The 54129-nt window shown below is 70.4% G+C and carries 48 protein-coding genes; 24 read left to right on the plus strand and 24 right to left on the minus strand.

The window, feature by feature from the left end:
* Positions 1-331: 331 nt before the first annotated feature.
* From BDK63_RS14850 to BDK63_RS14885, 8 genes are all read left to right on the plus strand, one after another.
* On the plus strand, positions 332-3829 hold the full coding sequence (locus BDK63_RS14850; protein ID WP_183333336.1) for a putative bifunctional diguanylate cyclase/phosphodiesterase: 3498 nt from the start codon (positions 332-334) through the stop codon (positions 3827-3829).
* Positions 3830-3970: 141 nt separating this feature from the next.
* Positions 3971-4288 (plus strand): hypothetical protein, encoded by a 318-nt coding sequence (locus BDK63_RS14855; protein ID WP_183333338.1) that lies wholly within the window; start codon positions 3971-3973, stop codon positions 4286-4288.
* Between the two features lie 85 nt (positions 4289-4373).
* Positions 4374-4652, plus strand: a complete 279-nt coding sequence (locus BDK63_RS14860; RefSeq protein WP_183333354.1) for a peptidylprolyl isomerase — start codon at positions 4374-4376, stop codon at positions 4650-4652.
* Positions 4653-4781: 129 nt separating this feature from the next.
* Positions 4782-4988 (plus strand): DUF6494 family protein, encoded by a 207-nt coding sequence (locus BDK63_RS14865; protein WP_183333356.1) that lies wholly within the window; start codon positions 4782-4784, stop codon positions 4986-4988.
* Positions 4981-5922: an ABC transporter ATP-binding protein gene (locus BDK63_RS14870; protein ID WP_183333358.1), complete on the plus strand. Its 942-nt coding sequence runs from the start codon at positions 4981-4983 to the stop codon at positions 5920-5922. The genes BDK63_RS14865 and BDK63_RS14870 overlap by 8 nt, the downstream gene beginning before the upstream one ends.
* The gene (locus tag BDK63_RS14875) at positions 5919-6680 is read left to right on the plus strand and encodes an ABC transporter permease (RefSeq protein ID WP_183333360.1); all 762 of its coding nucleotides are present in this window, start codon (positions 5919-5921) and stop codon (positions 6678-6680) included. The genes BDK63_RS14870 and BDK63_RS14875 overlap by 4 nt, the downstream gene beginning before the upstream one ends.
* A 66-nt stretch (positions 6681-6746) precedes the next feature.
* Positions 6747-7772 (plus strand): nucleoid-associated protein, encoded by a 1026-nt coding sequence (locus BDK63_RS14880; protein ID WP_183333362.1) that lies wholly within the window; start codon positions 6747-6749, stop codon positions 7770-7772.
* A 260-nt stretch (positions 7773-8032) separates the two neighbouring features.
* Positions 8033-9364, plus strand: coding sequence for a GGDEF domain-containing protein (locus BDK63_RS14885; RefSeq protein WP_183333364.1), 1332 nt, complete (start codon positions 8033-8035; stop codon positions 9362-9364).
* Here the strand turns inward: BDK63_RS14885 and trxC are convergent.
* Positions 9279-9716: a thioredoxin TrxC gene (gene trxC / locus BDK63_RS14890; RefSeq protein ID WP_183333366.1), complete on the minus strand. Its 438-nt coding sequence runs from the start codon at positions 9714-9716 to the stop codon at positions 9279-9281. The two genes, BDK63_RS14885 and trxC, sit on opposite strands and share 86 nt — an antisense overlap.
* Positions 9717-9872: 156 nt before the next feature.
* Between trxC and BDK63_RS14895 the strand changes: the two genes are divergently transcribed.
* On the plus strand, positions 9873-11678 hold the full coding sequence (locus BDK63_RS14895) for an ABC transporter transmembrane domain-containing protein (protein WP_183333370.1): 1806 nt from the start codon (positions 9873-9875) through the stop codon (positions 11676-11678).
* A gap of 12 nt (positions 11679-11690) precedes the next feature.
* Here BDK63_RS14895 and BDK63_RS14900 read toward each other — a convergent pair whose 3' ends face one another.
* The 8 genes from BDK63_RS14900 to BDK63_RS14935 all read right to left on the minus strand — a co-directional run bounded on the left by BDK63_RS14900 (position 11691) and on the right by BDK63_RS14935 (position 21434).
* Positions 11691-14066 (minus strand): DNA polymerase II, encoded by a 2376-nt coding sequence (locus BDK63_RS14900; protein ID WP_183333371.1) that lies wholly within the window; start codon positions 14064-14066, stop codon positions 11691-11693.
* A 5-nt stretch (positions 14067-14071) separates the two neighbouring features.
* Entirely contained in the window at positions 14072-14374 is a 303-nt protein-coding gene (locus BDK63_RS14905) for a DUF1294 domain-containing protein (protein WP_183333372.1), read from the minus strand.
* Complete coding sequence (locus BDK63_RS14910; RefSeq protein ID WP_183333373.1) at positions 14371-15141, minus strand: metallophosphoesterase; 771 nt, start codon at positions 15139-15141, stop codon at positions 14371-14373. Before BDK63_RS14910 ends, BDK63_RS14905 begins: the two co-directional genes overlap by 4 nt.
* A 57-nt stretch (positions 15142-15198) precedes the next feature.
* Complete coding sequence (locus BDK63_RS14915; protein WP_183333374.1) at positions 15199-15606, minus strand: DUF7489 domain-containing protein; 408 nt, start codon at positions 15604-15606, stop codon at positions 15199-15201.
* A gap of 21 nt (positions 15607-15627) precedes the next feature.
* Positions 15628-15942: a cupin domain-containing protein gene (locus BDK63_RS14920; RefSeq protein WP_183333375.1), complete on the minus strand. Its 315-nt coding sequence runs from the start codon at positions 15940-15942 to the stop codon at positions 15628-15630.
* Between the two features lie 348 nt (positions 15943-16290).
* A complete protein-coding gene (locus tag BDK63_RS14925) occupies positions 16291-17043 on the minus strand; it encodes a hypothetical protein (protein ID WP_183333376.1) in 753 nt (250 codons plus the stop codon).
* Positions 17040-18524, minus strand: a complete 1485-nt coding sequence (locus BDK63_RS14930) for a metal-dependent hydrolase family protein (RefSeq protein ID WP_183333377.1) — start codon at positions 18522-18524, stop codon at positions 17040-17042. Before BDK63_RS14930 ends, BDK63_RS14925 begins: the two co-directional genes overlap by 4 nt.
* A gap of 192 nt (positions 18525-18716) precedes the next feature.
* Entirely contained in the window at positions 18717-21434 is a 2718-nt protein-coding gene (locus BDK63_RS14935; RefSeq protein WP_183333378.1) for a cation-transporting P-type ATPase, read from the minus strand.
* A 223-nt stretch (positions 21435-21657) separates the two neighbouring features.
* On the opposite strand from BDK63_RS14935, the gene BDK63_RS14940 reads away from it, so the two are divergent.
* From BDK63_RS14940 to BDK63_RS14975, 8 genes are all read left to right on the plus strand, one after another.
* Complete coding sequence (locus tag BDK63_RS14940; RefSeq protein ID WP_183333379.1) at positions 21658-22539, plus strand: NAD(P)-dependent oxidoreductase; 882 nt, start codon at positions 21658-21660, stop codon at positions 22537-22539.
* Positions 22540-22604: 65 nt separating this feature from the next.
* Positions 22605-22871 (plus strand): BrnT family toxin, encoded by a 267-nt coding sequence (locus BDK63_RS14945; protein WP_183333380.1) that lies wholly within the window; start codon positions 22605-22607, stop codon positions 22869-22871.
* Entirely contained in the window at positions 22858-23088 is a 231-nt protein-coding gene (brnA, locus tag BDK63_RS14950; protein WP_183333381.1) for a type II toxin-antitoxin system BrnA family antitoxin, read from the plus strand. Before BDK63_RS14945 ends, brnA begins: the two co-directional genes overlap by 14 nt.
* 9 nt (positions 23089-23097) lie before the next feature.
* On the plus strand, positions 23098-23196 hold the full coding sequence (locus BDK63_RS14955) for an SDR family oxidoreductase (RefSeq protein WP_343065330.1): 99 nt from the start codon (positions 23098-23100) through the stop codon (positions 23194-23196).
* A gap of 86 nt (positions 23197-23282) precedes the next feature.
* On the plus strand, positions 23283-24137 hold the full coding sequence (locus tag BDK63_RS14960; protein ID WP_183333382.1) for an AAA family ATPase: 855 nt from the start codon (positions 23283-23285) through the stop codon (positions 24135-24137).
* 3 nt (positions 24138-24140) lie between these two features.
* The gene (locus BDK63_RS14965) at positions 24141-25331 is read left to right on the plus strand and encodes a vWA domain-containing protein (protein ID WP_183333383.1); all 1191 of its coding nucleotides are present in this window, start codon (positions 24141-24143) and stop codon (positions 25329-25331) included.
* A 255-nt stretch (positions 25332-25586) separates the two neighbouring features.
* Complete coding sequence (locus tag BDK63_RS14970; RefSeq protein WP_183333384.1) at positions 25587-26228, plus strand: hypothetical protein; 642 nt, start codon at positions 25587-25589, stop codon at positions 26226-26228.
* Positions 26225-26983: a DUF3307 domain-containing protein gene (locus tag BDK63_RS14975; protein WP_183333385.1), complete on the plus strand. Its 759-nt coding sequence runs from the start codon at positions 26225-26227 to the stop codon at positions 26981-26983. The genes BDK63_RS14970 and BDK63_RS14975 overlap by 4 nt, the downstream gene beginning before the upstream one ends.
* Positions 26984-27004: 21 nt before the next feature.
* On the opposite strand, the gene BDK63_RS14980 is transcribed toward BDK63_RS14975, so the two are convergent.
* Positions 27005-27457, minus strand: coding sequence for a hypothetical protein (locus BDK63_RS14980; RefSeq protein WP_183333386.1), 453 nt, complete (start codon positions 27455-27457; stop codon positions 27005-27007).
* 245 nt (positions 27458-27702) lie between these two features.
* On the opposite strand from BDK63_RS14980, the gene BDK63_RS14985 reads away from it, so the two are divergent.
* Positions 27703-29424, plus strand: a complete 1722-nt coding sequence (locus BDK63_RS14985; protein WP_183333387.1) for a proline--tRNA ligase — start codon at positions 27703-27705, stop codon at positions 29422-29424.
* Positions 29425-29437: 13 nt separating this feature from the next.
* Complete coding sequence (locus BDK63_RS14990; RefSeq protein WP_343065329.1) at positions 29438-30091, plus strand: lytic transglycosylase domain-containing protein; 654 nt, start codon at positions 29438-29440, stop codon at positions 30089-30091.
* A 2-nt stretch (positions 30092-30093) separates the two neighbouring features.
* Here BDK63_RS14990 and BDK63_RS14995 read toward each other — a convergent pair whose 3' ends face one another.
* From BDK63_RS14995 to rfaH, 5 genes are all read right to left on the minus strand, one after another.
* Positions 30094-31281 (minus strand): PqqD family protein, encoded by a 1188-nt coding sequence (locus BDK63_RS14995; protein WP_183333389.1) that lies wholly within the window; start codon positions 31279-31281, stop codon positions 30094-30096.
* Positions 31282-31289: 8 nt separating this feature from the next.
* Positions 31290-31613 carry a hypothetical protein gene (locus tag BDK63_RS15000; RefSeq protein WP_246386184.1) on the minus strand — a complete coding sequence of 108 codons (324 nt, stop codon included), beginning with the start codon at positions 31611-31613 and terminating at the stop codon, positions 31290-31292.
* A 237-nt stretch (positions 31614-31850) separates the two neighbouring features.
* A complete protein-coding gene (gene ccoM / locus BDK63_RS18790; protein ID WP_425485961.1) occupies positions 31851-31964 on the minus strand; it encodes a cytochrome c oxidase subunit CcoM in 114 nt (37 codons plus the stop codon).
* A gap of 129 nt (positions 31965-32093) precedes the next feature.
* A complete protein-coding gene (locus BDK63_RS15005; protein ID WP_183333391.1) occupies positions 32094-32600 on the minus strand; it encodes an FKBP-type peptidyl-prolyl cis-trans isomerase in 507 nt (168 codons plus the stop codon).
* A gap of 59 nt (positions 32601-32659) precedes the next feature.
* Positions 32660-33196, minus strand: coding sequence for a transcription/translation regulatory transformer protein RfaH (rfaH, locus tag BDK63_RS15010; RefSeq protein WP_183333393.1), 537 nt, complete (start codon positions 33194-33196; stop codon positions 32660-32662).
* Between the two features lie 190 nt (positions 33197-33386).
* Here rfaH and BDK63_RS15015 point away from each other — a divergent pair, with 190 nt between their 5' ends.
* Complete coding sequence (locus BDK63_RS15015) at positions 33387-34754, plus strand: AmpG family muropeptide MFS transporter (RefSeq protein WP_183333395.1); 1368 nt, start codon at positions 33387-33389, stop codon at positions 34752-34754.
* 39 nt (positions 34755-34793) lie between these two features.
* On the opposite strand, the gene BDK63_RS15020 is transcribed toward BDK63_RS15015, so the two are convergent.
* Positions 34794-36623: an SEC-C metal-binding domain-containing protein gene (locus BDK63_RS15020; protein ID WP_183333397.1), complete on the minus strand. Its 1830-nt coding sequence runs from the start codon at positions 36621-36623 to the stop codon at positions 34794-34796.
* Positions 36624-36686: 63 nt separating this feature from the next.
* Positions 36687-37931, minus strand: coding sequence for an ABC1 kinase family protein (locus BDK63_RS15025; RefSeq protein ID WP_183333399.1), 1245 nt, complete (start codon positions 37929-37931; stop codon positions 36687-36689).
* 131 nt (positions 37932-38062) lie between these two features.
* Between BDK63_RS15025 and BDK63_RS15030 the strand changes: the two genes are divergently transcribed.
* The 3 genes from BDK63_RS15030 (at position 38063) to BDK63_RS15040 (ending at position 41593) form a co-directional block, all read left to right on the plus strand.
* Positions 38063-40003 carry a DNA topoisomerase III gene (locus BDK63_RS15030; protein ID WP_183333401.1) on the plus strand — a complete coding sequence of 647 codons (1941 nt, stop codon included), beginning with the start codon at positions 38063-38065 and terminating at the stop codon, positions 40001-40003.
* Complete coding sequence (locus BDK63_RS15035; protein ID WP_183333403.1) at positions 40000-40950, plus strand: ketopantoate reductase family protein; 951 nt, start codon at positions 40000-40002, stop codon at positions 40948-40950. Before BDK63_RS15030 ends, BDK63_RS15035 begins: the two co-directional genes overlap by 4 nt.
* 76 nt (positions 40951-41026) lie before the next feature.
* On the plus strand, positions 41027-41593 hold the full coding sequence (locus tag BDK63_RS15040) for a hypothetical protein (protein ID WP_183333405.1): 567 nt from the start codon (positions 41027-41029) through the stop codon (positions 41591-41593).
* A gap of 231 nt (positions 41594-41824) precedes the next feature.
* Here BDK63_RS15040 and ppc read toward each other — a convergent pair whose 3' ends face one another.
* Genes ppc through cysM form a run of 5 tightly spaced genes read right to left on the minus strand, consistent with a single transcriptional unit; the run spans position 41825 to position 49987 of the window.
* Positions 41825-44473: a phosphoenolpyruvate carboxylase gene (gene ppc / locus BDK63_RS15045; protein WP_183333407.1), complete on the minus strand. Its 2649-nt coding sequence runs from the start codon at positions 44471-44473 to the stop codon at positions 41825-41827.
* Complete coding sequence (gene mazG / locus BDK63_RS15050; RefSeq protein WP_183333409.1) at positions 44470-45375, minus strand: nucleoside triphosphate pyrophosphohydrolase; 906 nt, start codon at positions 45373-45375, stop codon at positions 44470-44472. Before mazG ends, ppc begins: the two co-directional genes overlap by 4 nt.
* On the minus strand, positions 45372-47648 hold the full coding sequence (gene relA / locus BDK63_RS15055; protein WP_183333411.1) for a GTP diphosphokinase: 2277 nt from the start codon (positions 47646-47648) through the stop codon (positions 45372-45374). Before relA ends, mazG begins: the two co-directional genes overlap by 4 nt.
* Positions 47641-49089: a TRAM domain-containing protein gene (locus BDK63_RS15060; protein ID WP_183333413.1), complete on the minus strand. Its 1449-nt coding sequence runs from the start codon at positions 49087-49089 to the stop codon at positions 47641-47643. Before BDK63_RS15060 ends, relA begins: the two co-directional genes overlap by 8 nt.
* A 1-nt stretch (position 49090) precedes the next feature.
* Positions 49091-49987 (minus strand): cysteine synthase CysM, encoded by an 897-nt coding sequence (gene cysM, locus BDK63_RS15065; protein WP_183333415.1) that lies wholly within the window; start codon positions 49985-49987, stop codon positions 49091-49093.
* A 116-nt stretch (positions 49988-50103) separates the two neighbouring features.
* On the opposite strand from cysM, the gene BDK63_RS15070 reads away from it, so the two are divergent.
* Positions 50104-52821 (plus strand): ATP-binding protein, encoded by a 2718-nt coding sequence (locus tag BDK63_RS15070; protein WP_183333417.1) that lies wholly within the window; start codon positions 50104-50106, stop codon positions 52819-52821.
* Here BDK63_RS15070 and acpS read toward each other — a convergent pair.
* Both acpS and pdxJ read right to left on the minus strand, forming a co-directional pair.
* Entirely contained in the window at positions 52761-53138 is a 378-nt protein-coding gene (gene acpS, locus BDK63_RS15075) for a holo-ACP synthase (protein ID WP_183333419.1), read from the minus strand. The two genes, BDK63_RS15070 and acpS, sit on opposite strands and share 61 nt — an antisense overlap.
* Positions 53139-53141: 3 nt before the next feature.
* Positions 53142-53930 carry a pyridoxine 5'-phosphate synthase gene (pdxJ, locus tag BDK63_RS15080; protein WP_183333421.1) on the minus strand — a complete coding sequence of 263 codons (789 nt, stop codon included), beginning with the start codon at positions 53928-53930 and terminating at the stop codon, positions 53142-53144.
* Positions 53931-54129 lie beyond the last annotated feature (199 nt).

The following is a 54129-nucleotide window of genomic DNA, read 5'->3' on the forward strand; positions in this document are numbered from 1 at the left end:
CTCAGTGAGAGGGGCAACGAAGCGCCTTGCCATGGTTCCGTCCGTGTCAGTTATCCTACGCACATTATGCACGAAAACTTTCGGTTAGGCACTTACGTGACCCTGCCCACCCACCTGTTCGGCACCCTGAAGCGTCTGCTGGCCACCCGGGCGCTGGACCGGGTACTGCTGCGCTCGACCCGCGGCGAGCGACAACCCTGAGCGCCGGCGCAAGGAATGGCCCTGCCGCACTTGCCAAGTCGAGAAAAGCCACGCAGCATGGCCGCGCGGTTTCACCATGGCTGAACAGCTGAAACGGACAACAAGAGTACAAAGGGACCGAGACCCGCCCATGGGACCCAGTCATCGCGATCTGTCGATCCAGGCCTGCCTGCTGATCCTGCTCGCCGGCAGCCTGCTGATGGGGCTTGCCGGGCTGCTCATCGAGCTTTTCCCCCGCTTCCCCCTGCCGCCCCAGTGGCGCCTGAGCTTCGACGGCTCACTCACCGTGCTGCTGATCGGCGGCGGACTCACCGCCCTGGTGCGCGACCACCGCCCGGGGCGGCTGGCGTGCGTGGCGGCGATGGTGCTGTTCGGCGGCTACAACCTGATCCACAACCTGCTGGCGGGACCGGACGACGGCGGGCTCTCCTGGCTGACCGGCCACCCTCGACTGGCCACCACGCCGGCCCTGCTGTTACTGCTGCTCGCCTTCAGCTGCCTGGCCGGCCTGCACAGCCGCACCTGCCGCCGGATGCGTCGCCTGGTCGCCCTGCTGGCCATCGGCCTTGGCCTGATCGGCGTCATCGGCCACCTCTCGCCCGAGGCCGGGGTGGTGCGGACCGCGGTCGGCGACGACTTCACCCTGCTCGGCGGGCTCTTCGCCATGGCGCTGGGCGTGGGGCTGCTGCTGATCGCCCGGCGCAGCGACGGGCCGGTGCTCGACCTGCACCGCCCCGCGGTGGCGGTCGGGGTCGTCGGCATCTCGCTGAGCATCGGCATCTGGTTCCTGGGCAGCTGGACCCAGCACCATGCCCGCGTGGCCGAGGCCGACAAGCTGGTCGGCAACCTGACCGCCAACATGGTGCAGATCGCCGACTCGCGCAGTCAGCTGATCCGGCGCATGGTCACCCGCTGGCAGGCCAGTGACGGGCTGCCCGCGCCTGCCGTGCGCCGGGAGGAGGCCCGCAGCTACTTCGCGGACGTACCGAGCCTCCAGGCCCTGGCCTTCCTGGATGGCGAAGCGCAGACCCGCTGGCGCCGGGGGCGCGACCCCGAGTCGCTGCTGTGGCTGATGGACCAGCTGGTCTCGCCGCAGACCCTCGGCTGGCTGCGGCGCACCCGGGCCCGTGCCCATGACATGGCCTGGTACTTTCCCGACCCCGACCGTCCCCAGCTGGCGCTGGTAGCCGTCGGCACCCTGGACAACCCTCGTCAGACCATGCTGGGGGTGATCGACCTGGCGGTGCTGATCCAGCGTGAATCGCGCCTGGATACCGGCAGCTTCCGGGTGGACTTTTCCCGAGACGGCCGACCGCTGGCCTCCCTGGCGGCCGACAGCGGAGAGGAGGAGGTCGCCTCGCGCCCCTTCGCCTCCGACACGGCCCGGCTGCCCAACGGACCCGGCGTGACCGTATCGGCCCTGTCGGGGCCGATCTCGCTGGCCTCCCTGCAGGGCATGCTGCCGATCGCCGTGGGTCTGCTCGGCCTGCTCTTCTCCTACCAGCTGATCATCGGCCGCTCCCTGGTGGCCTTCCGCGGCGAGCAGGCCCGGGCGTTGCGGCTCAGCGAGCAGCGCTTCCGTTCGCTGTTCACCCAGAATCCCGATGCAGTGTTCGCCCTGGACACCGAGGGCACCTACCGCAGCATCAACCCGGTCACCGAGGCGATCACCGGTGCCCGGGAAGAGGAACTGCTCGGCCGCCACTTCCACGCCGTCATCACCGAGGCGGTCTCACCGCCCGGCGACGTCCAGGAGCTCGAGGCGGCCTTCCGCAGCGCCTCGGCCGGCCGCCCCCACGCCTTCGCCATGCGCTACCGCCGCCACGACGGCCCCCAGCAGCACCTGGAGGTCTCCTTCCTGCCGATCATGGTCAACGACCGGGTCGACGGGGTGTTCGGCATCGCCAAGGACGTCAGTCGACGGGTCGAGGCCGAGGAGCGACTGCGCATCCTGGAGCGCAGCCTGGAAGCCAGCAGCAACGCCGTGGTGATCAGCGATGCCCGCCAGCCGGGGTTCCCGGCCATCTACGTCAACCCGGCCTTCTCCCGCATCACCGGCTACCTGGCCCAGGAGGTGCTGGGCAGGACCCCGAGCTTCCTGAGCGGCCCCGATACCGACCACCGGGACGTCGAGCGGATCCGCCAGGCCCTGACCCGTGGCGAGAGCCTGTCGATCACCCTGCGCTCCTATCGCCGCGACGGCACGCCCTTCTGGAACCAGCTGTTCCTCTCGCCGGTGCGCGATGCCGACCAGCATGTCACCCACTTCGTGGGCATCATGAACGACATCTCCGAGCGCAAGGAGCAGGAGAACCAGCTCGCCTACCAGGCCACCCACGACGTGCTGACCGGCCTGGCCAACCGGGCGCTGTTCGGCGACCACCTGGCCCATGACGTGGCCCTGGCACGGCGCAACGGACAGACCCTCGCCGTGCTGTTCATCGACCTGGACGAGTTCAAGCCGATCAACGACACCCTGGGCCACAAGGTCGGCGACAAACTGCTGGTCAGCGTGGCCCGGCGCCTCGCCCGGGGCCTGCGCCCCACCGATACCCTGGCGCGCTTCGGCGGCGACGAGTTCGTGCTGCTGCTGCCGGACCTCGCCCACGCCGACGACGCCCAGGAGGTCGCCGAGCGGCTGCTGCTGGAGCTGACCCGCCCCCACAAGGTGGCAGGCCATGAGCTGCATATCTCCGCCAGCATCGGCATCGCCGTGAACGACGATGACCAGGAGGACCCCGAGAAGCTGCTGCAGCATGCCGACATGGCCATGTACAAGGCCAAGCAGCAGGGCCGCAACGCCTTCCAGGTCTACACCGGCGACCTCGACAGCAAGCTCTCCCAGCGGGTGACGCTGCGCAACGAGCTCCAGGAGGCGATCGACCGCGACCAGCTGGTGCTCCACTACCAGCCGCTGCTCGATGCCCACGGCCGGGTCGACGGGCTCGAGGCCCTGGTGCGCTGGCGTCATCCCACCAAGGGGTTCATCTCTCCCGCCGAGTTCATCCCCGTCTCCGAGGAGACCGGCCAGATCATCCCCCTCAGCCGCTGGGTGATGGAGCGCGCCTGCCGCGATGCCCTGGGACTGGTGCACGACGGCCTGCTGAAGGGACGCATGGCCATCAACCTCTCCCCCATGCAATTCCACCGCCCCAGCTTCCTCGCCACCCTGCGCGGCGTGCTGGAGGAGACCCGGCTGCCGACCCGCCACCTGGAGCTGGAGCTGACCGAGGGCATCCTGATGAAGGACACCGACGGCGCCATCGACATCCTGAATGCGCTGGCCGGCATGGGCATCAGCACCGCCATCGACGACTTCGGCACCGGCTTCTCGAGCCTCGGCTACCTGCGCACCCTGCCGATCGACAAGATCAAGATCGACCGCAGCTTCGTGAAGGATGTCACCGCCAGCGACAAGGACGCCGCCATCTGCCAGGGGGTGATCACCCTGGCCCGCGAGCTCGACCTCGCGGTGGTGGCCGAGGGGATCGAGACCCGCGAGCAGTTCGAGTACCTGAGGGCGCATGGCTGCGAGGTCTTCCAGGGCTTCCTGTTCGCCCGGCCCATGCCGCTGGAAGCGCTGACCGAGTGGCTCAGGGCCCACCGCCAGGTCCAGCGACGCTCCTGACGCCGGAACAGCCGCCGGGCCGGTGCCCCGCCTGCGGCGGCCTGCCCGACACGAAGGCTCCCGGGCGCTCCTCCCGGTGGGCGCACCTGTGGTATAACCCGCCTCGCAACGGACACAAACGGCTGACCCAGGGAGGATGCCATGGGCCGTCTCTTCTCGCTGATCGTGATCACAGGCCTGCTCTACGGCGGGCTCTACTTCTACTACGGCGTTTCCGTGAAGCAGGCCATCGAGCAGCAGCTCGACGCCCGGGGGCTGACGGCGCTGGAGGTGGAGCGTGTGGACTACGGCCCGCTCGCTCCGGCCAGCACCGACACCCGGGTCTCCGCCACGGTTCTCTACCGCGGCGCCGAGGCCACCCTGGACATCCGCGTGATCGGTCACCCGATCTTCTCGGACGAGATCCGCCTGGAGCTCGACGGCCTGCAGGCCCTGCGGCTGACCATCGGCGGTGGCTGAAACCTGCCGACGTGACGTGCTAATCTCGCCGGTGCATCGCCGGCAGGCTTGCCGGCCCCATGAGCCAATCGTTCAGGAGACTCCCATGGCCAGGGCAACCGCGCGTCATATTCTGGTGGACAGCAAGGAAAAGTGTGAGGCCCTCAAGGCCGAGATCGAGGGTGGCCGCGACTTCGCCGAGGTCGCCCGGCAGAGCTCCACCTGCCCCTCCGGCCGCCAGGGCGGCGACCTGGGCAGCTTCGGCCCGGGCCAGATGGTCCGCGAGTTCGACGAGGTGGTGTTCTCCGGCGAGCTGAACAAGGTCCACGGCCCGGTGAAGACCCAGTTCGGCTACCACCTGCTGGAGATCACCAGCCGCAGCTGATCGCCCTTCGCGCCGATCCAGGCCGCGCCGGGTAACCCGGCGCGGCTTTTTTCTTGTACAACCCCTGTATCATTCGACGAGTCGCGCTAGGATGGTGGGCATCATCGATCACGCCAGGAGACGGACAGGATGAACGACGAGGCCTTTCAGAAGAGTATCCGCAAGCTGCTCAAGACCGTGGGCGTCACCACCCAGCAGGAGATCGAGAAGGCGGTGCAGCTGGCGCTGGAGGAGGGCCGCCTGAAGGGGGACGAGGCGCTGCCGGCCAGCGTCCGGGTGCAGATTACCGCCCTCGACCTCAACCTCACCTTCGAGGAGGACATCACCCTTGAGTGACGCCCCGGTCATTGCCGTCGAGCGGCTCTCGAAGGCCTATGCCGGCGGCTTCGAGGCGCTCAAGGAGGTGAGCCTGACGATCCGACGGGGCGAGATCTTCGCCCTGCTCGGCCCCAATGGGGCGGGCAAGACCACCCTGATCAGCGTGATCTGCGGCCTGGTCAACGCCACCGCCGGCCGGGTGCTGGTGGACGGCCACGACAACGTCCGCGACTTCCGCGCCGCCCGGGAACGCATCGGCCTGGTGCCCCAGGAGCTCACCAACGAGGCCTTCGTCACGGTGTGGGACACCGTGAGCTTCAGCCGCGGCCTGTTCGGCAAGGGCAAGGACCCGGCCCATATCGAGAAGGTGCTGCGCTCGCTGTCGCTGTGGGACAAGCGCGACAACCGCCTGATCACCCTCTCCGGCGGCATGAAGCGCCGGGTGCTGATCGCCAAGGCGCTGGCCCACGAGCCGGAGATCCTGTTTCTCGACGAACCCACCGCCGGGGTCGACGTGGAGCTGCGCCGCGACATGTGGGAGGTAGTGCGCCAGCTGCGCGACAGCGGCGTGACCATCATCCTCACCACCCACTACATCGAGGAGGCCGAGGAGATGGCCGACCGCATCGGGGTGATCCGTCGCGGCGAGCTGGTGCTGGTGGAGGAGAAGCACGCCCTGATGCGCAAGCTGGGCAGCAAGGAGCTGACGCTGCACCTGCGCGAGCCGCTGGAGGCGATTCCAGCTGCCCTCTCCCGCCACGCGCTGGCCCTGGCCGAGGAGGGCCATGCGCTGGTCTACACCTACGATGCCAACGAACCCGACGAGGACCAGGCCGGCATCGCCGAACTGCTCGCCGATCTGGAGGCCGCCGGCATCGGCTTCAAGGACCTGCACACCCGGCAGAGCTCCCTGGAGGAGATCTTCGTCAGCCTGGTCAGGGAGACCGCATGAACCTTCAGTCAGTGAAGACCCTCTACCTGGCCGAGATGGCCCGCAGCCTGCGCACCGTGCTGCAGAGCATCGTCTCGCCGGTGATCTCCACCTCGCTCTACTTCGTGGTGTTCGGCGCGGCCATCGGCACGCGGATCAGCGAGGTGAACGGTGTGAGCTACGGCGCCTTCATCGTGCCCGGCCTGATTATGCTGATGCTGCTGACCCAGAGCGTCTCCAACGCCTCCTTCGGGATCTTCTTCCCGCGCTTCTCGGGCTCGATCTACGAGATCCTCTCGGCGCCGATCTCCTACTGGGAGATCGTGATCGGCTACGTGGGCGCGGCGGCCACCAAGTCGGTGGTGCTGGGGCTGATCGTGCTGGCCACCGCGCGGCTGTTCGTGCCCTACTCCATCGCGCATCCGCTGATGATGGTAGTGTTCCTGCTGCTCACCGCGGTGACCTTCAGCCTGCTGGGGTTCATCATCGGCATCTGGGCCGACGGCTTCGAGAAGCTGCAGCTGGTGCCGCTGCTGGTGATCACCCCGCTCACCTTCCTGGGCGGCACCTTCTACTCCATCGACATGCTGCCGCCCTTCTGGCAGGCGGTGACCCTGGCCAACCCGGTGGTCTACCTGGTGAGCGGCTTCCGCTGGAGCTTCTACGGCATCAGCGACGTCAGCCCGGTGGTCAGCCTGGGCATGATCCTGCTGTTCCTGACCGCCGCCCTGGTGGTGGTGGAGCGGATCTTCCGCACGGGGTACCGGCTCAAGCCCTGACCGGGTATCGACGCGCGGGCCGGCCGGGTATCATCGCCGCCCTCGACCACTATCGCGGGAGGCCCCATGCCGATCCTCAACGCCATCGTTCATCGCATCGAGAAGCCCGGTGATGGCCCGGCCAGGCTGGTTGCCGCCGAGGCGACGCTCCCCCCGTCAGCCACCCTGGATGCCCTGCTCGAGGGGCTCAACAAGGCCTACCACGGCAAGACCAAGGCGTGGGGCCACTTCCCTGACGCTGAAGGGAGCACCGAGGGAGCCGCTCCGGGCAGCGAGCCGGCCTCACCGCTGGCCGGAGAGCTGGCCGACTACCTGGCCGATGGCCGCGATTTCGTGGCCCTGACCCGCGCCATCGCCGAGCGCCTGACCGCCCTGCTCGACGCCCACCTGTCGGTGTCCGGTGACCTGGTCGTGCTGGAGACCCGATTCGGTGATGGGCACTTCCTGAGCCTGGCGCTACTCCACCACCGCGAGGGCTTCGCGGTGGACCCGCAGCTGGCCCTGGTGCCGGCCCCCCAGCTCAACCTGGTCCAGATGAGCCTGGCGGCGCGCATCGACCTCGCCCAGTGGCAGGCCGGCGACTCGCGGCAGTACCTCTCCTGGACCCGGGACCGGGGCGGCAAGGCCCTGGCCGAGGGCTTCGCCGCCCTGCTCGGCGCCGTGGAGGGCGTGGATGCCTCCGGCGAGACGCGCACCCTGCTCAGGGCGTTCAGCGATTATGTCGAGAAGGAGGACCTGCCCGAAGAGGCGAGCCGCGAGAAGACCGATGCCCTGATCGGCTACGCCAGCGACCAGGCCAGCCGCGGCGAGCCGATGACGCTGGAGGAGCTCTCGGAGGTGCTCGACGAACAGCAGCCCAGGGCCTTCTATGACCATATCCGCAACGCCGACTACGGCCTCTCCCCGGAGATCCCGCCTGACCGCAGGACCCTCAACCAGTTTCGCCGCTTCACCGGCCGCGCCGGCGGGGTATCGATCAGCTTCGACTCCCACCTGCTGGGTTCCAGCGTGGAGTATGACGAAGCCTCCGACCGTCTCATCATCAAGCAGGTACCCAAGCAGCTGAAAGAACAGCTCAAAGCAAAGAACTGATCCCGCGAGGATGAGATCAATAAGACTAACAGTCTGATTATCAAGGCCAACCTGATGATGTAAGCATTGGCTTACAGGAAATGTACGCCAGGTGGGACAGTATCTTGAAGCCTCTGGCATACCACCCGATTCGGGGCCAAGCTTGCTCGGTACTTCACCATTGCCTGGCCGGTCAGGTCCGACCAGGCATCCGGGAATCTACGACTCGCAGGAGGCACCACGCTGAAACCAGCCTGGTGTCCCCCTCCAGGATGTCCGGTATGAGAGCCGAGCCACGGGATGGTCCAGAGCTGAACTGGCAGGCCGAGTTTCGCGACTCGGCGATGGAGGCCCTGTTCCAGCGCACCCTGACGAGCTACCACGCCTGCCAGCTGCGTGTGGCGCTGTTCGTGATCGCCGGGCTCTTCCTGGCCTTCGCCCTGGCAGACTACACCGTGCTCGGCGCCGGCCAGCCCTTCCTGACCCTGCTGGCCATGCGGCTCCTGGTCGTGCTCACCTGCCTGCTGCTGGGCCTGGCCATCTGGCGCCGGCCGGCGGTGGCGCACTGGCCACTGCCCATCAACCTGGCCTGCCTGCTGGGCATCTCCGGCCTGCTCATGACCATTCCCCTGCGCCCCGCCGGCGACGGCATCCATATCGCCTCGGTGGTCGCCGCCAGCATGGCGCTCTACCTGTTCATTCCCAACCGTATCCAGTGGATGCTGGCTGCCAACGCCTACCTCCTGCTGGGCTTTCTGGTCGCCGTCAGGCTCTGGGCGCCGCTGCAGCCCGGGTTGCTGTTGACCAGCCTGCTGCTGCTCGGCTTCGTCAACCTGCTGGGCTGGATGACCATCTCGCGGATCAAGCGGCTCAAGCGCGAGCAGTTTGCCCTGCTGCTGGAGGAACGCTCGGCGAATCGCCGCCTCAAGGAGGAGATCCGCGAGCGCGAGGAGCTGGAGGCACGGCTGCGTCACATGGCCTGCACCGACGGCCTGACCGGCATCGCCAACCGCCGGCATTTCTTCGAGCTGGCCGAACAGGAGCTTCGGCGCGCCCGCCGTGACGGGACGCCGCTGGCGCTGTGCATGGTCGACGTGGACCTCTTCAAGCGGCTCAATGATCGCCACGGCCATGCGGTGGGCGATCTGGTGCTGTCCACCGTGGCCGGCTGCTGCCAGGCGGTGCTGCGGGATTCCGACGTGCTGGGGCGCTATGGCGGGGAGGAGTTCGTGATCGCCCTGCCGCTGGCCGACCTCGGCACGGCCGCCGCCATCGCCGAGCGGCTCCGCGAGAAGGTCAGCGCCCTGAGGCTACCAATGCTCGGCGACACGACGCCATTGACCGTCACCGTGGGCATCAGCCGGCTCGAGGAGGGCGAATCGCGACTGGACCCGACCCTGCTGCGCGCCGACCGGGCCCTCTACGAGGGCAAGGCACGCGGCCGCAACTGCGTGGTGGTGGCCAGCCGGCCGGCGCCGGAGATCGGTGACTCGGAGGAACGGCCACGCTGGGCCTACGGCAAGTTGACTAGAGCAGATACGAACGCAACCACGCCCGCAGCTGCGGCCCTTGCAGCACTCCCGGCTGACGAGCCAGCTCCTGGCCATTCCTGAACACGATCAGGGTGGGAATGCTGCGGATGCCGTACCGCCCCGCCAGCGCCGATTCCGCCTCGGTATCGAGCTTGGCGAAGCGCAGCCGTGGTTCGAGCTCGCGAGCCGCCTCGGCGAAGATCGGCGCCATCATCTTGCAGGGGCCGCACCAGCCAGCCCAGAAGTCCACCACCACCGGCAACTCGCTGCGCTCCACCAGGGGGCGGAAGTTGGCCGAGGTCAGCGCCACCGGCTCACCGGTGAACAGCGCCTGCTTGCACTTGCCGCACTTCGGCCCGTCGTTCAGGCGCGCCTGACTGACGCGGTTGAGGGCGCCGCAATGCGGGCAGCCGAGGGTCAGGGAGTCGGACATGGGGGTCTCCGGATCGAGGTTGTTGGAACTCGAATATGGCGCCCGCCCACGCTCCCTTCAAGCGGCATCGCGTCGCGCCCCCGCCGCCCTTCATGCAGCCGGGCCACGGGCCTGCTATGGTCGCCACACTCCCTTCCGCTCTCGATGAGGCTCGTGATGCCGTCACGCCCCGACCCCAGGGTGCTGCTGCGCCTGCTGGGCCTGCTGGCTCCCTATCGCTACCGCCTGGCCCTGGCGGCCCTGGCCCTGCTGGTCGCCTCGGGCAGCGTGCTGCTGCTCGGCCAGGGGCTGCGCCTGGTGATCGACCGCGGGTTCATGGCCGCGGACAGCGCCGCCCTCGGTCGAACCCTCGGCCTGATGCTGTCGGTGGTGGCGGTGCTGGCCATGGCCTCGGCGCTGCGCTACTACCTGGTGACCTGGATCGGAGAGCGGCTGGCCGCCGACCTGCGCCGCCGGGTCTTCGACCACCTGCTGACCCTGGAGCCGGGCTTCTTCGAGAGCGCCCAGGCGCCCGGCCAGGCCGCCGGCGAGATCACCTCGAGGCTCACCGCCGACACCAGCGTGCTGCAGAGCCTGTTCGGCTCCTCGGTCTCCCTGGCCCTGCGCAACCTGCTGATGCTGGTCGGCGCCGTGGCCCTGATGCTGGTGACCCAGCCCTGGCTATCGGCCATCGTCCTGCTCGGCATTCCTGCCACGGTGCTGCCGATCCTCTGGTTCGGGCGGCGGGTGCGGCGGCTCTCCCGCGCCAGCCAGGACCGGGTGGCGGAACTCGGGCGCTATGCCGACGAGGCGCTCACGGGCATCCGCACCGTCCAGGCCTTCACCCACGAGGGGCTCGACAGGCGCGACTACGCGGACCGTGTCGAGGAGGCCTTTGCGAGCGCCGTGACACGCACCCGCCAGCGGGCCTGGCTGACGGGCATCGCCATGCTGGCGGTCTTCACGGCGGTGGGCATCATGCTGTGGCAGGGCGGTCAGGCGGTACTGGCCGGCACCATGACCGCCGGCGAGCTCTCGGCCTTCGTCTTCTATGCGGTGCTGGCGGCGGGGGCCGTGGCGACCCTGGCCGAGGTGGCCGGCGACGTGCAGCGCGCCGCGGGCGCCGCGGAACGCCTGCTGGAGCTGCTGGACACCCGGCCGGCCATCGCGCCCCCGGCGCATCCGGTGCCGCTGCCCGAGCCGCTCTCCGGCGAGTTGCGCTTCGAGGCGGTGAGCTTCACCTACCCGGGGCGGGAGACCCCGGCGCTGGCGGGATTCGACCTGACCATCCAGCCGGGTGAGCGGGTGGCACTGGTGGGACCCTCCGGGGCCGGCAAGAGTACCCTGCTCGCCCTGCTGCTGCGCTTTCACGACCCCGACGCCGGCACCCTGCGCCTGGACGGGATCGACCTGCGCGAGCTCGACCCCGGCGAGCTGCGCTCGGCCCTGGGGCTGGTGGCCCAGGAGCCGGTGCTGTTCACCGGCAGCGTGGCCGACAACCTGCGCTACGGCGACCCCGAGGCGGATCTGGAGACCCTGCGCCGGGTGGCCCGGGACGCCAACGCCCTGGCCTTCATCGAGGCGCTGCCCGACGGCTTCGACACCCCGCTGGGTCCCGGCGGCGTGCAGCTCTCCGGCGGCCAGCGCCAGCGCCTGGCGATTGCCCGGGCACTGCTCAAGAATCCTCGGGTGCTGCTGCTGGACGAGGCCACCAGCGCCCTGGACGCCGAGAGCGAGCGGCTGGTGCAGCAGGCCCTGGACCGGCTGATGGTGGGTCGCACGAGCCTGGTGATCGCCCACCGCCTGGCCACGGTGGTGGCCGCCGACCGCCTGCTGGTGCTGGACGAGGGCCGGCTGGTGGCCGCCGGTCGCCACGCCGAACTGATGGCGTCCAACGCGCTCTACCGCCACCTGGCCGAACTGCAGTTCGGGCGGCATGCAACGGACTCGGTAACCGACGCGACCTCCCAGGCCCACACCTGAACGCTCCGGCGCTCAGAACAGTCCCAGCTGGCGGTCGATCAGGGTGGCGAAGTCGTCGCCCACGAAGGGCAGGATGGCGTCGGCCACCGGCTGGAGCTGGCGGGTCAGGTAGTGGTCGGTGTCGATGGGCGAGTGGTGCGCCTCCAGGGGCTCGGGGCCGGCCAGGGTCATCACGTAGCGGATCCAGCCGCCGTGCTGGTACTGGCGCGGCCGGCCCAGGCGGTCATTCTCCGCATCGGCCAGCCTGGCCGCGCGCACGTGGGGCGGCACGTTGCGGCGATAGTCGTCGAGGCGCCGGCGCAGCCGCTTGCGATAGACCAGCCGCTCGTCGAACTCCCCCGACCGGGCGCGCGCCAGGAAGGCCTGCACGTAGCCGCGCACGTACTCCCGCCAGGGCTCGCCGGTGAAGACCCGCCGGTAGAGCTCCTGCTGGAACGCCTTGGCGAGCTCCGTCCAGTCGGTACGCACCGTCTCGAGCCCCTTGAACACCAGCCGCTCGCCGCCATCCGCGTCCCGCACCAGCCCCGCGTAGCGCTTCTTGCTACCCGCCTCGGCGCCGCGGATGGTGGGCATCAGGAAGCGCCGATAGTGGGTCTCGAACTGCAGCTCCAGGGCGCTCGCGAGGCCATACGCCTCGGCCAGGTGTTCGCGCCACCAGGCGTTGACCCGGCCCACCAGCCGATGGCCGATCACCGCGGCCTCCTCTTCCTCGCAGGGGCGGCCCAGCCAGACGAAGGTGGAGTCGGTGTCACCGTAGATAACGGTATATCTTTCCATCTCGATCAGCTCGCGGGTGCGGTGCATGATGGCGTGGCCGCGCATGGTGATCGAGGAGGCGAGGCGCGCATCGAAGAAGCGGCAGCCCTTGGAGCCCAGCACGCCGTAGAAGCTGTTCATGATGATCTTCAGCGCCTGGGAGAGCGGCGCGTTGCCGGCACGCTTGGCGGCCTCGCGCCCGGCCCACACTCCCTCGACGATGGCCGGCAGGGCGTGGCGGGTGCGCGAGAAGCGCGCGCCGCGAAAGCCCGGTACCGAGGCGGCATCCGAAGGGTCGGCGAGCCCCTCCACCAGCCCCGCCGGGTCGATCAGGAAGCTGCGGATGATCGAGGGGTAGAGGCTCTTGAAGTCGAGCACCAGCACCGAGTCGTAGAGGCCTGGGCGGGAGTCCATGACGAAGCCGCCCGGGCTCTCGGCGTCCTCTCCCTCGCCGAGGCTCGGCGCCACCAGGCCCAGGCGATGCAGCCGCGGCAGGTAGAGGTGGGTGAAGGCCGCCACCGAGCCGCCGCTGCGGTCGGCGGGCAGGCCGGTCACCGCGGCCCGCTCGAGCAGGAAGTCCAGCAGCTCGGCCTTGGCGAAGATCCGCGTGACCAGCTCGCAGTCCTTGAGGTTGTAGCGGGCCAGCGCCGGCTTGTCCTCGGCGAACATGCGCAGGATCTCGTCCAGGCGCTGGTAGGGGTTGTCGATCGCCTTGCCCTCGCCGAGAAGCCGGCGGGCCACGTTCTCCAGGCTGAAGGAGGGGAAGTGCCAGGTGGCCGAGCGCAGCGCCTCGATGCCGTCGATGATCAGCCGCCCGGCGGCGGCGGCGAAGAAGTGGTTGGGCTGGTGACCGTGGGCGCGCCACTCGAGCTCGCTGCCACCGCGCCCGAGCCTTAGCGGCACGCCCAGCCGCTCGGCGTGATCGCGCAGCACCCGCAGGTCGAACTGCACCAGGTTCCAGCCAATGATGGCGTCGGGATCATGCTCGGCGAACCAGGCGTTGAGGCGCCGGAGCAGCTCGGCGCGGCTGGCGCAGTACTCGAGGGCGAAGTCGTGCTCGCCTTCCCCGCCGTTGGCCGGCCCCAGCATGAAGACGCTGCGCTGGCCGCAGCCCTCCAGGGCGATGGAGTAGAGCTCGCCCCGGCCGCTGGTCTCGATATCCAGCGACACGGTGCGCAGCCGGGGGCGGTAGTCCGGGGCCGGGCGCAGGCGCGCCTCCACCAGCCCGCCCTCGCCGTCCGGCGTTCCGGTCACGGCCACCGGCGCGGTGATAAAGCGCTCCATCAGGTAGCGCTCCGGCGGGCGGATATCGGCCTCGTGGAGCGTGATCCCGGCCTCACCCAGGCGCCGCTCGAGCCGGAGCAGCTGCCGGTACTGTTCGCAGTAGAGCCCGAGCACCGGGCGGCGATGGAAGTCACGGAGCTCAAGCGCGCGCAGGGTCACCCCCGGCTCACCGGCCAGCAGCGCCTCGGCCGCCGCTCGCTGTTCGGCGGGCAGGAAGGCCACCGCGGGCTGCACCGGCAGGCGCACCCGCAGCGGCCCCTCGTCGGTGGCCAACCACAGGGTGACCTCGGTGCCCCGGGGCGTATCTTCCCAGTGGCGGGTCAGGATAAAGCCGTGGCGAGTCGACAAGCCGTCTACCCGAGGCCCGCCAGCCGACGCAGGCCCGCGGCGGCCTCTGCCGTGGCCAGCCACGCCACCAGGGTGACATTGAGCGCCACGCAGCCCCAGAGGATGGCGCCGAAGGGCTGCTTGCGGGTCTTGTGGCGAAAGGCGCGCCGCGCCAGCAGCGCCCCCGGCCAGCCCCCCGCCAGGGCCACCAGGTGCAGGGTCGATTCGCGGATGCGGCGGCGATCGCGCCGCGCCGCCGCCTTGTCGATGCCATACAGGAGCAGGGCCGCCAGGCTCGCCGGCAAGTAGAGGCCGATCAGCCAGGTCATATGGCCGGCACCTCGATGATCAGATCCGATTTGAACAGCGGCGGGTCGAACTCGTCGGGATACCCGCCAGGGTTGGCGACAATACGCGTTCCCGACACTTCCAGGTCTACCGGCTCATGCACATGGCCATGGATCCACAGGTCCATGCGGCCCATCAGCCGTGGCAAGTGGGAAGCGAAGGCCGGCGACAGCGCATCACCGCGGTAGCGCGGCGGAATACCCTCGGCCAGGGGGGCATGGTGGCTGATCACCACCCGGGGACCGCTGAACGGCTCCGCAAGCTCCGCCGCAAGCCACCCCAGCGCCTCTGCATGCAGGCGGCGGCTCTCGGCCGGGGTGAAGACCTCCCCTTCCGGCTGCTCGATGATGCGGAAGTCCGGCATCAGGGCCAGCGCCCTGGCCTCGGTCAGCGCCGGGTCATGATCGGGCTGGTCGGCATGGAGGGCGAAATCGGTCCATAGGGTCGTGCCGTGGAAACGTACACCGCCGAGGGTCAGGGTGTGATTGTCCAGCAGATGGATGCCCAGCCGGGCGGCCTCGCCGGCCAGTTCCCGGCGCAGGGCGGGCATGCAGGTGCCGTAGAATTCGTGGTTGCCGGGCACATAGAGGATAGGCGTACCGGCGAAGTACTCTGCTGCCCAGGCGAGCCCACGGGTGCCCGAGTGAATGTCACCGGCCAGGATCACCGCATCGGCGTTGACCTCCGGCAGCTCCCTCGCAGTGTCGAAGTGTTCCAGATGAAGATCCGAAAGTACCCTCAGGCGCATCGTCGGTCCCTTGCAGCGAGCCATTTCGGCCAGTGTGATACACCCGCCGGAGGAACTCTACTGCCCGGTCAGCACCTCGAGCACGCGCCGTGTTCCCTCCCGGTTGCGCCGCTGCTGGTCGCGATACTCGTCGGTGTCGATCTCGGGCCAGCGCTCGCCGCGACGCTTTACCACCGGCAGGCCCGGCTCTCCGTGGTGCCAGAGCCGGTGGGGCACCCTCACCTCGCGGACCCCGCCGCCGTCAAGTTCGACATGCCACTCATGGTGGTAGTCGTTGGGCCGGCGGTGCGTGCCCGGCTCGCCGAGGCGCAGCAGCCTGGGGCTGCGCGTCGTCTCGATCAGGGTGCCGCTCCAGGCCTGGCGAGTCTCCCGGGCCGGCGCCAGCCACAGCTGCCAGGCGACCACCGGCAGGGCCAGGGCGACCAGCAGCAGGATGCGACGAAGCGTGCGTGGGACCTTCTCCATGTGTGCCTCCCTGACAGCGGATCACGCGTAGTGCACCGCCAGCCAGACGGTATCCTGGTTAGGGTCGGTCCAGGCGACCCGGTGACGGCGATGGGCCGGGATCAGCAGGTGGTCCCCCGGGCCCAGGGTGACCGTCTCGCCCTCCTCGAAGGCGACCACGCCGCGGCCCCTGAGCACCAGCACCCACTCGTGGCGGGGCTGGTCATACCAGCCGGTCTCGGGCGAGGTGTGGCCCCGGGAGACGATACGCTCCACCGTCACCGACTCGGCGCGGAAGAGTTCCTCGAAAAGTTCCTCGGGCAGGCGCTCGGGAATTCCCTCGAACAGGTTGCCCATCACGACAGCCCCCCATGGTCGACGATCACCGGCTCTCGCCCTTGCGGCTCATCCTTCGGCTCCATGCCCTGACCATAGCAGCCCTGTCGGCCAGGCAAAAAAAAGGCCCCCCGAAGGGGACCAGGTGGAGCACGCCAGCTCACTCGGTGAATCGCCACTCTGCCTCGGCGATCATGTCTTACATATTGCGAAGATCAGGCCAGAAATATGACAAAACATTTGAATACATAAGGTTATGAAATTAACACGATGCGCGACCTCTCCTGCATCGGGCGACAGCCATGCGGCACTGCACCATAGGTGCGCTCTTCGGGCGCTGAATGCGCCATGGCGAAGCGAGCATCCGGGTCAGAAGCGCCAGGTGGCCCCCAGCAGGGGGCCGCTCATCGAGACGTCCAGGCGGGTTCCTGACGTGTCACGCTCCACCGCCAGGTGGCGATAGCCCGCGGAGAGCGTCAGGGTCTCGTTCACCGCCAGGTTGGCGGTGGCCACCAGCTGCCAGGTGCTGTCGGCGCCGACTCCGAAGCCGCCGACATCGCCGTGCAGCAATGTCGACCAGGCCGGGCTCCAGGTCGAACGCAGCCGCGCGGCGAGGATCGGGTCGACCCAGCGCTCGGTGTCGCGGGCCGCGAGCCCCAGGGCCGGCACGCCCACCTCCGCCTCGATGCGCCAGGCCCGCGCCCCCGCCAGCAGGTCCAGGCGATGCTCGGGCTCGCTGACCACCTGGTAGCCCGCCAGCGCCGTCACCGAGCGCTGGCGCAGCCTGCCCTCGGCGACGATGCCGGGGGCCAGCGCGCTCTCCTGGCTCAGCGAGGCCCAGGTGAGGTCCCCCAGCAGCACCCAGCGATCACGCCGCGCACTGCCGGTCAGGAAGAAGGCCCCCTCCAGGTCATCCAGCACCTCGCCAAAGGAGCGCGAGGTGCTGACCGTGGGGGCTCCCGCCAGGGGCCGGACATCGCCCGACAGGCCTGCCATCCAGGCGTAGGGGGTCAGCTGGAAGCGCCAGCCGTCCGCCTCGGCATGGGCCTGGGACGCCAGGCCGGGGGTTGCGAGCCCCAGCGCGGCAAGCCCCAGGGCCAGAGCAAGCCGCCGGGCCTTCATGAACCTTCTCCCAGGCGTTCCTTGTGGATGCGACCGCCCTTCATGATCAGGCGCAGGTTGCGCTCCGGGTCGTGCAGGAAATCGAGGTCGCGGCTCGGGTCGCCGTCCACCACCAGCAGGTCCGCCAGGGCGCCGGGCTCGATGCGCCCGAGGGTGCCGGGATAGGGGTTGCGCGGACCCGAGAGGGCGAGCAGCTCGCCGTTGCGGCCGGTGGCCATGGCCAGCACCGTCAGGGGGTCGTAGAAGCGGGTGAGCTTGGCCAGGTGGCGCAGCTGGTTCGGGGTGTTCTGGGGGCTGAAGAGGATATCGGTGCCCCAGGCCGTGTTGACGTCGAAGCGCTGGGCCATCTCGTAGGCGCGCACCGTGCCCTCGGTCACCTGGCGCTGGGACTCTCGACGCGCGGCGTCGGGATAGACGTTGGCATCCTCGTCCTGCAGGAAGGGCTGCAGGCTCCACCAGGCGCCCTCCCCGGCCATCATGCGCACGCTCTCCTCATCGGCCAGCTGGCCATGCTCGATGCAGCGCACCCCGGCCCGCAGGGCGCGCTGGATCCCCCGCGGCGTGTAGACGTGCACCGTCACGTAGGTGCCCCAGTCGTCCGCGGCCTCCACCGCCGCACGCAGCTCGCGCTCGGTAAACTGGGTGCTGTCCAGGGGATCGTAGATCGAGGCGACCCCGCCGCCGGCCATCAGCTTGATCTGGGAGGCGCCAAGCATCAGCTGCTCCCGGGTACGGCGCAGCACCTCGGCCTCGCCGTCGGCGATCGCCGCCACGCCCTGGCGCTCCTGCTCGCTGAGCGGCGTGGCGGTGCCGCGGGGCACCTCGTGGCGCATGCGAAAATCGCCATGGCCCGACGTCTGGGAGATCATGGCGCCGGCGGGAAATATCCGGGGGCCGGCCACGACGCCCTCGTCGATGGCGCGCTTGAGCGCGAAGGAGGGCCCGCCCACGTCGCGCACGCTGGTCACCCCGCGCATCAGGGTGCGCTCCGCCTCCCGGGCCGCCACCAGGTGCACATAGCCCACGTCGGCGGTCATCGCCGCCACCTGGGTGATGGCGGCCAGGGTGGTGTGCCAGTGGGCATCGATCAGCCCCGGCATCAGCACCCGCCCGCCGCAGTCGATCACCTCGGCCCCCTCGGGGTCGGCGTCACCGGGCAGGATGGCCTGGATGCGCCCCGCCTCCACCCGCACCGCCACGTTGTCGCGCAGCGGCGAGCCGCTGCCGTCGAACAGCCGCAGGTGGGTCAGCAACAGCGGTCCCTTGCGCTCCCGGGGCTTCTCCCCCACCGCGGAGGGGGCGTGAAGGCCGGCGAACAGCGCCATGACGGCGGCCGCTCCGCCCAGGAAGTGGCGTCGCGAGATTTCCGCCATCATGCGCTCGTGGAAACGCTGCAGCAGCGGCGAGCCGCAACTGCAGGCGCCGTGGCCATGGCGGAGTGAGTGCGCCATCAGGGGCGAAGGGGGGGTGGCAGGCGGCATGAGGAACTCCTTGTCTTGTTCCGGTCGATGCCGCCTCGACCGGCAGGCAGGGCGACTCGGCGGGATGTGGGCTCGTCAGGGAGTTGGCGGCAGGCCTTGAGCGGCATCAAGCCGAGCCACGCACCTCCCGAGATGTCATGAAATTAGCCCGAAACCCCGACCGGCGCCATGGGCGATCCCGGCCTCGCACCTTCACACCCGTGGAGCGCCCCGCCCACGCCGCCTGAACAGGGCCTTTTCCAGCTCCACCAGGGCGAAGAGGATGACGCCGAAGGCCAGGATGCTGGCCCACTCCTTCACGCCGAGGGGGGCGGTGCCGAACAGGAGCTGCAGCGGCGCCGAGTAGGTGAAGAGCGCCTGCAGGACCACCAGCCCGCCCACGGCGAACAGCACCGCCCGGCTGCCCAGCAGGCCGGCGCGGTTCCAGGCGGGCTCGAGGATGTAGCGGCTGTTGAAGAGGTAGGCGATCTCGCCCATCACCAAAGCATTGATCGCCACGGTTCGGGCGAGCTCGATCTCCACGCCCTGCCGCTCCATCCACAGGAAGTGGCCGAAGGTCCCCGCCAGCAGCAGCAGCGAGACGAAGCCCGCGCGCCAGACCAGGAAGCCCGACAGGATCGGCGCACCAGGGTCGCGCGGGCGTCGGCGCATGACCCCGGGCTCGGCGGGTTCGAAGGCCAGGGCCAGGCTCAGGGTCACGGCGGTGACCATGTTCACCCACAGCACCTGGGCCGGCAGCAGCGGCAGGGTCATGCCCAGGAGCACGGCGGCCATGATGGTCAGCGCCTCGCCGCCGCTGGTGGGCAGGATGTAGAGGATCGCCTTGCGCAGGTTGTCGTAGACGGTGCGGCCCTCCTCCACCGCATGGGCGATGGAGGCGAAGTTATCGTCGGCCAGCACCATGGCGGCCGCCTCACGGGCCGCCTCCGAGCCCTTGATCCCCATGGCGACGCCGACGTCGGCCCGCTTGAGGGCCGGGGCGTCGTTGACGCCGTCGCCGGTCATGGCCACCACCTGGCCGCCCGCCTGCAGGGCGCGCACCAGGCGCAGCTTGTGTTCCGGCGTGGCGCGGGCGAAGACGTCCACCTCACGCACCAGGGCCTCCAGTTCCCCGTCGGAGAGCGGTTCCAGGACATGCCCCGGCACGACCCCGCCCGCGGTGCGAATGCCGAGTTCGTCGGCAATGGCCCGGGCGGTCACCGCATGGTCGCCGGTGATCATCTTGACCACGATGCCGGCCTGCTGGCACTGCCTCACCGCGGCGATCGCCTCCTCCCGGGGCGGGTCGATGATCCCGCATACCGCCACCAGGGTCAGGCCACCCGCCTCGACGTCGGGGAAGGCCAGGGTGCGGCGCTCCTCGTCCATGGGCTTGAGGGCCACCGCCAGCAGCCGCTGGCCCCGGGCGGCGATGGCGTCCATGCGCTGCTCCCAGCGCGGACGGTCGAGGGGGCGGTCGCCATCGCGGGTGCGCTCGCGATCGCAGACGGCCAGCACCCGCTCGGGGGCACCCTTGAGGAAGAGCAGGCGCTGGCCTCCCTCGTGATGGTGGTGAAGGGTGACCATGAACTTGTAGAGGGATTCGAAGGGGATCACGTCATCACGGGGATAGTGTCGGGCGACCTCCCGGGCATCCAGGCCCGCCTTGAGCCCGGCGACCACCAGCGCGCCCTCGGTGGGGTCGCCCTCGAGGTGCCAGCCACCGTCACGCCGCTGGAGCTCGGCATCGTTGCACAGCAGGATGGCGCGCAGCGCCTCGGCCAGCACCGGGTGCTGCTCGAGCGCCACCTCCTCGCCGGCATGGTGGATGCCGCCATGGGGCGCGTAGCCCACGCCGCTGACCTCGTAGCTCTCCTCGGCGGTGAGCAGGGTCTTCACGGTCATCTCGTTGCGGGTCAGGGTGCCGGTCTTATCGGTGCAGATGGTGGTAACCGAGCCCAGGGTCTCCACCGCCGGCAGGCGGCGGATGATGGCGTTGCGCACCGCCATGCGCTGCACGCCGATGGCCAGGGTGATGGTCATGATCGCCGGCAGGCCCTCGGGAATGGCCGCCACCGCCAGGCTCACGGCCGCCAGGAAGGTCTCCAGCAGGTCGTAGTGGCGCCCCCAGTAGCCGAAGGCGAAGGTCATTCCCGCCAGCACCACGATGGCCCCCGACAGCCAGCGCCCGAAGGTGGCGATTTCGCGCAGCAGCGGCGTCGTCAGGGTCTCCACCTCGCCGAGCAGCGTGGAGATGCGCCCGATCTCGGTAGCCGCGCCGGTGCCCACCACCACGCCGCGCCCCTGTCCGAAGGCGACCAGGGTGCCGGAGAAGGCCATGCCGCGGCGGTCGCCCAGGTCGGCATCGGCGTCCACGGCGTCGATCTGCTTGTCCACGGCCACCGATTCGCCGGTGAGCATCGCCTCGTCGAGTCGCAGGTTGTGACAGCGCAGCAGCCGCAGGTCGGCGGGCACCCGGTCCCCGGCCTGCAGGAATACCAGGTCGCCCGGCACCAGCTGCTCGGCGGGCACGGTGCGCCGCTGGCCGTCGCGCAGCACCAGCGCCTTGGGGGAGAGCATGCCGCGGATCGCCTCCAGGGCCTGCTCTGCCTTGCCCTCCTGGAGGAAGCCGACGATGGCATTGATCACCACCACGCCGAGGATCACCCCGGTGTCGACCCAGTGCTGCAGCAGGGCCGTGCCCAGCGCGGCGGCCAGCAGCACATAGATGAGCACGTTGTGGAACTGGCGCAGGAAACGCCGCAGCGGACCGCTGCGCGGCGGTGCCGGCAGGCGATTCTCGCCATGGCGCGCCAGCCGCTCGGCCACCTGCTCACCGCTCAGGCCCTGTTCCGAGGCCGCCAGTTCGGCGAGCACCTCGTCGGGCTCCCGGCTATGCCAGGGAGTGGCGCTGGACGATGCACCTCTCATGCCGAGGCCCCCCGCGGCGCCTCGTGGCGCGCATCCGGCTTCGTCCCGCAACGCGGCTGCTTCATGGTGTCTGTCGCCTCCTGCCAGCCTCTTCCGGGCCTGCCCTCGCCCTCGGCTCCCTTCGCTTTTCGCACACTCCCGTCCGGCCAGACAAGCCGGCTTGCCGAAAAACCCCGCCTTCGCGCATGCTGCATCCTGCCAGCCACTCGCCAGGAGAGATCCCATGCCCCACCCCCGCCTCGGCTTCATCGGCATCGGCCTGATGGGCGCCCCCATGACCCGCCGCCTGCTGGAGGCCGGCTTCCACGTGACCGTCTGGAACCGCAGCCAGGACAAGGCCGAGGCACTGGGCCGGGCCGGCGCCCGGGTGGCCGCCACCCTCGGCGACCTGGTGGCGAGCGTGGACCTGGTGATGCTCTGCCTGGCCAATACCGAGGTGGTGGAGAGCGTGGTGTTCGGCGAAGGCGGCGTGGCAGAGCACGGCCGCCGCGGCCAGACGCTGATCGATTTCTCCAGCAGCGACCCGGCGGCCACCCGCGACTTCGCCCGTCGACTCGAGGAGCGCTGCGGCATGGGCTGGATCGACTGTCCGGTCTCCGGCGGGGTGGCCGGCGCCGAGGCCGGCAGCCTGGTGATGATGGCCGGCGGCAAGGCGGCCGATATCGACGCCATCCGCCCACTGCTGGCACCGCTCGCCGCCCGGGTCACCCACCTGGGCCCGGTGGGCGCGGGTCAGGTCACCAAGGTGTGCAACCAGATGGTGGTGGGCTGTCAGGCCGCGGTGCTCGCCGAGATGGTGGCGCTGGCCGAGGCCAGCGGCGTGGAGGCCACCCGGCTCGTCGAGGCGCTCTCCGGCGGCTTCGCGGACTCGAAGCCCTTCCAGATCCTCACCCCGCGCATGGCGGCGAGCGACTTCGCCGACCCGCCCTGGCACCTGCGCACCCTGCTCAAGGACCTGGACATGGCGGTGGCCCAGAGCCGGCGCAGCGGCAGCGCCACACCCATGAGCTCCCTGGCCGCCCAGCTGATGCGCGCCCATGCCACCCGCGGCCACGCCGAGCACGACCCGGCGATCCTGGTGGAGGCGTATCGCCCCCGAATCTGAAACACACAATACTTCAGACTGAATGACGGCTTCCCGGAAGAGTAAAAAAGGTATATTTTCCACTCATGACCAACTTCGAGTTCGACCCTCGAAAAAGCGAGGCGAATCGGGATAAGCACGGCATAGACTTTGTCGAGGCGCAGCGGCTCTGGCAGGACCCCGACCTGCTCGAGATTCCGGCAAAGTCGACTGATGAGCCTCGCTTCGTGGTCATCGGAAGGATTGGTGTGAAACACTGGTCCGGCATCATCACCTACCGCGGTGCGCGAATACGCCTTATCTCTGTCAGGCGGGCCCGCAGCAGAGAGATTGAACTCTATGAAAGCGACTGAACTCGACAAGCGCTTCGATGAAGGTGACGACATCACTGAAGAGCTGGACCTGGACAACGCCAGGCGCCCCCTCAGGAAACAAAAGCGTGTCAACGTCGACTTCCCCACCTGGATGATCGACTCCCTTGACCGAGAGGCAGCTCGGCTGGGAGTGACGCGACAGTCGATCATCAAGATCTGGCTAGCCGAGAGGCTCGAACAGCATCACCCGCATTGACCCACCGCCATAGCGGCCTTTCTGCTCTCCGAGAAGGCGGGCTTCATCACCGGCCAGAACCTGGTGGTGGACGGCGGCATGACCCGCAGGATGATCTACGCGCAGTGAGGCGGCGGGATTTGTCGCCATCGCCGCCCTTCCGTACACTTGTTCGGATATCTCCTTTCCTGACGATCTGTCGAGGCACACACTCCATGGCGTTTGATTCCACCTCCACCTACGTGGCCACCGAGGCCCTGAAGCAGGCGGTCAACGCCGCCGTCACCCTGGAGCGCCCGCTGCTGATCAAGGGCGAGCCGGGCACCGGCAAGACCCTGCTGGCCGAGGAGCTGGCGGCCTCCCTGGGCACGCGGCTGATCACCTGGCACATCAAGTCCTCCACCAAGGCCGCCCAGGGGCTCTACGAGTACGACGCGGTGAGCCGCCTGCGCGACTCCCAGCTGGGCGTGGAGGGGGTGGAGAACGTCGCCAACTACATCAGGCCCGGCAAGCTGTGGGAGGCCTTCAGCGCCAGCGAGCGGGTGGTGCTGCTCATCGACGAGATCGACAAGGCGGACATCGAGTTCCCCAACGACCTGCTCCAGGAGCTGGATCGCATGGAGTTCCATGTCTACGAGACCGGCGAGACCATTCGCGCCCGGCACCGCCCGATCATCGTGATCACCTCCAACAACGAGAAGGAGCTGCCCGACGCCTTCCTGCGCCGCTGCTTCTTCCACTACATCGAGTTCCCCGACCGCGAGACCATGCAGGCCATCGTCGACGTACACTTCCCCGAGATCGCCCCGAAGCTGGTGGGCGAGGCCCTGGAGGTGTTCTTCGAGCTGCGCCAGGCGCCGGGGCTCAGGAAGAAGCCCTCCACCTCGGAGCTGGTGGACTGGCTGAAGCTGCTGATGAGCGACGAGCTCGCCCGGGAGGCGCTCTACCAGCGCGACCCGGTGAAGGCGATCCCGCCGCTTGCCGGGGCGCTGGTGAAGAACGAGCAGGATACGCAGCTGCTGGAGCGACTCGCCTTCATGCTCCGCCGCCAAGGTAACCAGAGGCGCTGATCGATGTTCATCGGCCTGTTCGAGACCCTGAAGCGTGCCGGGGTGCCGGTATCGCTGCGCGAGCTGCTCGACCTGCACGCGGTGGTGGAGCGTGGCGTGGTGTTCGCCGACATGGAGGCCTTCTACCGGCTGGCGCGCACCGTGATGGTCAAGGATGAGCGCCACTTCGACCGCTTCGATCGCGCCTTCGCCGCCTGGTTCGAGGGGCTCGAGAACCTGGATGCCGCCATCGAGGCGCTGATTCCCGACGACTGGCTGCGCCGGGAGTTCGAGAAGCAGCTCTCCGAGGAGGAGAAGGCGCAGATCGAATCCCTGGGCGGGCTGGAGAAACTGATCGAGACCTTCAAGCAGCGCCTCGAGGAGCAGAAGGAGCGCCACGCCGGCGGCAACAAGTGGATCGGCACCGGCGGCACCAGTCCCTTCGGCGCCTACGGCTACAACCCCGAGGGCATCCGCATCGGCCAGGAGGGCTCCCGCCATCGCCGGGCGGTGAAGGTGTGGGACGAGCGGCGCTTCCGCGACTATGACGACTCCCTGGAACTGGGCACCCGCAACATCAAGATGGCGCTGCGCCGGCTGAGGAAGTTTGCCCGCCAGGGGGCGGCGGAGGAGTTCGACGTCGACGCCACCATCCGCGAGACCGCTCGCGATGCCGGCCTGCTCAACGTGCAGATGCGCCCGGAGCGCCACAACGCGGTGAAGGTGCTGCTGCTGCTCGACGTGGGAGGCTCCATGGACGACCACATCCGCACCTGCGAGGAGCTCTTCTCGGCGGCGCGCTCGGAGTTCAAGCACCTGGAGGCCTACTACTTCCATAACTGCCTCTATGAGGGGCTGTGGCGCAGCAATTCCCAAGACCAGGCAAGGCGCCTCAATGAGCGCATCCCGACCCTGGACGTACTGCATACCTATGGCGATGACTACCAGGTGGTGATCGTCGGCGACGCCGCCATGTCGCCGTACGAGATCACCCACCCCGGCGGCAGCGTCGAGCACTTCAACGACGAGGCCGGCGCGGTGTGGCTCAGTCGCCTTGCGGACAAGTTCCCGCGCCTGGCCTGGCTCAACCCCATGCCGCGCCGCGCCTGGGACACCACCCACTCCACCCGGCTGATCCGCCAGTTGATCGACGACCGGATGTACCCCATGACCCTGGAGGGGCTGGAGAGCGCCATGCGCGAGCTGGCGAGGTAGCCCCGGGCACCGGAGGCCGGCAGACCACAATAACCTTTCATGGTTATTTAATGGCAAAATAACCCTAAAGGGCTATCATTAAGGAAGCGCTGAACAAATCGACGAGCGAGATGAAGCGCAAGGCGCCCGGAGCACAGGAACCGGAGCATATGGGGTATATGTGAGGATTCCACGCACCGCGCAACGCAGCGATTCGCTCGCGCAGGCATTTGTGCAGTGTTTCCTTGACGCATCCTCCCGGCCTGCGAGACCAACATGCCCCGTACCCTGGCGGTCATCACCGGCGATATCATCGACTCACGCCGCATCCAGCCGGCCGAGGCGCTCTCTCGTGCGCTGGACGCCGCCCTCGAGGGACTCACCGAGCGCTTCGGGGCCTGCACGTCCCGCTATCGCGGCGACGGCTTCCAGCTGGCCCTGGCCCCGCAGCATGCCATGGAGGCGGCCGTGCTGCTGCGGGCCTCGCTGATTCGCCACTCGAGCCGCGAGCAGCGGTGGGACGCCCGGCTGGCCGTGGCGGTCGGCCCGGCCGATGGCTGGACTCCCCGCCAGGGCATCGCCGAGGCCAACGCGCCTCCCTTCGTCGCCTCGGGACTGGCCCTGGATGCCCTGCCGGAAGACCAGCACCTGGTGCTGAACCCGGGAGCCCCCCCGTCAGGCTGCCTGGCCCTGCTGGTCCGCTACCTGGACGAGATGGTCGAGGGGTGGACGCCGGCGGCGGCAGAGGTGGTGGCCCAGATGCTGTGCCATGCTGATTCGCAGCAGGCGCTGGCGACTCGCCTGGGTATCAGCCAGCCCGCCGTCCACAAGCGCCTGCGCACTGCTCGCTGGCCCCTCCTGCAGGAGACCCTGGCCTACCTGCGCCACCGCCTCACGGACGAGGAGCCCGCCCCATGATCCAGCCCGAATCCCTGCTGCTCGGCCTGTGGCTGGCCCACCTGGCGGCAGACTTCCTGCTGCAGCCGGGGGCCTGGGTCGAGGAGCGCTATCGCCTGCGGCAGCGTTCACCCCGGCTGGCACTGCATGCGCTGCTCCACGGCCTGCTGGCCGGCGGGGTGCTGGCGATCGCCGCGACCCGGGAGACCGGCCACGGGCCCGGGACGGTGCTGCTCGCGGCACTGGCGGTGGCAATGAGCCACTGGCTGATCGACCTGGCCAAGGCCGCCCTCCCGGCCCGGCAGCTGCGCTGGTTTATGATCGACCAGGCCCTGCACCTGCTGGTGCTGGCCCTGATCTGGCTGGCCTGGATCGGCAGCACCCGGCCGGTGGCCGCCCTGATGCACTGGCTGGCGACACCGGAGGTGCTGGGGGTGGCTACCGCCTACCTGCTGGTGTCACGGCCGCTGGCCATCGCGATCGCCCTGGTGATGCAGCGCTGGAGCCAGCAGCTCGAGAACACCGGCACCCTGGCCCAGGCCGGGGCGCGCATCGGGATGCTCGAACGCTTCCTGGTGCTGACGCTGGTGCTGCTCGACCAGCTGACCGCCGTGGGTTTCCTGCTGGCGGCCAAGTCGGTGCTGCGCTTCGGCGACCTGCGCGAGGCCCAGGACCGCAAGCTGACCGAATACGTGCTGCTGGGCACCCTGCTCAGCGTCTCGACGACCCTGGCGCTGGGCCTGCTGCTGCGCCTGGTGCTGTTCGGCCAGCCGTGACCCGGCGGCCAGGGGCCCGAGTCAGGCGCCGTCGACGAACGCCGTGCCCAGCCGCTCGGCGTCATCGATGCCGGCCATGCGCACCAGCGCCAGGGCCTCCTCCAGCGACTCGACCTCCTCGACCCGAAGCAGCTCGCTGTCCAGGCTGACCGGCCTGCCGCTCTTCTCGGAGAGCAGCCTCTCCAGGGAAGCCACGTCCATGTCCTCCTCCAGCTTCAGGGCATCCACGCCGGCGGCGTTGTGGCCACTGGGCAGGTAGATGGTGCCGTTGGAGAAGTCGACCGCATAGGCGACCACCCCCGGGACGATGAAGAACAGCAGGCCCACGCCGTTGGCGATGGCCACCACCGGATCGATGCGCCCGCCCAGCTGGCCCTTGCGCTCGGGGTGGAAGACGGTGCCACAGCCCACCAGGGCGGTAATCGACACGCCGACGAGCAGGCCGGCCAGGCCGCGACGAAGGAAAGGGGACATGCAGGGATCTCCATGGCATCCGGAACGGCGGCACCGGCGGTACGCATCGCGGGCCGGCAGCGCGGGAAAAGGCGCTCTGAGTCTACCACAGGCCCGCGGGGCGCCCAGCGCGCCCCGCGCCGCCAGGGCGACGGCCATTTCACGGTCGCCTTTTGCCGCGCCTGGCGCTTGGCCGTACAATGCGCCAACTGCCGCCCACGCTGGCGGCCCGACCCGTTTGACGAGCCCGAGGAAACGCCGGACCCATGCGCGCCACTCAACTGTTGATCGCCACCCTCAAGGAAACCCCCGCCGACGCCGAGGTCATCAGCCACCAGCTGATGCTGCGTTCGGGCATGATCCGCCGCCTCACCTCCGGGCTCTACACCTGGCTGCCGCTGGGCCTTCGCACCCTGCGCAAGGTCGAGCGCATCGTCCGCGAGGAGATGGATCGCGCCGGCGCCCAGGAGGTGCTGATGCCGGCAGTACAGCCCGCCGAGCTGTGGCAGGAATCCGGCCGCTGGGAGCAGTACGGGCCCGAGCTGCTGCGCCTCAAGGATCGCCACCAGCGCGACTACTGCGTCGGCCCGACCCACGAGGAGGTGATCACCGACCTGGTGCGCAAGGAGATCGCCAGCTACAAGCAGCTGCCGGCCAACTTCTACCAGATCCAGACCAAGTTCCGCGACGAGATCCGCCCCCGCTTCGGGGTGATGCGCTCCCGCGAGTTCATCATGAAGGACGCCTACTCCTTCCACGTCGACGAGGCCTCGCTCCAGGAGACCTACCAGGTGATGTATGACGCCTACACGCGCATCTTCACCCGCCTGGGGCTCGACTTCCGCCCGGTGATCGCCGACAACGGCGCCATCGGCGGCACCGGCTCCCACGAGTTCCACGTGCTGGCCGACTCGGGCGAGGACGACATCGTCTTCTCCACCGAGTCCGACTATGCCGCCAACATGGAGAAGGCCGACGCCCTGCCGGCCCCCCTGGGCAGCCACCCCGAGCGCCCGGCCCCGGCCGAGGCGCTGCGCCTGGTGGACACGCCGGATGCCCGCACCATCGCGGCCCTGGTGGAGCAGCACGGCCTGCCCATCGAGAAGACCGTCAAGACGCTGATGGTCCATGCCGCCGAGGGCGGCCTGATCGCCCTGCTGGTGCGCGGCGACCACGAACTCAACGAGGTGAAGGCCGAGAACCTGCCCCAGGTGGCCGCCCCGCTGACCATGGCCAGCGAGGAGGAGATCCGCGCGGCGGTGGGTGCCGGCCCCGGTTCGCTGGGCCCGGTGGGTCTCGAGATGCCGCTGATCATCGACCGCAGCGTGGCGCTGATGAGCGACTTCGGCGCCGGCGCCAACGTCGACGGCAAGCACTACTTCGGCATCAACTGGGAGCGCGACGTGGCGCTGCCCGAGGTCTACGACATCCGCAACGCGGTGGAAGGCGACCCCTCGCCGGATGGTCACGGCACCCTCTCCATCAAGCGCGGCATCGAGGTGGGCCACGTCTTCCAGCTGGGCCGCAAGTACAGCGAGGCGATGAACGCCACCGTGCTCGGTGACGAGGGGCGCGCCATCCACCCGTGGATGGGCTGCTATGGTATCGGGGTGACCCGCGTCGTGGCCGCCGCCATCGAGCAGAACCACGACGACGCCGGCATCATCTGGCCCGACGCCATCGCACCCTTCCAGATTGCCCTGGTGCCGATGAATGCCCACAAGTCACAGCGGGTGCGCGAGGAGTCCGAGAAGCTCTACGCCGAGCTGACCGAGGCCGGCTTCGAGGTGCTGCTGGATGACCGCGACCTGCGCCCGGGGGCCAAGTTCGCCGACCATGAGCTGATGGGCCTGCCCCATCGCCTGGTGGTCGGGGATCGCGGTCTGGACAAGGGGGAACTGGAATACAAGGGACGCCGTGACAGTGATGCCACCATGGTACCGGCCGAGCAGATCCTCGACTTCCTGCGCGAGCGCATCAAGGCCTGAGGCTCGTCGCCACATGATCCCCGTCGCCGCCGGCCTGGTGGCGACGTGGCTGGCCGCCGCAACGGCGGCGGCCAGCGATGATACCTTCCTGGCCGCCCTGGAGGCCGACCGGCGCCCGCTGGTGGTCCAGGCGCTCCCGGCCACTCCCGCCACGCTGCGCACGACCCTCGACGACAGCCTCGCCGCTCCTCGCGATCCGGCCCAGATCTGGGCCGCCCGCCAGTGGCACAACGCCATGGAGCCGGCGCTGTCGCGCTTCGTCCAGGACCCGGCGCTGCGCACCGAGCTGCTCCAGCGAATCTATCTCGAGGCCCGCCTGGCCGGCCTGCCGCCGGCGCTGGTGCTGGCGGTGATCCAGGTGGAGAGTGCCTTCCGCGCCGACGCGGTCTCGTCCGCCGGGGCCGTGGGGCTGATGCAGATCATGCCGTTCTGGATCCGCGAGCTGGGCCTGCCCGCCGACGACCTCAAGGACCCATGGCGCAACCTGCGCTATGGCACCACCATCCTGGCCCACTACCTTGCCGTGGAGCGCGGCGACTTCACCCGCGCCCTGGCACGCTACAACGGCAGCCTGGGCAAGACCTGGTATCCCGAGCGGGTGATGCGCGCCTGGCAGCGCCACTGGCGGGAGCCGACAGGCGCCGGCCGCGCCACCGTCCAGCGCTGACGTCAGGCGGCCTCGATCAGCCGCGACGCGGCGAGCCGGCCCAGCAGGTCGAGCACGTCGGACAGGATACGCTCGGCCGACTGGTCGCCGTAGAGCTCGGCCAGCAGTTCGGCGAGGATGTCGGCCGACAGGACCTCACGGGCCAGCAGCAGCCACACGGCCCGCCCGCTGGCATTGAGGCGGTGGATGGCACCGCTGGGCCGGTGGATCAGGAAGAGCTCGTCGCCCAGCGGATACGCCTGCACCTCGCCCGCCGGCCGCCACGGCTGCCGCGGCGAGATAGCCGGCATCGCCATTGCCGCGGGGCGATGGCCGGTCAGCGAGGCCAGGGCGGCCTCGCCTTTCTCAGGTGGCGTCGCCACCCGCGCCGCAAGGCAGCGCGCCGCAGCCAGCGGCTCCGAATAGCGCAGCAGCAGGCAGGGCAGGCTGGCCATGAGGGGCAGGAAGCGCGCCATCAGCGCCTCGCTGGGCGCGCCATGGGCGAAGTTCTGGCAGAGCAGCTGCAGCAGCCCCTCGCCCGGGGCCAGCGGCAGGAGCTCGGGGGCCGCCAGCCCCGCCTCCCGCTCGAGCAGCACCAGCGCGCCCAGCGGGGCCTCCTCCCCGTGGGCCGCGAGCGCCGCCCCGGGCAGGGCAAGGTAGCGATAGCGCTCATCCGTGGGGCCGGCATGCGCGTCGGCATGGGCGACCAGGGCGGGGTCCAGGCTCGCCGGCAGCGGCAGCCGCAGCCGCGGGGCGATGCCCAGCGCCCGTCCGCGGCCCTCCGGCGTCAGGGCCAGGACATCGTCGCCGAATACGCGCAGGCCGGCCGCCGCGAAGGCCGCCGTCAGGGTGCTCTTGCCGGCGCGGTGCGCATCGGGAAAGACCACCAGGCGGCCCGCCACCTCGGCAGAGCCGCAGTGCAGCCCGATGCTGTCGGGGTGCCGGTCGAAGTACTCGCCGACCAGGTCGGCGATCAGGCTGCAGGCGGCCTCGACGGCGGTGGCCAGGAACAGCCCCTCGGGCAGGGCCGGCGAGGTCTGCCAGTATCCCCCGCCATGGCGGCGCAGGCGGATCGCCGGGGACGATCCATCGGCCTCGATGACCCGGCCGGGCCACCCCGGCATCGCCGCCTGCAGGGCGCCCAGCACCTCGGGACAGCCCAACAGCCGCAGCGCCCGGCCGAGGCCGGGCAGGCAGAGGTCCTGCCCCATGGCCGCCGTCACCAGCGGCTGGGGGTGACCGAGATCACCAGGCGAACGCCCGGGCGGTCATCCTCACGGCGGTGATAGACATCGCGGCGGTCGCGGCGATACCCCCCGCTGGGCCGGGAGTAGCTCGGCCGGCTGTAGCTGGGGCGCGAGTAGCTGGGACGCGAGTAGCTCGGCCGGGAGCGCCCGGCGCCATGCTGGGCCTGGGCCTGGCCGAGGCTGAACAGGGTCGGGGCCACATAGGCGCCGGCGATGCCCAGTCCCAGGCTGGCCAGCAACCGGCGACGGCTCTGACGCTTCTGCGCGTCGGGGCCTTCGGGATCACGATGGGTCATGGGACGTCTCCGAGGTTATCGAACGGCGTTCATGATAGACGGCCCGCTGGACAGGCTCCAGGCGCCGGCCAACGTTGCGCGGAGCCTGCACATTCATGCCCGCGCCGTCGGCGCCTGCCGACAGGCGAGAGCCGCAAGCCAGAAGCCGAAAGCCAGACGAAAAAAAGCCGACCCATGTGGGTCGGCTACCGGGGGGATGACTCCCCCCTCCCCTGACGACTCGTGACGACGGCTGGATCAGTGCTTCTTCCTGCGGTGATCGCGAACGATGAATGCGATCCAGCCCCCGAGAAATGCGACCATCATCGCGACGGTAACCAGTCCAAAGATTACGGCATCATCCCAATACATGGTGGTGTCCTCCCGTCTCGATCTGTTGAGAGGACTGTAGCCCGGAAGCGCCGGGGGATTTCTGACCTGAATCAAGTTTGTCACCGCGCCCGACGTTGGCCCGCGGCGGCAATTGATCCAGGTCAGTTTTCACAGCACCTTCTTGTCTTCCACGCTGCCGGGGTCGGTGTCCGGCGGCAGCGGATGGCCCTTGGCGAACTCCGCCCGGGTGGCATCGCGGACGCCGAGCACCTGGAGCCGGTAGCGCAGGGTGTGCCCCGCCAGGGGGTGGTTGGTGTCGATCAGCACGCGGTCGTCGTGCACCTCGAGCACGGTGACGACCTGCGGCCCGGCCTCACCCGGCGTCTGGAAGCGCATGCCGGGCGCCAGGTCATCCACCGGGAAGGCGCCGCGACCCACCTCGCGGACCAGCGCCTCGTTGCGCAGCCCGTAGGCCTCGGCGGGCATCAGCGTCACGCTGAGCTCGGCCCCCTCGGCCTGGCCGTCCAGGGCGCGCTCCAGCCCCTCGACGATATTGTGGTGGCCATGCAGGTACTCCATGGGCTGCTGGCGGGCCCGGGAGTCGTCGAGCACCTGGCCGTCGGCGTCGCTCAGCACGTAGTGAAGGGTCACGACCCGCTGGGGGGCGATCGTCATGGAACTCTCCTCGAAGCGGTAATGGGGGGAGGGCCGGCCCTGCCTGAAAGGGGGCCCCCTCAGCGGCGGCGCAGCTGGGAGACAGGCATCTCCAGCCGCTGCTGGCGGTGCAGCAGGTCGAGCAGCACGATGGCCCGCTCCTGCCCCTTGTGGGTGGCGAAGACGGCCTGCAGGTCCTTGAAGGGCCCCTCGGTGATCTCGACGGCCTCGCCGGCCCGAAAGTAGAGGTTGGCGGTGGCATCCTGGCGGTCGCTGCCGTGCTCGCGCAGGGTGGCCACCAGGGCGTCGTCCACCGCCACGGGCATGTCGCCGAAGCCGACCAGCTTCAGCACGCCGCGGGTGGAGCGGATCGGCCGCCAGTTGCTGACCAGGCGATCGAGGCGGATGAACAGGTAGTAGGGGAAGAGCGGCTCGCTGACCCACTCCAGCTTGCCGCGACGCTTCTTCTGCACCTCGAGGACCGGGTGGAACACCTCGTAGCCCTGGTTGGCGAGGTGGTCGGCCGCGCGGAACGACTCCCCTCCCTTGCACTGGATCACGTACCAGCGGGGAACGGCATCATCGCCTGGCTCCAGGGTCGCATCGATGCTGTTCATGGGTCTCCTGTCGGGTAGCTGGACACTGGTATCACCGCCGGGGCTCTGCAACAATCGCCCCATGCCGGGGTCGGCAGTGCAGGGGCCGGACGGCAGGATCCCCGGCTGTCGATCCTCCAGTCTACCATCGATGGTGACCGCCTGGGATGACCCGCTGCCATCGTCCATGGCCCGCAAGGAGTGCTACCGAATGCCCACCCCCACCCCCCACCGCAGCTGGCGGGATGCCCTGGCGATCTACCTGCGCGCGCCGGTGATCACCATGCTGTTCCTGGGGTTCTCTGCCGGCCTGCCCTTCCTGCTGGTGTTCTCCACCCTGTCGGCCTGGCTGCGCAGCGACGGGGTCGAGGTGGCGGCCATCGGCTTCTTCTCGTGGATCGGCATCCTCTACTCGATCAAGTTCTTCTGGGCGCCGGTGGTCGACCGCCTGGCCCTGCCGCTGCTGACCCGCGCCCTGGGGCAGCGCCGCGGCTGGATGCTGCTGGCCCAGGGGCTGATCGCCGCCGGCCTGGTCGGCCTGGCCAGCCTCGACCCGCGCGGCAACCTGCCGCTGGTGGCGCTCTTCGCCCTGCTGGTGGCCTTCGGCTCGGCGACCCAGGACATCGCCATCGATGCCTTCCGCATCGAGTCGGCGCCGGACGATATCCAGGCGGCCATGGCCTCCACCTACATCATCGGCTATCGCGGCGGCCTGCTGGCCGCCGGCGCCGGGGCCCTCTACGTGGCGTCGTGGCTCTCCTGGGAGGCGGCCTACCTGTCCATGGCGGCCCTGGTGGGCATCGGGGTCATCACCGTGCTGGTTCGTCCGGAGCCAGAACGCCTGTCGCTCAACACCCAGCTGATCCACGAGCCGCGGGTGCGGGCCTTCCTGCGTGCCAGCCGCGGCAGGCCACGCCAGCTGCGCCGGCTGGGCGCCTGGCTGATCGGGGCGGTGGTCTGCCCCTTCACCGACTTCTTTACCCGTCACCGGCGCAAGGCGCTGTGGCTGCTGCTGTTCGTGGCGGTGTTCCGCATCAGCGACCTGGCCATGGCGTCCATGGCCAACCCGCTCTACATCGACCTGGGCTTCACGCTGGCCACCATCGCCAACGTGACCAACGTCTTCGGCATCGCCATGAGCGTCGGCGGGGGCATCCTGGGGGGGCTGCTGGTGGCGCGCTACGGCATCGGGCCGATCCTGGTGCTGGGTGCGGCCGCCGCCACCCTCACCAACCTGCTGTTCGCCGCCCTGGCGCTGGCCGGCCAGAGCCTGCCGATGCTGGTCATGGCGATCGTCGGCGACAACCTCGCCAACGGCCTGGCCAGCGCGGTGTTCATCGCCTTCCTCTCCAGCCTGACCTCACGGGCCTACACGGCGACCCAGTACGCGCTGTTCTCCTCGCTGATGACGCTGCCCGGCAAGTTCCTGAGCGGCTTCGGCGGGCTGGTGGTGGCGGCCGAGGGCTACGCCACCTTCTTCGTGATCGCCACGGCCCTGGGCCTGCCGGCCATCGCCCTGGCAATCTGGATCAGCCGCGACCGCGAGCTCGTGCCACCGCCGGCCCCGCGCGCCGCCTGAGGCTCAGTCCTCGAAGCGGCCCCGCACGCTGGCCGAGGCTCAGCCCTCGAAGCGGTCGCGCAGCCAGTCGAGCGCGCCGGGCGTGGCGCGCCACTGGTCGCGCATCAGCGTCCGGTACTGCCATGCCTCGGCCCGGGAGCCCGGCTCGGCGACGCCATCCGGGCCGGTATGCACCGGCCGGGGATTCTCGGCGCACAGCATGTCCAGGGCGTGGGCGTTGTGGCGCTGCGCCGCGGCCAGCGCCTCGGCGGCCTCCTCCCGCCGCGCCAGCCGGAACAGGGCCAGGGCGCGCCCCATGAGCAGGCCCAGCGGCGGCGGCTCGTCGGCATCCGCCGTGACCTGCTGTTCGCTCACCGCCAGGGCCTCGCTGTCGCGGCCGTCGCGCAGCAGCTGGTCGAGCACCAGCTCGCGCAGCCCCAGGCTGTCGTGGTCGTCCAGTGCCAGCAGGCGCTCGGCGAGCTGTCGCGAACGCTGACGCGCGCCACGCTCCATCCCCACCACCAGCGCCAGGCCGGTGCGCAGCAGCACGGCGTTGTCGGCATCGTCCCAGGCCAGGGTACCCGGCCCCTCGGCAGCCACCTGCTCCAGCCAGCGCTCCAGCCGGTCGGCCAGCGGGGCGAACAGGCTCGGCGCCATCCATGGCAGGCTGCCGAAGCGGCTGGTCAGGGCCAGGGTCAGCGACTGGACGACCCGCGGCGCATCCAGCCATTCCGGGTGGGCACAGAGCTCGCCCAGCCAGCCGGCCGCCTCGGGCCAGGGATCATCCTCGAGCCCCATGGGCGAGTCGGCCGCCACCGCCACCTGGAAGTGCTGCTGCCAGACGGCGAACAGGGTGTCCTCGCGGGCCGTGGTGCGGTACTCCAGGCGGCCATCGTCGGTCCGGCGGATGGCCAGCTTCGGCGCCGTGGGCAGCGCCTCGAAGAGCGCCTGGAGCGAGGCCAGCGGGCCGGCCAGGTCCTCCTCGGCATTCAGCAGCTGGTCGGCCAGGGTGGCACCGGGGTTCTCGGCCAGGTCGGCCAGGAACTGCAGCTGGTCCGGCTCCAGGTCTCCCTGGCGGGCGAGCCGACGGAACCAGAAGCGCGCCCGCTCGGCGGCCTCCTGCTCGTGGCCCTCGTGGAGCAGCAGCATGGCCTCGATGTAGGCCAGGGTCGGCGAGTCCGGCAGGGCCTGCTGGGCGCGCACGAAGGCGGCCCGGGCGCTGTCCAGGTCGTCGTTGTCCAGGTGCATCAGGCACAGCCGCTCCAGCGCCACGCCGCGCAGGAACAGCGGGCCGCGCTCGAGCACGGCGTCGAGCAGCGCCTCGCGCTTGCGATGGAAGCCGCGCTCCTGATAGAGGTCGATGAGGATCTCGAAGGCCGGCTCGGCCTGCTCCGGCAGCCGCGACCAGTCTGCGCGCTCGAACAGCGACTCGAGGATCTGCTGGGCGCGCCCCCGCTGCCCGGTCTCGGCGGCGATCAGCCCGGCCTCCAGCAGCGCCTGGGCCGGCGCCCGGCCGCTCTCCAGGGCCGCCTTGAGGGCGTCACCCTTCCACTCGCGCAGCGACAGCATCCACATCAGGTGGGCGGGCACCGGGCCGGGCAGGGTCACGGCCCCGCAGCACTGCTTGGTCTTGCGGCCGGAGTCGCACCAGCAGGGCTCGTTGCGCCCCGGCCGGGCCAGGGGTTCGCTGGCGAAGCCGAGTCGGGCCAGGGGGGTCTGCGACCAGAGCTCAGGCGCCAGCGCCTGGGCCAGCGGCAGGTTGCCCCCCACCAGGGAGGGGCCCTCCTCGCGGGCCCAGGCCATCAGCGTCGGATAGCGCTCGTCCTTGCGAATGGCCGCCAGGGCGCCCGAGGCAAACCCCAGCAGCTGTTCCACCCATACTGCCAGCATCCCAGTCTCCACGGTCCCGAAAACGGCACAGTCTACCAGCCCACCGGGACGCTGGGCAGACGTTCACTTCCCCGCCCACGCCAGAAGCGGCCGGGTGCGGGCGTGCATGTCGAGCCGCGCGCCCAGGCGCACCAGGTTCCAGTAGTGGCCGTTGAGGGTGCGCGACAGCAGCAGGGTGTCGGCCGGCGGCTGGAGGCGGTCCATGGCGGCCCAGACCTTGGGGGTCAGGTCGCGCAGCCGACGGTGGACGCGCACGTCGCCGAAGTCCTGCTCGCCGGGAGCAAACAGCGGCGCCACCGCCTCGGCGGATTCCCGATAGAGCGAGAGTGGCGCGCCCTGCCCCTGGCGCCCGCCCAGCCTGAGCAGCGCCTCGTCCATCGCCATGGGGTCCCTCGCCAGGGTCGCCTCGAGCAGCTGCATCATCGCCCTGAGGCGCGCTTCGGGCACCGGGATCACCGCGCCGAGGTCGTAGATGACCAGCTGCCCCCGCTCGTTCACGGCGAAGTTGCCGGCATGGGGGTCGGCATGCAGCTCGCCGTGGGTGAACAGCTCCTCGGTGATCCAGTCGGCCAGGGTCTCCGCCACGCCCTGGCGCGTGGCGTCGTCGCCCGCTTCCAGCTCGCGCAGCGGCGTGCCCGGCTCGTAGCGCATGGCCAGGACCCTGGGACCGGAGAGCCCCGGCAGCGGCTCGGGAATCACCAGCCGTTCGAGATGGGCGTAGCGCGCCCGATAGCGCGCCAGGGCCTCGGCCTCGGCGTGGTAGTCGAGCTCGCCGCGCAGGCTGGCGGCCAGCTCCTCGAAGAGCGCATCGAGCCGCGCCTGGGGCACCTTGAACCAGCGACCCAGGCGCATCAGCCGACGCACCTGGGTGAGGTCGCTCTCCAGCACCTCGGCCAGCCCCGGGTACTGCACCTTGAGCACCAGGGTCTCGCCGTCGTGGGTCACGGCACGGTGCACCTGCCCCATGGAGGCGCTGGCGAAGGGCCGCTCCTCGATCTCGCGGAAGCGTTCGGCCAGGTCGCCGTACTGCTCGACCAGGCTGACCCGGATGCTCGCCCAGGGCATGGGCTCGGCCTGGCGCTGCAGGCGGGCGAGCTCCTCGGCAAGGTCGGGCGGCAGCAGGTCGTCCCACTGGGACATGATCTGGGCCAGCTTCATGGCCGGGCCCTTGAGCTCGGAGAGCCCCTCGAACAGTGCCTCGCCCAGGGCACGCCAGTCGGCCTGGCCGCCCAGCCGGGTACGGATCAGGGCGCCACCGGTCCGCGCCCCCAGGCCCAGCAGGCGCCGGGTTCTGCCTCGCTCGCGCATCGCATCGCTCCGCTGGTAGGTGGATGCCAACAATGATACAAGAATTGTACATCAACCGAAGCAGGTTACACCTGGCAGGCGCGCCAGGATACTGGAAGAATATCCATGAATCCCGCTACCGAGCCGTGCCCATGCGACTGATCATCGCCGAGAAACCCAGCCTGGCCCGGGCCATCGCCGAGGCCCTGCCCGGTGCGGCGCGGCGCGATGATGGCGCCCTGGTGGTCGGCGACACCACCGTCACCTGGTGCCTGGGCCACCTGCTCGAGCAGGCGCCGCCGGACGCCTATGACCCGGCCCTGAAGCAGTGGCGCCTCGATCACCTGCCGATCCTGCCGGCCGAGTGGAAGCTGATGCCCCGCCCCAGGGCCCGCGGCCAGCTGGCGGTGATTCGCCGGCTGCTCAAGGGCGCCCGGGAGGTGGTCCATGCCGGCGACCCCGACCGCGAGGGCCAGCTGCTGGTGCAGGAGGTGATCGAGCACCTGGGCTGGAAGGGGCCGGTATCGCGGCTGCTGGTCAGCGACCTCAACCGTCCGGCGGTGCAGCGGGCCCTGGCGCGCCTGGAGGACAACGCCCGCTACCAGCCGCTGTTTCGCGCCGCGGAGTCCCGGGCCCGGGCCGACTGGCTCTACGGCATCAACCTGACCCGCGCCTGGACCCTGATCGGCCGCCAGGCGGGCCACGATGGCGTGCTCTCGGTGGGCCGGGTGCAGACCCCGGTGCTGGGGCTGGTGGTCCGCCGCGACGCCGAGATCCGCGACTTCGTGCCCAGGCCCTTCTTCGTGCTGTGGGCGGACCTCGAGGTGGCGGCCGGCCGGCTGCGCGCCTGGTGGCAGCCCGGCGAGACGCATCCGCTGGACGACCAGGGGCGGCTGCTCGCGCGCCAGCCCGCCGCCGACCTCGCCGAGCGGCTGCCCGGCGCCGAGGGGCGCCTGGCCCGCCTCGAGAGCCGCGACAGGCGTCAGCCCGCCCCGCTGCCCTACTCGCTCTCGGCGCTGCAGGTGGATGCCGCCCGGCGCTTCGGGCTCTCCGCCAAGGCGGTGCTGGAGATCTGCCAGCGCCTCTACGAGCGCCACAAGCTGATCACCTATCCGCGCTCGGACTGCCGCTACCTGCCCGAGGAGCACTTCGCCTCGGCACGGGCCACCCTGGAGGGCGCCTGCCGCACGGACCCGACGCTGCGAGGCTGGCTGGCCGGGGCGGACTTCTCGCGACGTTCCCGGGCCTGGAACGACAAGCAGGTGGGCGCCCACCACGCCCTCTCGCCCACCGGCAAGCCCGCCGACCCGTCACGACTCGACAAGGCCGAGGCCGACGTCTTCCGGCTGATCGCTCGCAACGTGCTGGCCCAGTTCTATCCGCCCCTCGTCACCCGCGAGGTCAAGGCGGAGTTCGCCATCGCCGGCGAGGCCTTCCGTGCCAGCGGCCAGGAGATCCTCGAGCCCGGCTGGAAGCCGCTGTTCACCACCCGGGAGGAAGCCCCGCCCCTGCCCCCGCTCACCGAGGGCGAGACCTGCCGGGTGAGGGAGGCCGGCGTCGAGGATCGCGAGACCCGCCCGCCGGAGCCCTTCACCGATGCCAGCCTGATCAAGGCGATGATGAACATCGGGCGCTACGTCGAGGACCCGGCGGTGCGCCGCACCCTGCGCGAGCACGATGGCCTGGGCACCGAGGCGACGCGGGCCGGCATCATCGAGACGCTGGTGGAGCGCGGCTACCTGGTGCGTCGGGCCAAGGCCCTGCGCGCCACGCGGCTCGGCAGCGCCCTGATCGCCTCGCTGCCCGACGCAGTGGGGCGCCCCGAACGCACGGCCCTCTGGGAGCAGCGCCTGGGCAGCATCGCCGAGGCCGGCGATGACCCGGCCCCCTTCCTGGCCTCCCTGGTGACCGACCTGCACGGGCTGCTCTCCTCCGCCGATGCCGGCCGCCTGCGCCAGGCCCTGGCGAACGCCCGCGGCGAGGAACCGGCGCCCGCCGGCCGCCCGTCGGCGAGACGCCGAGGCAGCACCGCCCGGCGCCGAGGAACGGGCACGGGCGGCAGCCGCCCGACCCGCAGGAGGCGTTCCTCATGAGCGAACTGAACCGCCACTGGATCGTCGGCCCCGGCGCCCTGGGCCGGTTGATCGCCCTGCGCCTGGCGACCCGGGCAAGCGAGGGCGTGGAGGTCGCGCTGCTGGGGCGGCGACGGCTGGCCGCCAGCCAGACCCTGGTGACCCCCGACGGGACACCGCTGACCCGGGCGCTGACGATGGCGACGGTCGATACCCCGCCGTCGCCCCCCCCGGACGTGGTGCACCTGGTCACCAAGGCCTACGCCGCCGACGCGGCCCACCGGACGCTGGCCGCCCACCTGCCCCCGGGCACGCCGCTGGTGCTGTGGCAGAACGGCTTCGACTGCCAGCCGCGACTCACCGAGCGCCACGCCGGTCCGGTGCTGTGCGCCACCACCACCGAGGGCGCCTTCGTGGCGAGCGACGACCGGGTGGTCCATGCCGGACACGGCCAGACCCTGGTCGGCGCCCTCGACGGCGGACACCGGGCCCTGGCCGACGCGCTTGCCCGCCGACTCGACGGGGCGGGGCTTCCCGCCCGGGCGGTGGGCGACATCCGCGCTCGGCTCTGGCAGAAGCTTGCCGTGAATGCCGCCATCAATCCGCTGGTGGCGCGCTTTCGCATCCGCAATGGCCAGCTGCGCGACCGCCCCTTCCGGCCGATGGTGGAGGCGGTGATCATCGAGGTCGCCGGGATCATGGCGGCGGAGGGCGTCGCCCCGCCGGAGGGCGAGGGGCTGGAGGGCTGGCGCGCCCTGGTATGGCGGGTCGTGGCCGGCACGGCAAACAATCGCGCCTCGATGCTGCAGGACGTGCTGGCTGGCCGACCCACCGAACATCGGGCGATTCTCGGCCCGCTGCTTGCGGCCGCGGCGCGCCATGGCCAGGAGGTCCCGAGGATCGCCGCGCTGCAGGCCGAGCTGTGCGGCCTGGCCACGAACCTGGCAGACCCCGCCTCCCCTTGCTAACCTGACAGGGTCAATCCAATAACGCAGCAGCCCTGCCACCGCCCGGTGGCAGCAGGCCGACGCAAGGACAGGGAACATGAAACCGGGTCCCACCCTCGCCGCCCTGGTGGCCGGTCTGGCGATCGCCTCGTCACCGCTCGCCGCTGCCGACGACACCCCCGCCTACGCAGGCCAGAACACCGACCTGATGCACCTCGACAACGGCGTGGTGGTCGATGGTCGCGACATCGAGACGCCGGACGGCTACACCTCCGGCTTCCGGCTCATCGCCGGCTTCAATCCCCTGCGCCTGCCTCGTCTCGACCTCGGCGCCGAATTCAGCTACCGCGAGAGCGACGAGGTGCCGACCCGCCTCGGCGACCAGCAGATGCTCCTCAACACCGTCAGCCTGGGCGGCAGCCTGGTGGCCGGCGTGCGCCTCGGCCATCTCGGCCTCTACGCCAAGTCCGGCCTGGTCGGCTGGGAGGGCGACCCGGTGATGCCCGGCCAGGACGTCGCTCGCAGCGGCACGACCCGGGTCCAGGGCCTGGGCGCCCGGCTCCAGTTCGACCGGCTGGTGAGCCGCCTGGAGTTCGAGGAGTTCGACGCCCCCGACATGGCCCACCTGAACCTGGTGACCGCCTCGCTGCATTTTCCCTTCTGAAGCTGGCAGTCAGGATGTCGGCACCCAGTGGCTCCTCCGCCCCCCTGTAGGAGGCCGGGTCCCCCGGCGGTTCGACGCTTCGACGAATGGAGGCCAAAGGCCTCCCGGTGGCACCAGAGAAATCTGCAACACCTCCGCGGCGCCTGCGGCGCCAGTCGCGAGGCAAAGCCGGAACGCCGGACCGCTCCCTCCTACAACTCTGGCGGCAGCCGTGGGCGAAGCCCGGCGGGGTCAGCCGGTATTACGCAGCCCGGCGGCGATGCCCGCCATGGTGACCATCAACGCCCGTGACAGGTCGGCGCTGATCGCCCCGTCGGCATCCCGGTTGCGCTGCAGCAGCTCGGCCTGCAGGCCGTGCAGCGGGTCGATGTAGGGATTGCGCACCTCGATGGCCTGGCGGATCAGCGGCGTGTTCTCCAGCAGCTCCTGCTGCTGCAGTATCGACAGCACCACCTCGTGCAGGCGGGAGAAGCGACCCCGCAGCCGCTCGCCGAGCGCCTTGAGCGACGGCTCGTCCACCAGGCGATGCTCGTAGTAGGCGGCGATGCCCACGTCGGCCTTGGCCAGCAGCATCTCCAGCATGTCCAGGTAGGTGCCGAAGAAGGGCCAGTTGTCGCGCATCTCCTGCAGCACCTCGAGGCCGCCCTGCCCCTCCAGGCGGGTGGCGAAGGCCTCGCCGCTGCCCAGCCAGGCCGGCAGCATCAGGCGGATCTGGGTCCAGGCGAAGATCCAGGGGATCGCGCGCAGGGTCTCCACGCCGCCGTCCTGGCGCCGCTTGGTGGGCCGCGAGCCCAGCGGCAGGCGCCCCAGCGAGCCCTCCGGCGTCACCGAGCGGAAGTAGGGCACGAAGTCGGGATCCTCGCGCACCACGCCCACATAGGCGCGGTGGGCCACCTCGGCCAGCCGGTCCATCTCTTCGCGCCAGTGGGGCTCCGGGGCCGGCGGTGGCAGCAGGGTCGCCTCGAGTACCGCGCAGGCGTAGATCTCCATGGAGCGCAGCGCGATCTCCGGCTGGCCGAACTTGAAGCGGATCATCTCGCCCTGCTCGGTCACCCTGAGGCTGCCGTTCACCGACCCCGGCGGCTGGGAGAGGATGGCCGCATGGGCCGGGCCGCCGCCCCGCCCCACGGTGCCGCCGCGGCCGTGGAACAGCGTCAGGTCGACGCCGTGGCGGTCGCACACCTCGACCAGGGTCTCCTGGGCCCGGTACTGCGCCCAGGCGGCGGCCAGCTGGCCGGCATCCTTGGCGGAGTCGGAGTAGCCGATCATCACCTCCTGGCGATCCCCGGTGAGCGCACGGTAGCCGGGCAGCGCCAGCAGCCGGTCGATCACCTCGCCGGCATGGTTGAGGTCGTCGAGGGTCTCGAAGAGCGGCGCGATGGGCAGGGTGACCCGGCCTCCCACCTCCTTCATCAGCAGCGCCACGGCCAGCACGTCGGACGGCTCCCCGGCCATGGAGATGATGTAGGTGCCCAGCGCCTCGGGCTGCTCGCTGGCGATCACCCGGAAGGTGTCGATCACCTCGCGGGACTCGGTGGAGCACTCCCAGCGGCGCGGGATCAGCGGGCGCCGCGAGGCGAGCTCCTCGAGCAGGAACTGCTGGCGCTGCTCCTCGCTCCAGTCGCGATAGTGGCCGAGCCCCAGGCAGTCGGTGAGCTCCTCCATCACCTGGGCGTGGCGGCTCGCCTCCTGGCGCAGGTCGAGCTTGGTCAGGGTCACGCCGAACACCGCCACCCGGCGCAGGGTGTCGAGCAGGGCCCCGTTGGCGATAGTGTCCAGGCCCACGTCGCACAGCGAGCGGTAGCAGGTCAGCAGCGGCGCGTAGAGCTGGTCACGGCTCTCGATGATCGGGCCGTCGTCGAAGCTGCGCCCCTCGAGGCACGCCTTGGCCCAGTCGCGGGTCGCCTCGACCCGCGCCAGCAGGCGCTTGACCAGTTCCCGGTAGGGCTCGGCCACATCGCCCACCTCGGCCCGGAGGGCGCTGTTGGCCTTCCACATGGAGAGCTCGGCCTTGAGCTGCTCGAGATCGCGCAGGTAGAGGTCGGCGGCCATCCAGCGGCCCAGCAGCAGCACCTCGCGGGTCACCCGGGCGGTGACGTTGGGGTTGCCGTCGCGATCGCCCCCCATCCAGGAGGCGAAGCGGATCGGCGCGGCATCCAGCGGCAGGCGCTCGCCGGCGGTCTCCAGCAGCAGGTTGTCCAGGTCGCGATGGAAGTCGGGCACCGCCTGCCACAGGGAGTTCTCGATCACCGCGAACCCCCACTTGGCCTCGTCCACCGGGGTGGGCCGCTCGTGGCGGATCTCGTCGGTGTGCCAGGCCTGGCTGATCAGCTCCTCCAGGCGACCCTGGGCGCGCAGGCCACGCTCCGGGTAGTCGGCGGAGGACTCGATGGCGGTCAGGCAGTCGTCGATGGCGTCGTACTTCTGGATCAGGGTGCGACGGATGACCTCGGTGGGGTGGGCGGTCAGCACCAGCTCGACCCGCATCCCGGCCAGGGTCTCGACCAGCTTGCGCGGGGCATTGCCGGCCTGGCGGGCGCGCTCGAGCAGCTCCGAGAGGACCGGCTGCGACCCCGGCCGATAGTCCTCGACGCGGCGGAAGCGCGCCCGGTAGTGCTGCTCGGCGATGTTGGCCAGGTTGAGGAACTGGTTGAAGGCGCGGGTCACCGGCAGCAGGTCGCGGTCCGGCAGCCGACGCAGGTAGTCGATCAGCTCGCGCTGGCTCGCCTCGTCGCCCTGGCGGCCGCGCTTGGCCAGGCCGCGGATGGTCTCGATCTTGTCGACGAAACCGCGGCCCAGGTCATCGGCGATGGTGCGCCCCAGGCTGTCGCCCAGGATGCGGACGTTGTCGCGCAGCGATTCGTGCAGGTCGTGGCTCATGACCGCGTCTCTCCGGCAGCCTCTCCGCCATCGGCGGAGCGGGAAGTGGATGGGGATTCGGCAGGGCTGGGCTCACGGCCCTTGGCGGCCTGCCAGTGGTGCTCCATGGCCTCGAGGCCCGCCTCGTAAAGGGGGACCCCCTCGGCGCCCAGCGCGGCCTCCACGTGGCGGAAGCGGCGCTCGAACTTGGCGTTGGTGGCGCGCAGGCACTGCTCGGGGTCGGCCTTGAGGGTGCGCGCCAGGTTGGTCACGGCGAACAGCAGGTCGCCCACCTCCTCGGCGGCGTGGTCCCGGTCGCCCTCGGCCAGCGCCTGCTCGACCTCCCCGAGCTCCTCGCGGATCTTGGCGATGACGCCGCGGGCGTCGGGCCAGTCGAAGCCGACCCGGGCGGCACGCTTGGAGAGTTTGGCCGCCCGGGAGAGCGCCGGCAGGGTGCGCGGGACATCGTCCAGCACCGAGTGCGGTGCCTCATCGGAAGCCCGGGCGGCACGCTCCTCGGCCTTGAGGCTCTCCCACCGCGAATGCACCTGGCGGCTCTCGATCTCCTCGGCGGAGACGCCCGGCGGGCGCCGCGAGGCCAGGCTGCCGTCGGGAAACACGTGGGGGTGGCGGCGCAGCATCTTGGCGGTGAGGGTATCGACGACATCATGGAAGTCGAAGCGGCCCTCCTCCTCGCCGAACCGGGCGTAGTAGACCACCTGGAAGAGCAGGTCACCGAGCTCTCCGGGAAGCTCGTCCCAGGCGCGCCGCTCGATGGCATCGGCCACCTCGAAGGCCTCCTCGAGGGTATGGGGCACGATGGAGTGCCAGTCCTGCTTCAGGTCCCAGGGGCAGCCCTGCCCGGGGTCGCGCAGCACCGCCATCAGCTCGAGCAGGTCGGCGAGGTCATGGCGGCGGCTCATGAGGCCTTCCCCCTGCGCTTGCCGGGCTTGCCGCCGCTGCGCAGCCGGCGCACCTCGATGACGTTGGAGAGCTGCTGGATGCGCGAGAAGAGCCGCCCCAGGGTCTCCAGACCATCCACCTCCACGGTGATCGCCATGCGGGCGATGCCGTCGTCGGTATCGGTGAGCGTATTGACCGCCAGCACGTTGACCTTCTCGTTGCCCAGCACGCCGGTGACGTCGCGCAGCAGGCCGGAGCGGTCCCAGGCCTGGACCTCGATGTCCACCGGGTACTGGGTCCGGGCCCGCTCGCCCCACTCCACCTCGATGATCCGCTGGGGCTCGTCGAGGCGCAGCTGCAGGATGTTGGGGCAGTCCTGGCGGTGCACGGTCACGCCGCGGCCCTGGGTGATGAAGCCGACGATGGGCTCACCCGGCACCGGGTGGCAGCAGTTGGCCATGCTGGTCTTGAGGTTGCCGACCCCGAGCACGGTGATGTCCGACCCGCTCCCCTTGCCGGCGGCACGCCGCGGCTTGGCCAGCAGCCGGTCGAGCTGCTCCTGGTCGTCGCTCTCGCCGAACAGCTGCTGGGCCTGGTGCAGCACCTGGCCGATGCGCAGGTCGCCGGCCCCGAGCGCCGCATACATGTCCTCGGCGCCGGTGTAGTTGACCTTGCGGGCGAGGGTCTCCAGGTCCATGCCCTCCACATCCAGCCGCTTCATCTCGCGCTCGAACAGCGCGCGCCCCTCCTCGACGTTCTGGTCGCGGGCCTGGTGCTTGAACCAGGCCTGGATCTTGGCCCGGGCGCGGGAGGTGCGCACATAGCCGAGGCTCGGGTTGAGCCAGTCGCGGCTGGGGCCGCCCTTGCTGGCGGTGAGGATCTCCACCTGCTGGCCGGTGCGCAGCTTGTAGGTGAGCGGCACGATGCGGCCGTTGACCTTGGCGCCGCGGCAGCGGTGGCCCACCTCGGTGTGAACCCGGTAGGCGAAGTCGATGGGCGTGGCGACCCGGGGCAGGTCGATGACGTGGCCGTCCGGGGTGAAGACGTAGATGCGGTCCGGGGCGACATCGCTCGAGAGCCCCTCGCGGATATCGCCGAAGTCGCCGACCTCCTCCTGCCACTCGAGCACCTGGCGCAGCCAGGCGATCTTCTCCTCGTAGCTGGTGCTCTTGGCCTTGGTGTCGTGGCCCTTGTAGCGCCAGTGGGCACAGACGCCGAGCTCGGCCTCGTCGTGCATGGCGAAGGTGCGGATCTGGATCTCCAGCACCTTGTTCTCGGGGCCGATCACCGCGGTGTGCAGCGACTGGTAGCCGTTCTTCTTGGGGTTGGCGATGTAGTCGTCGAACTCGTTGGGCACGTGGTGCCAGCGCGAGTGGACCAGGCCCAGCATGGTGTAGCAGTCGGCCACCTCCGGTACCAGGATGCGCACCGCGCGGATGTCATGGACCTGGGAGAAGTCGATCCGCTTGCGCTTCATCTTCCGCCAGATCGAGTAGATGTGCTTGGCGCGGCCATCGACGTCGTAGCGGGTGATGCCCTGGGCCTCGAGCAGGCCCTTGAGGGTCTCCACGACCTCGGCGATGTAGCGGTCGCGATCGAGGCGCTTCTCGGCCAGCTGGCGGGCGATCGCCTTGTACTCGTCCTCATGCAGGTAGCGGAAGGAGAGGTCCTCCAGCTCCCACTTGAGGTGCCCGATGCCCAGCCGGTGCGCCAGTGGGGCATAGATGTCGAACACCTCGCGGGCCACGCGCAGGCGCTTCTCGCGGGGAGCGTCCTTGACCTGGCGCAGGGCGCAGGTGCGCTCGGCGATCTTGATCAGGGCGACGCGCACGTCGTCGATCATGGTCACCAGCATCTTGCGCAGGTTGTCCTGCTGGTCGTGCTGGCCCATCTCGTGGCTGGGGGTCTGGGAGGCGCTGATCGCCGCCATCTGCAGCACGCCGTCGATCAGCGCGGCGACCTCCTCGCCGAACTGCTTGCCCACCGCGGGAAGCTCGATCAATCCCTCGCGCACGGCCCGGTAGAGCACCGCCGCCTCCAGGGTGGCCTGGTCGAGCCTCAGCTCGCCGAGGATGTCGGCCATCTCCAGGCCCATGCGGAAGCTGGAGCCGTCGGCCAGCCAGCTGCGGTGGGGACGGTCGGCGTCACGTTCCAGCCGCTCGGCCAGGCGACAGGCCTCGCGCAGCGCCTCGGGGTCGCGCAGCTTGACGTCCTCCTGCAGACGCGCGATCCACAGGTCGATATCGACACGCCCCGTCTCGGTGAGGGGCTGGTCCTCACGGACTTTAACCATCGGGTGACGCTCCTTGCGTCGGCTGCCCGGCCCGCGGGTGCACGAACAGCAGCATCGATTCCAGGTGTGACGTATGCACGAACATGTCGGCCACGGCGATGCGCGCGAGCCGGTAACCGCCATGCACAAGATGTGCCGCATCCCGGGCCAGGGTCGCCGGATCGCAGGAGACGTACAGCACACGGGAGACGGGCGAGGCGACCAGCGCCCGGCAGGCCGCCTCGGCCCCCTCGCGGGGCGGGTCCAGCACCACCGTGGCCGGAGAGGTCTCCGCCAGCAGCGACGCCACGGCCCGGGGCTGGCCCAGGTCGGCCTGGCGAGCATCCACCTGCAGGGCGTGCGCCGGCGAATTGGCGCGGGCATTGGCCGCCAGCCGCTCGACCATGGCCGGGCTGCCTTCCACCGCCGTCACGGCGGCACCGGCGGAGGCCAGCGGGAGGCTGAAGTTGCCGACCCCGGCGAAGAGGTCCAGCAGGGGCGACCCCGCCAGCCCGTCCAGCCACGAGAGGGCCGTGGCGATCATCATCCGGTTGACCTCGGCATTGGCCTGCAGGAAGTCTCCGGGGGCGAAGCCGAGCGTCAGCTCACCGGCGGCGCCCGGTACCCGGCAGGTCAGCGACGGCGCCGGGGTGAGCCACGTCAGCGACGGCGACTCGCGGCCCAGCCAGCGGGCCAGGTGCAGGTCGTGCCGGGCGGCGAAGGCCTGCCAGCGCCGGCGGTCGGACTCGTGCTCCTTGAGCTGGCGGACCACCAGCACGCGCCCCTGGTCGCTGGCGAGCAGCTCCAGGTGGCCGACCCGTCGGGGCGCCTCGAGCGCTGCCAGCTGCTGGTGCAGCGGCGCCAGCAGGGCGTCGAGCTCCGGCACCAGGATGGTGCAGTCGGTGATGTCCACCAGGCGGTGGGTGTGGCGGGCACGAAAGCCCAGATGGACCCGCCCCTCGGCGTCGACCTTGACCCCGAGGCGCGCACGGCGACGGTAGCCCTCGCCGGCACCGGCCAGCCGCTGCGGCTCGCCGGGGGCCTCGACGCCCTGCCTGGCGAGCAGGTCGACCAGCACTTCGGCCTTGTGGCGGCGCTGGGCCGCCACGGACAGGTGCTGGAGGTCGCAGCCGCCGCAGCGCCCGAAGTGCTCGCAGGGCGGCACCACGCGCTCCGGCGCGGCCTCGACGATCGCGCGCACGTGGCCCTCGTCGAAGCGCTTGCGGTGGCGGTGGATCGCCACCTCGAGCCGCTCGCCGGGCAGTCCCCCCTCGACGAAGAGCGCCTTGCCGTCCGCCCCATGGGCCAGGCCACGCCCGTCGTGAGCCAGCCGCTCGATGGTGACCAGGCCGTCGCCGGCCGGTGGCACCGGTGCGCCGCCGGTCGGCGCTGCCTGGCGCCGCTGCAGGCCGGAGACGCCTGAGCGCTCCCGCCGCGGGCGCCGCTTGCCCAGCATGGCCATATCAGGCTCCCGGGGCGAACAGGCCGGTGGAGAGGTAGCGGTCGCCGCGGTCACAGACAATGAAGACGATGACCGCATTCTCGACCTCCTCGGCCACCCGCAGGGCGCCGGCCAGGGCGCCGCCCGACGAGACGCCGGCGAGGATGCCCTCCTCGCGGGCCAGGCGGCGCATGTGCTCCTCCGCCTCGCGCTGGCCGATGTCCAGCACCCGGTCGACCCGGGAGGCATCGAAGATGCTCGGCAGGTACTCCTGCGGCCAGCGCCGGATCCCGGCGATGCTGGCCCCGTCCTCGGGCTGCAGGCCGATGATCTGCACCTCGGGGTTGCGCTCCTTGAGCGCCTTCGAGACCCCCATGATGGTGCCGGTGGTGCCCATGGAACTGATGAAATGGGTCACCCGGCCGCCGGTCTGCTCCCAGATCTCCGGGCCGGTGCCGCGGTAGTGGGCCAGGGGGTTGTCGGGGTTGGCGAACTGGTCAAGGCGCTTGCCCTCGCCGCGGGCCAGCATCGCCTCGGCCACGTCGCGGGCCTCCTCCATGCCGCCGCTCTTGCTCACGGTGATCAGCTCGGCACCGAAGGCGGCCATGGCCTGCTTGCGCTCCTCGGAGGCGTTCTCGGGCATGATCAGCACCATCCGGTAGCCCTTGATGGCGGCGGCCATGGCCAGGGCGATGCCGGTATTGCCTGAGGTCGCCTCGACCAGGGTGTCCCCGGGGCGAATCTCGCCGCGGGCCTCGGCCTGCTCGAGCATGGAGAGGGCCGGGCGGTCCTTCACCGATCCGGCGGGGTTGTTGCCCTCGAGCTTGGCCAGCAGCACGTTGTTGCGGCCGGCGGCGATGCGCTTGAGGCGGACCAGCGGCGTATTGCCGACGACCTCCTCGATAGTGGGGAAATGCATGCAACCTTCCTTGTGGAAACGTCTTTTCTCCATTATATCCGTGCCGAACCGGGGTGGACAGGCATCCTCGCCCGCTGTGTCATACTGTGGCCGAACCGACGCCGAAGAGCCCGCCGATGTCACTCAAGATTCGCCTGATGCTGACCATCCTGGTGCTGCCGCTGCTGCTGCTGGCCGGCACCCTCGCCGCCTCCCTCGCCCAGCAGAAGGCCACCCATGAGGCGCTGCTTCGGGAGCGGCTGACGGACGCCGCCGCGCTGCTGGCGCCTCCCCTCGGCGAGGCGCTGCAGGCCGGGGATGTCGCTCGCCTCGAGGACGTTGCCACACGACTGCTGCGCCTCGACGAGGTGCATGCCCTGGGGCTGCTGGATGACCGGGGGGACACGCGCCTCGAGCTGGGCCACCTGCGCGCCCTGCCGCCGGCCCCCCGCGACGCGGCGACCCACCTGGAGAGCGACGGCACCCGCTGGCGGCTGCAGGCGCCGCTGCCCGGCAACCAGCCCGCCTGGCTGGTGCTGGACGTGGATGCCGGCTCCCTGCTGCTGGCCCACTACCGCCGGATGGGGATCGCCGGGGTCCTGCTGGCGGTGGCGGGATTCGGCCTGCTGCTGGTGGCCAATGCCACCCTGAGGCGCCTGCGTCGGCCCCTGGCCGATGCCGATGCGGCGCTGGCCCGGCTGGCCCGCGGCGACACCCCGGCTGCCCTGCCCCCCTCGCCGCCCGAGCTGGCCGGCCTGACCGAGCGGGTCAATGCGGTGGCGAACCACCTGGCCCAGGTCCGCATCGAGATGCAGCGTCAGGTCGAACAGGCCACCGCCGAGCTCCAGGAGTCCATGGAGACCATCGAGGTCCAGAACATCGATCTCGACATGGCCCATCGGCGGGCCGTGGAGGCCAACCGCGTCAAGTCGGAGTTCCTCGCCAACATGAGCCACGAGATCCGCACGCCGCTCAATGGCATCGTCGGCTTCTGCCGGCTGCTGGGCCGCTCCTCCCTGGATCCGCGCCAGCGGGAATGGCTGGACCACGTCCAGCGCGCCTGCAACAACCTGCTGATGCTGGTCAACGACGTGCTGGACTTCTCCAAGCTGGAGGCCGGCCGCCTGGAGCTGGAGCGCCGTCCCGTGGACATGGTGGCCCTGGTGGACGAGGTGCTGGGCCTCCAGGCGCCCCAGGCCCACCAGAAGGAGCTGCAGCTGCTCGGGCTGGTCTATGACGATGTCCCCGCCTCGCTGACCGGGGACCCGTTGAGGATCCGCCAGATACTCACCAACCTGGTCAACAACGCGGTCAAGTTCACCGAGCATGGCGAGGTGATCGTGCGGGTGATGGTCGACCAGGCCGAACCCGGCCGGGTCACCCTGAGGGTCAGCGTCACCGACACCGGCATCGGCCTCTCGTCGGAGCGGCAGCGCCGCCTCTTCCATGCCTTCCAGCAGGCCGAGCCCAGCCACTCGCGCGAGTTCGGCGGCACCGGGCTGGGGCTGACCATCTGTCGCCAGCTGGTCGAGCAGATGGGCGGCGAGATCGGCGTGGAGAGCACCCCCGGCAGCGGCAGCACCTTCGCCTTCACCCTGCCGCTGGAGGGCAGCGAGGAGGAGCGTCGGCCGGAGCTCTGCCTGGCCAGCGAGCGGGTGCTGATCGAGGAGCCCCATCCGGCCACCCACCGCGCCCTGCGCCACCTGTTCGGCCGCTGGGGGGCCCAGCCCGTGGACGGCCCGCTGGACAACGCCCCGGGCCGCGGGCCGGCGCTGCTGGTGGCCAGCCTGCCCGCCGCGCCCCTGGCGCCGGCGGAGATGCAGGCCTGGCAGCAGCGCCTGGACGACCTGGGCTGCCCTGCCCTGCTGCTGGTCAATGCCAGCCCGCTGGACCTGCCGACCCTGAGCCTGCCCCATGGGGGCGAGATCCTCAGCAAGCCCCTGTCGCGCACGACCCTGGTCCAGGCCGTTCGGCAATGGCTGGGGCCGGCCACCCTGACCCCGACGTCGGAAGCCGCCGAGCCCGCCACCCCGACGCCGGTGAGGCTGCTGGCCGTGGATGACACCGAGTCGAACCGCCTGCTGCTGCGCGAGCTGATCCAGCGGCCGGGGATCGAGGTCGACCTGGCGGCCAGCGGCGAGGAGGCCCTGGGGGTCGCCCGCGGGCAGCACTATGACCTGGTGCTGATGGACATCCGCATGCCCGGCATGGACGGCATCGAGACGACCCGGGCCCTGCGGCGACTGGACGACATCTGGGCCCGGACCCCGATCGTCGCCGTTACCGCCCATGTGCTCGAGGAGGAGCGCCGCCGACTCCGGGCCAGCGGGCTGGACGAGGTGCTGGTCAAGCCGGTGGACGGCGACGACCTGGCCACCCTGCTGGCCCATCACCTGGGGCCGGGGCTCCTCCCCCCGCCGGACGGGGGGGAGGCGCCCGAGGAGGCCCGGGAGGAGGACGAACTGCCGACGGTGGACATGGCGCTGGGGACACGGCTGGCCGGCGGCCGCGAGGGGCTGGCGAGGGAGCTGCTGACGCGGCTCGCCGCCTCGCTGCCGGAGAGCGAGGCGGCGATCCGGGCGGCCCTGGAGGCCCGGGAGGACACGGCGTTGCTCGACGCCATCCATGCCCTCAACGGCGCCTGCCGCTACTGCGGCGCCCCGCGCCTGGGACTGATCGCCGAGACCCTGGAGACCCGCCTGCGCTCGCGGGGGCGCCAGGCCGTCCTGCCGCTGCTCGATGACCTCTTCGCGGCCATGGCCGCCCTGCGGGACTGGGCCACGCAGGAGGAGACTCAGCCCTCCAGCACCACGAAGGCGATCGCCAGCGCCTCCTCGTCGGAGATCGACAGGTGAACCGCCCGCACCCCCGCGGCCATGGCCAGTTCGTGGGCCTTGCCGGCGATCACCAGTGACGGGCGGCCCAGGGCATCGTTGACGACCTGGATCTCGGTCCAGCGCATGCCGCGGCGCAGCCCGGTCCCCAGCGCCTTGACGAAGGCCTCCTTGGCGGCGAAGCGCTTGGCCAGGAAGGCGGCCGGGGCCGGATGGTCGCGGAAGCGATCAAGCTCCACCTCCCCCAGCAGGCGCAGGGCGAAGCGCTCGCCATGGCGCTCCATGGCGCGCTCGAAACGTGCCACCCGCGCGATGTCGGTGCCGATGCCGAGGATCATGGCTCAGTGCGGGTGATCATGGTCGTGATCATGGGCTTCCAGCGCCGCCACGAACCCCGCCTCCTGGCCGGCGATGGCCAGGCGCTTCATCTCGGCCACGGCCTCCTTGAGCCCCACGAACAGCGCCCGCGCGATGATCGCGTGGCCGATATTCAGCTCGTGGAGGCCGGGGATGGCCGCGATGGCCTCGACGTTGTGGTAGTTCAGGCCATGGCCGGCATTCACGGTGAGCCCCAGCTCCAGCGCCATCTCGGCCGCGGCGGCGAGACGGGCATGTTCCCTGGCCGCCGCCTCGCCGGTGGCCTCGGCATAGGCGCCGGTGTGCAGCTCGACCACCGCGGCCCCGGCCTCCGCCGCGGCCTCGATCTGCTCGGGCACGGGGTCGATGAACAGCGACACCTCGCAGCCGGCCTCGGCGAGGCGCTGGCAGGCGACCTGGATGGCCTCGAAGCCGCTCACCACGTCCAGCCCGCCCTCGGTGGTCAGCTCCTCGCGCTTCTCCGGCACCAGGCAGACATGGGCCGGGCGCACCGCCTCGGCCAGGGCGATCATCTCCTCGGTGACCGCCATCTCGAGGTTCATGCGGGTATTGAGCACCTCGGCCAGCAGCCGGACATCGCGCTCCTGGATATGGCGGCGATCCTCGCGCAGGTGCACGGTGATGCCGTCGGCACCCGCCTCCTCGGCGAGCAGCGCGGCCTGGACGGGATCCGGATAGCGGGTACCGCGCGCCTGGCGCAGGGTGGCGATATGGTCGATGTTGACGCCGAGCAGGAGTCGGGGGGGATGCATGAGAAGCTCCAGGAGTGTCGAATAGTCAGCAGGACGTCACGCATGATAGCCGTGGTCACGGGGCTGATCCGGCGGCAGACCTGCGAGGAGGCGCTGTGAACCCATATATGGTCTCCTCCCGGCTTGCAAGGCTCCGTTCATCGATGCAGGTACAGGTTGCTGCCATATATCCGGCCTGTGTATGAGGCGCTGATTGCTG

This window comes from Halomonas campaniensis, from assembly GCF_014193375.1.
GTDB classification, from domain to species: domain Bacteria; phylum Pseudomonadota; class Gammaproteobacteria; order Pseudomonadales; family Halomonadaceae; genus Halomonas; species Halomonas campaniensis.

Bases quoted from the DNA above. Each gene is read 5' to 3' on its own strand.
- BDK63_RS15005 (WP_183333391.1), bottom strand. From the start codon at position 32,600: ATGACGATCGCCCCCCAGCGGGTCGTGACCCTTCACTACGTGCTGAGC.
- BDK63_RS14985 (WP_183333387.1), top strand. From the start codon at position 27,703: ATGCGCGCCACTCAACTGTTGATCGCCACCCTCAAGGAAACCCCCGCC.
- BDK63_RS14935 (WP_183333378.1), bottom strand. From the start codon at position 21,434: ATGAGAGGTGCATCGTCCAGCGCCACTCCCTGGCATAGCCGGGAGCCC.
- BDK63_RS15000 (WP_246386184.1), bottom strand. From the start codon at position 31,613: ATGACCCATCGTGATCCCGAAGGCCCCGACGCGCAGAAGCGTCAGAGC.
- BDK63_RS14995 (WP_183333389.1), bottom strand. From the start codon at position 31,281: ATGGGGCAGGACCTCTGCCTGCCCGGCCTCGGCCGGGCGCTGCGGCTG.
- BDK63_RS15070 (WP_183333417.1), top strand. From the start codon at position 50,104: ATGTCACTCAAGATTCGCCTGATGCTGACCATCCTGGTGCTGCCGCTG.
- BDK63_RS15030 (WP_183333401.1), top strand. From the start codon at position 38,063: ATGCGACTGATCATCGCCGAGAAACCCAGCCTGGCCCGGGCCATCGCC.
- BDK63_RS14965 (WP_183333383.1), top strand. From the start codon at position 24,141: ATGTTCATCGGCCTGTTCGAGACCCTGAAGCGTGCCGGGGTGCCGGTA.
- BDK63_RS15060 (WP_183333413.1), bottom strand. From the start codon at position 49,089: ATGGCCATGCTGGGCAAGCGGCGCCCGCGGCGGGAGCGCTCAGGCGTC.
- acpS (WP_183333419.1), bottom strand. From the start codon at position 53,138: ATGATCCTCGGCATCGGCACCGACATCGCGCGGGTGGCACGTTTCGAG.
- BDK63_RS14930 (WP_183333377.1), bottom strand. From the start codon at position 18,524: ATGCCGCCTGCCACCCCCCCTTCGCCCCTGATGGCGCACTCACTCCGC.
- trxC (WP_183333366.1), bottom strand. From the start codon at position 9,716: ATGTCCGACTCCCTGACCCTCGGCTGCCCGCATTGCGGCGCCCTCAAC.
- BDK63_RS14865 (WP_183333356.1), top strand. From the start codon at position 4,782: ATGAACGACGAGGCCTTTCAGAAGAGTATCCGCAAGCTGCTCAAGACC.
- BDK63_RS15020 (WP_183333397.1), bottom strand. From the start codon at position 36,623: ATGCTGGCAGTATGGGTGGAACAGCTGCTGGGGTTTGCCTCGGGCGCC.
- BDK63_RS15040 (WP_183333405.1), top strand. From the start codon at position 41,027: ATGAAACCGGGTCCCACCCTCGCCGCCCTGGTGGCCGGTCTGGCGATC.
- BDK63_RS14970 (WP_183333384.1), top strand. From the start codon at position 25,587: ATGCCCCGTACCCTGGCGGTCATCACCGGCGATATCATCGACTCACGC.
- ppc (WP_183333407.1), bottom strand. From the start codon at position 44,473: ATGAGCCACGACCTGCACGAATCGCTGCGCGACAACGTCCGCATCCTG.
- BDK63_RS14895 (WP_183333370.1), top strand. From the start codon at position 9,873: ATGCCGTCACGCCCCGACCCCAGGGTGCTGCTGCGCCTGCTGGGCCTG.
- ccoM (WP_425485961.1), bottom strand. From the start codon at position 31,964: ATGTATTGGGATGATGCCGTAATCTTTGGACTGGTTACCGTCGCGATG.
- BDK63_RS14880 (WP_183333362.1), top strand. From the start codon at position 6,747: ATGCCGATCCTCAACGCCATCGTTCATCGCATCGAGAAGCCCGGTGAT.
- BDK63_RS14925 (WP_183333376.1), bottom strand. From the start codon at position 17,043: ATGAAGGCCCGGCGGCTTGCTCTGGCCCTGGGGCTTGCCGCGCTGGGG.
- BDK63_RS14885 (WP_183333364.1), top strand. From the start codon at position 8,033: ATGAGAGCCGAGCCACGGGATGGTCCAGAGCTGAACTGGCAGGCCGAG.
- BDK63_RS14980 (WP_183333386.1), bottom strand. From the start codon at position 27,457: ATGTCCCCTTTCCTTCGTCGCGGCCTGGCCGGCCTGCTCGTCGGCGTG.
- BDK63_RS14920 (WP_183333375.1), bottom strand. From the start codon at position 15,942: ATGGGCAACCTGTTCGAGGGAATTCCCGAGCGCCTGCCCGAGGAACTT.
- BDK63_RS14905 (WP_183333372.1), bottom strand. From the start codon at position 14,374: ATGACCTGGCTGATCGGCCTCTACTTGCCGGCGAGCCTGGCGGCCCTG.
- BDK63_RS14910 (WP_183333373.1), bottom strand. From the start codon at position 15,141: ATGCGCCTGAGGGTACTTTCGGATCTTCATCTGGAACACTTCGACACT.
- BDK63_RS14850 (WP_183333336.1), top strand. From the start codon at position 332: ATGGGACCCAGTCATCGCGATCTGTCGATCCAGGCCTGCCTGCTGATC.
- BDK63_RS15025 (WP_183333399.1), bottom strand. From the start codon at position 37,931: ATGCGCGAGCGAGGCAGAACCCGGCGCCTGCTGGGCCTGGGGGCGCGG.
- mazG (WP_183333409.1), bottom strand. From the start codon at position 45,375: ATGAGCCGCCGCCATGACCTCGCCGACCTGCTCGAGCTGATGGCGGTG.
- BDK63_RS14860 (WP_183333354.1), top strand. From the start codon at position 4,374: ATGGCCAGGGCAACCGCGCGTCATATTCTGGTGGACAGCAAGGAAAAG.
- brnA (WP_183333381.1), top strand. From the start codon at position 22,858: ATGAAAGCGACTGAACTCGACAAGCGCTTCGATGAAGGTGACGACATC.
- cysM (WP_183333415.1), bottom strand. From the start codon at position 49,987: ATGCATTTCCCCACTATCGAGGAGGTCGTCGGCAATACGCCGCTGGTC.
- BDK63_RS14945 (WP_183333380.1), top strand. From the start codon at position 22,605: ATGACCAACTTCGAGTTCGACCCTCGAAAAAGCGAGGCGAATCGGGAT.
- relA (WP_183333411.1), bottom strand. From the start codon at position 47,648: ATGGTTAAAGTCCGTGAGGACCAGCCCCTCACCGAGACGGGGCGTGTC.
- BDK63_RS14975 (WP_183333385.1), top strand. From the start codon at position 26,225: ATGATCCAGCCCGAATCCCTGCTGCTCGGCCTGTGGCTGGCCCACCTG.
- BDK63_RS14915 (WP_183333374.1), bottom strand. From the start codon at position 15,606: ATGGAGAAGGTCCCACGCACGCTTCGTCGCATCCTGCTGCTGGTCGCC.
- BDK63_RS15015 (WP_183333395.1), top strand. From the start codon at position 33,387: ATGCCCACCCCCACCCCCCACCGCAGCTGGCGGGATGCCCTGGCGATC.
- BDK63_RS15035 (WP_183333403.1), top strand. From the start codon at position 40,000: ATGAGCGAACTGAACCGCCACTGGATCGTCGGCCCCGGCGCCCTGGGC.
- pdxJ (WP_183333421.1), bottom strand. From the start codon at position 53,930: ATGCATCCCCCCCGACTCCTGCTCGGCGTCAACATCGACCATATCGCC.
- BDK63_RS14990 (WP_343065329.1), top strand. From the start codon at position 29,438: ATGATCCCCGTCGCCGCCGGCCTGGTGGCGACGTGGCTGGCCGCCGCA.
- BDK63_RS14960 (WP_183333382.1), top strand. From the start codon at position 23,283: ATGGCGTTTGATTCCACCTCCACCTACGTGGCCACCGAGGCCCTGAAG.
- BDK63_RS14875 (WP_183333360.1), top strand. From the start codon at position 5,919: ATGAACCTTCAGTCAGTGAAGACCCTCTACCTGGCCGAGATGGCCCGC.
- BDK63_RS14940 (WP_183333379.1), top strand. From the start codon at position 21,658: ATGCCCCACCCCCGCCTCGGCTTCATCGGCATCGGCCTGATGGGCGCC.
- BDK63_RS14855 (WP_183333338.1), top strand. From the start codon at position 3,971: ATGGGCCGTCTCTTCTCGCTGATCGTGATCACAGGCCTGCTCTACGGC.
- rfaH (WP_183333393.1), bottom strand. From the start codon at position 33,196: ATGAACAGCATCGATGCGACCCTGGAGCCAGGCGATGATGCCGTTCCC.